This is a genomic window from Sphingomonas sp. Xoc002, assembly GCF_050408055.1.
Lineage (GTDB): Bacteria > Pseudomonadota > Alphaproteobacteria > Sphingomonadales > Sphingomonadaceae > Sphingomonas > Sphingomonas yabuuchiae.
Genome location: NZ_CP191175.1, coordinates 375020 through 430864 on the forward strand (window position 1 = coordinate 375020; position 55845 = coordinate 430864).

General features: G+C 67.0%; 58 protein-coding genes, 1 tRNA gene and 1 pseudogene (1 of these 60 running past the window's edge). 48 read left to right on the plus strand and 12 right to left on the minus strand.

Annotated features, from left to right (window positions below; translation table 11 throughout):
• Positions 1 to 403, plus strand: partial view of a 5-aminolevulinate synthase gene (hemA, locus tag ACQR50_RS01805; RefSeq protein ID WP_056432029.1) — the final stretch only. It extends 839 nt beyond the left edge of the window; 403 of the gene's 1242 nt are visible here — the last part of the coding sequence; its start codon lies off the left edge, out of view; the stop codon is at positions 401 to 403.
• Positions 404 to 483: 80 nt separating this feature from the next.
• Here hemA and ACQR50_RS01810 read toward each other — a convergent pair whose 3' ends face one another.
• Complete coding sequence (locus ACQR50_RS01810) at positions 484 to 1032, minus strand: Uma2 family endonuclease (RefSeq protein WP_428969581.1); 549 nt, start codon at positions 1030 to 1032, stop codon at positions 484 to 486.
• 44 nt (positions 1033 to 1076) lie between these two features.
• Positions 1077 to 1526 (minus strand): hypothetical protein, encoded by a 450-nt coding sequence (locus ACQR50_RS01815; protein WP_428969582.1) that lies wholly within the window; start codon positions 1524 to 1526, stop codon positions 1077 to 1079.
• 118 nt (positions 1527 to 1644) lie between these two features.
• Here ACQR50_RS01815 and rpiB point away from each other — a divergent pair, with 118 nt between their 5' ends.
• The 7 genes from rpiB (at position 1645) to ACQR50_RS01850 (ending at position 5595) form a co-directional block, all read left to right on the plus strand.
• On the plus strand, positions 1645 to 2088 hold the full coding sequence (rpiB, locus tag ACQR50_RS01820) for a ribose 5-phosphate isomerase B (RefSeq protein ID WP_428969583.1): 444 nt from the start codon (positions 1645 to 1647) through the stop codon (positions 2086 to 2088).
• Positions 2089 to 2105: 17 nt separating this feature from the next.
• Positions 2106 to 3404 carry a serine hydroxymethyltransferase gene (gene glyA / locus ACQR50_RS01825; protein WP_428969584.1) on the plus strand — a complete coding sequence of 433 codons (1299 nt, stop codon included), beginning with the start codon at positions 2106 to 2108 and terminating at the stop codon, positions 3402 to 3404.
• 12 nt (positions 3405 to 3416) lie between these two features.
• Entirely contained in the window at positions 3417 to 3608 is a 192-nt protein-coding gene (locus tag ACQR50_RS01830; protein WP_056432013.1) for a hypothetical protein, read from the plus strand.
• Positions 3609 to 4076, plus strand: coding sequence for a transcriptional regulator NrdR (gene nrdR / locus ACQR50_RS01835; RefSeq protein WP_056432010.1), 468 nt, complete (start codon positions 3609 to 3611; stop codon positions 4074 to 4076).
• Between the two features lie 148 nt (positions 4077 to 4224).
• On the plus strand, positions 4225 to 4545 hold the full coding sequence (locus ACQR50_RS01840) for a GIY-YIG nuclease family protein (RefSeq protein ID WP_428969585.1): 321 nt from the start codon (positions 4225 to 4227) through the stop codon (positions 4543 to 4545).
• A gap of 3 nt (positions 4546 to 4548) precedes the next feature.
• Positions 4549 to 5280 (plus strand): RNA methyltransferase, encoded by a 732-nt coding sequence (locus ACQR50_RS01845; RefSeq protein WP_428969586.1) that lies wholly within the window; start codon positions 4549 to 4551, stop codon positions 5278 to 5280.
• Positions 5281 to 5355: 75 nt separating this feature from the next.
• Entirely contained in the window at positions 5356 to 5595 is a 240-nt protein-coding gene (locus ACQR50_RS01850; RefSeq protein ID WP_428969587.1) for a hypothetical protein, read from the plus strand.
• A 12-nt stretch (positions 5596 to 5607) separates the two neighbouring features.
• Here the strand turns inward: ACQR50_RS01850 and ACQR50_RS01855 are convergent, their stop codons facing one another.
• Complete coding sequence (locus tag ACQR50_RS01855) at positions 5608 to 5913, minus strand: chorismate mutase (RefSeq protein WP_428969588.1); 306 nt, start codon at positions 5911 to 5913, stop codon at positions 5608 to 5610.
• Positions 5914 to 6017: 104 nt separating this feature from the next.
• On the opposite strand from ACQR50_RS01855, the gene ACQR50_RS01860 reads away from it, so the two are divergent.
• The 9 genes from ACQR50_RS01860 (at position 6018) to aguB (ending at position 13892) form a co-directional block, all read left to right on the plus strand.
• The gene (locus ACQR50_RS01860; protein WP_184103330.1) at positions 6018 to 6242 is read left to right on the plus strand and encodes a hypothetical protein; all 225 of its coding nucleotides are present in this window, start codon (positions 6018 to 6020) and stop codon (positions 6240 to 6242) included.
• Between the two features lie 161 nt (positions 6243 to 6403).
• Complete coding sequence (rpsD, locus tag ACQR50_RS01865) at positions 6404 to 7018, plus strand: 30S ribosomal protein S4 (protein WP_058744769.1); 615 nt, start codon at positions 6404 to 6406, stop codon at positions 7016 to 7018.
• Positions 7019 to 7174: 156 nt separating this feature from the next.
• Positions 7175 to 7870, plus strand: coding sequence for a bacteriorhodopsin (locus ACQR50_RS01870; RefSeq protein ID WP_428969589.1), 696 nt, complete (start codon positions 7175 to 7177; stop codon positions 7868 to 7870).
• Entirely contained in the window at positions 7870 to 8730 is an 861-nt protein-coding gene (locus tag ACQR50_RS01875) for a Brp/Blh family beta-carotene 15,15'-dioxygenase (RefSeq protein ID WP_428969590.1), read from the plus strand. Before ACQR50_RS01870 ends, ACQR50_RS01875 begins: the two co-directional genes overlap by 1 nt.
• A 12-nt stretch (positions 8731 to 8742) precedes the next feature.
• Positions 8743 to 10374, plus strand: coding sequence for a M28 family peptidase (locus ACQR50_RS01880; protein WP_428969591.1), 1632 nt, complete (start codon positions 8743 to 8745; stop codon positions 10372 to 10374).
• A gap of 11 nt (positions 10375 to 10385) precedes the next feature.
• A complete protein-coding gene (locus ACQR50_RS01885; protein WP_428970618.1) occupies positions 10386 to 11360 on the plus strand; it encodes an agmatine deiminase family protein in 975 nt (324 codons plus the stop codon).
• A gap of 133 nt (positions 11361 to 11493) precedes the next feature.
• A complete protein-coding gene (locus tag ACQR50_RS01890; protein ID WP_428969592.1) occupies positions 11494 to 11946 on the plus strand; it encodes a hypothetical protein in 453 nt (150 codons plus the stop codon).
• 53 nt (positions 11947 to 11999) lie between these two features.
• A complete protein-coding gene (locus ACQR50_RS01895) occupies positions 12000 to 13010 on the plus strand; it encodes a hypothetical protein (RefSeq protein WP_428969593.1) in 1011 nt (336 codons plus the stop codon).
• A 33-nt stretch (positions 13011 to 13043) separates the two neighbouring features.
• Complete coding sequence (gene aguB, locus ACQR50_RS01900) at positions 13044 to 13892, plus strand: N-carbamoylputrescine amidase (protein WP_428969594.1); 849 nt, start codon at positions 13044 to 13046, stop codon at positions 13890 to 13892.
• Positions 13893 to 14023: 131 nt separating this feature from the next.
• Here the strand turns inward: aguB and ACQR50_RS01905 are convergent, their stop codons facing one another.
• Positions 14024 to 14698 carry a uracil-DNA glycosylase gene (locus ACQR50_RS01905; RefSeq protein WP_428969595.1) on the minus strand — a complete coding sequence of 225 codons (675 nt, stop codon included), beginning with the start codon at positions 14696 to 14698 and terminating at the stop codon, positions 14024 to 14026.
• 22 nt (positions 14699 to 14720) lie between these two features.
• Here ACQR50_RS01905 and folK point away from each other — a divergent pair, with 22 nt between their 5' ends.
• The 3 genes from folK (at position 14721) to ACQR50_RS01920 (ending at position 15789) form a co-directional block, all read left to right on the plus strand.
• Positions 14721 to 15197 (plus strand): 2-amino-4-hydroxy-6-hydroxymethyldihydropteridine diphosphokinase, encoded by a 477-nt coding sequence (gene folK, locus ACQR50_RS01910; protein WP_428969596.1) that lies wholly within the window; start codon positions 14721 to 14723, stop codon positions 15195 to 15197.
• A gap of 20 nt (positions 15198 to 15217) precedes the next feature.
• Positions 15218 to 15293 (plus strand) — tRNA-Lys (locus ACQR50_RS01915).
• Positions 15294 to 15501: 208 nt separating this feature from the next.
• Complete coding sequence (locus ACQR50_RS01920) at positions 15502 to 15789, plus strand: CHC2 zinc finger domain-containing protein (protein ID WP_428969597.1); 288 nt, start codon at positions 15502 to 15504, stop codon at positions 15787 to 15789.
• Here ACQR50_RS01920 and ACQR50_RS01925 read toward each other — a convergent pair.
• Positions 15676 to 16032 carry a hypothetical protein gene (locus ACQR50_RS01925; RefSeq protein WP_428970748.1) on the minus strand — a complete coding sequence of 119 codons (357 nt, stop codon included), beginning with the start codon at positions 16030 to 16032 and terminating at the stop codon, positions 15676 to 15678. The genes ACQR50_RS01920 and ACQR50_RS01925 overlap by 114 nt on opposite strands.
• On the opposite strand from ACQR50_RS01925, the gene ACQR50_RS01930 reads away from it, so the two are divergent.
• From ACQR50_RS01930 to ACQR50_RS01945, 4 genes and pseudogenes are all read left to right on the plus strand, one after another.
• Positions 15964 to 16116 (plus strand): hypothetical protein, encoded by a 153-nt coding sequence (locus tag ACQR50_RS01930; protein ID WP_428969598.1) that lies wholly within the window; start codon positions 15964 to 15966, stop codon positions 16114 to 16116. The two genes, ACQR50_RS01925 and ACQR50_RS01930, sit on opposite strands and share 69 nt — an antisense overlap.
• On the plus strand, positions 16113 to 16991 hold the full coding sequence (locus ACQR50_RS01935; protein ID WP_428969599.1) for a hypothetical protein: 879 nt from the start codon (positions 16113 to 16115) through the stop codon (positions 16989 to 16991). The genes ACQR50_RS01930 and ACQR50_RS01935 overlap by 4 nt, the downstream gene beginning before the upstream one ends.
• A 569-nt stretch (positions 16992 to 17560) precedes the next feature.
• Positions 17561 to 18061, plus strand: coding sequence for a hypothetical protein (locus tag ACQR50_RS01940; protein ID WP_428969600.1), 501 nt, complete (start codon positions 17561 to 17563; stop codon positions 18059 to 18061).
• 58 nt (positions 18062 to 18119) lie between these two features.
• Positions 18120 to 18413: pseudogene (locus ACQR50_RS01945) on the plus strand (glutamine-hydrolyzing GMP synthase); the annotation flags it as partial.
• Between the two features lie 129 nt (positions 18414 to 18542).
• On the opposite strand, the gene ACQR50_RS01950 reads toward ACQR50_RS01945, so the two are convergent.
• On the minus strand, positions 18543 to 19670 hold the full coding sequence (locus ACQR50_RS01950) for a sensor histidine kinase (RefSeq protein WP_076714745.1): 1128 nt from the start codon (positions 19668 to 19670) through the stop codon (positions 18543 to 18545).
• Positions 19660 to 20886, minus strand: a complete 1227-nt coding sequence (locus tag ACQR50_RS01955) for a sigma-54-dependent transcriptional regulator (RefSeq protein ID WP_428969601.1) — start codon at positions 20884 to 20886, stop codon at positions 19660 to 19662. Before ACQR50_RS01955 ends, ACQR50_RS01950 begins: the two co-directional genes overlap by 11 nt.
• 180 nt (positions 20887 to 21066) lie before the next feature.
• On the opposite strand from ACQR50_RS01955, the gene ACQR50_RS01960 reads away from it, so the two are divergent.
• From ACQR50_RS01960 to ACQR50_RS01970, 3 genes are read left to right on the plus strand one after another with little or no spacing between them, the layout of a single operon-like run.
• The gene (locus tag ACQR50_RS01960) at positions 21067 to 21744 is read left to right on the plus strand and encodes an ABC transporter ATP-binding protein (protein ID WP_076717855.1); all 678 of its coding nucleotides are present in this window, start codon (positions 21067 to 21069) and stop codon (positions 21742 to 21744) included.
• 20 nt (positions 21745 to 21764) lie between these two features.
• Positions 21765 to 24188 (plus strand): ABC transporter permease, encoded by a 2424-nt coding sequence (locus ACQR50_RS01965; RefSeq protein ID WP_428969602.1) that lies wholly within the window; start codon positions 21765 to 21767, stop codon positions 24186 to 24188.
• A gap of 25 nt (positions 24189 to 24213) precedes the next feature.
• Entirely contained in the window at positions 24214 to 26625 is a 2412-nt protein-coding gene (locus tag ACQR50_RS01970) for an ABC transporter permease (RefSeq protein WP_428969603.1), read from the plus strand.
• Positions 26626 to 27691: 1066 nt separating this feature from the next.
• Here ACQR50_RS01970 and ACQR50_RS01975 read toward each other — a convergent pair.
• Together ACQR50_RS01975 and ACQR50_RS01980 are read right to left on the minus strand one after the other, a co-directional pair.
• A complete protein-coding gene (locus tag ACQR50_RS01975; RefSeq protein WP_428969604.1) occupies positions 27692 to 28033 on the minus strand; it encodes a hypothetical protein in 342 nt (113 codons plus the stop codon).
• 803 nt (positions 28034 to 28836) lie between these two features.
• Positions 28837 to 29256, minus strand: coding sequence for a DUF2721 domain-containing protein (locus tag ACQR50_RS01980; protein ID WP_237243510.1), 420 nt, complete (start codon positions 29254 to 29256; stop codon positions 28837 to 28839).
• Positions 29257 to 29475: 219 nt separating this feature from the next.
• Here ACQR50_RS01980 and ACQR50_RS01985 point away from each other — a divergent pair, with 219 nt between their 5' ends.
• The 3 genes from ACQR50_RS01985 (at position 29476) to ACQR50_RS01995 (ending at position 34228) form a co-directional block, all read left to right on the plus strand.
• A complete protein-coding gene (locus tag ACQR50_RS01985; protein ID WP_428969605.1) occupies positions 29476 to 31971 on the plus strand; it encodes a DegT/DnrJ/EryC1/StrS family aminotransferase in 2496 nt (831 codons plus the stop codon).
• Positions 31968 to 33047, plus strand: a complete 1080-nt coding sequence (locus tag ACQR50_RS01990; RefSeq protein ID WP_428969606.1) for a glycosyltransferase family 2 protein — start codon at positions 31968 to 31970, stop codon at positions 33045 to 33047. The genes ACQR50_RS01985 and ACQR50_RS01990 overlap by 4 nt, the downstream gene beginning before the upstream one ends.
• A gap of 449 nt (positions 33048 to 33496) precedes the next feature.
• On the plus strand, positions 33497 to 34228 hold the full coding sequence (locus ACQR50_RS01995) for a phosphatase PAP2 family protein (RefSeq protein ID WP_428969607.1): 732 nt from the start codon (positions 33497 to 33499) through the stop codon (positions 34226 to 34228).
• Here ACQR50_RS01995 and ACQR50_RS02000 read toward each other — a convergent pair.
• Both ACQR50_RS02000 and galE read right to left on the minus strand, forming a co-directional pair.
• Positions 34205 to 35044, minus strand: a complete 840-nt coding sequence (locus ACQR50_RS02000) for an HpcH/HpaI aldolase/citrate lyase family protein (protein WP_428969608.1) — start codon at positions 35042 to 35044, stop codon at positions 34205 to 34207. The two genes, ACQR50_RS01995 and ACQR50_RS02000, sit on opposite strands and share 24 nt — an antisense overlap.
• Positions 35045 to 35048: 4 nt before the next feature.
• Positions 35049 to 36053: a UDP-glucose 4-epimerase GalE gene (gene galE / locus ACQR50_RS02005; protein ID WP_056431964.1), complete on the minus strand. Its 1005-nt coding sequence runs from the start codon at positions 36051 to 36053 to the stop codon at positions 35049 to 35051.
• A gap of 79 nt (positions 36054 to 36132) precedes the next feature.
• On the opposite strand from galE, the gene msrA reads away from it, so the two are divergent.
• Positions 36133 to 36672 carry a peptide-methionine (S)-S-oxide reductase MsrA gene (gene msrA / locus ACQR50_RS02010; protein WP_428969609.1) on the plus strand — a complete coding sequence of 180 codons (540 nt, stop codon included), beginning with the start codon at positions 36133 to 36135 and terminating at the stop codon, positions 36670 to 36672.
• A 113-nt stretch (positions 36673 to 36785) separates the two neighbouring features.
• On the opposite strand, the gene ACQR50_RS02015 is transcribed toward msrA, so the two are convergent.
• Positions 36786 to 37721: an L-threonylcarbamoyladenylate synthase gene (locus tag ACQR50_RS02015; RefSeq protein ID WP_428969610.1), complete on the minus strand. Its 936-nt coding sequence runs from the start codon at positions 37719 to 37721 to the stop codon at positions 36786 to 36788.
• A 68-nt stretch (positions 37722 to 37789) separates the two neighbouring features.
• Here ACQR50_RS02015 and ACQR50_RS02020 point away from each other — a divergent pair, with 68 nt between their 5' ends.
• The 17 genes from ACQR50_RS02020 to ACQR50_RS02100 all read left to right on the plus strand — a co-directional run bounded on the left by ACQR50_RS02020 (position 37790) and on the right by ACQR50_RS02100 (position 55640).
• A complete protein-coding gene (locus ACQR50_RS02020; RefSeq protein ID WP_428969611.1) occupies positions 37790 to 38608 on the plus strand; it encodes an arylamine N-acetyltransferase family protein in 819 nt (272 codons plus the stop codon).
• A 446-nt stretch (positions 38609 to 39054) separates the two neighbouring features.
• Entirely contained in the window at positions 39055 to 39366 is a 312-nt protein-coding gene (locus ACQR50_RS02025; RefSeq protein ID WP_428969612.1) for an STAS domain-containing protein, read from the plus strand.
• Complete coding sequence (locus tag ACQR50_RS02030) at positions 39363 to 39731, plus strand: response regulator (RefSeq protein ID WP_056431950.1); 369 nt, start codon at positions 39363 to 39365, stop codon at positions 39729 to 39731. The genes ACQR50_RS02025 and ACQR50_RS02030 overlap by 4 nt, the downstream gene beginning before the upstream one ends.
• Positions 39728 to 41710: a chemotaxis protein CheA gene (locus tag ACQR50_RS02035; RefSeq protein WP_428969613.1), complete on the plus strand. Its 1983-nt coding sequence runs from the start codon at positions 39728 to 39730 to the stop codon at positions 41708 to 41710. Before ACQR50_RS02030 ends, ACQR50_RS02035 begins: the two co-directional genes overlap by 4 nt.
• Positions 41711 to 41714: 4 nt before the next feature.
• A complete protein-coding gene (locus ACQR50_RS02040) occupies positions 41715 to 42212 on the plus strand; it encodes a chemotaxis protein CheW (RefSeq protein WP_428969614.1) in 498 nt (165 codons plus the stop codon).
• A 42-nt stretch (positions 42213 to 42254) separates the two neighbouring features.
• Positions 42255 to 42566 carry a hypothetical protein gene (locus tag ACQR50_RS02045; RefSeq protein ID WP_428969615.1) on the plus strand — a complete coding sequence of 104 codons (312 nt, stop codon included), beginning with the start codon at positions 42255 to 42257 and terminating at the stop codon, positions 42564 to 42566.
• 2 nt (positions 42567 to 42568) lie between these two features.
• On the plus strand, positions 42569 to 44371 hold the full coding sequence (locus tag ACQR50_RS02050) for a methyl-accepting chemotaxis protein (protein ID WP_428969616.1): 1803 nt from the start codon (positions 42569 to 42571) through the stop codon (positions 44369 to 44371).
• A 128-nt stretch (positions 44372 to 44499) separates the two neighbouring features.
• Entirely contained in the window at positions 44500 to 44748 is a 249-nt protein-coding gene (locus tag ACQR50_RS02055; RefSeq protein ID WP_428969617.1) for a hypothetical protein, read from the plus strand.
• Positions 44745 to 45230 carry a chemotaxis protein CheW gene (locus tag ACQR50_RS02060; RefSeq protein WP_428969618.1) on the plus strand — a complete coding sequence of 162 codons (486 nt, stop codon included), beginning with the start codon at positions 44745 to 44747 and terminating at the stop codon, positions 45228 to 45230. Before ACQR50_RS02055 ends, ACQR50_RS02060 begins: the two co-directional genes overlap by 4 nt.
• A gap of 34 nt (positions 45231 to 45264) precedes the next feature.
• Positions 45265 to 47172: a methyl-accepting chemotaxis protein gene (locus tag ACQR50_RS02065; protein WP_428970619.1), complete on the plus strand. Its 1908-nt coding sequence runs from the start codon at positions 45265 to 45267 to the stop codon at positions 47170 to 47172.
• Between the two features lie 172 nt (positions 47173 to 47344).
• Complete coding sequence (locus ACQR50_RS02070) at positions 47345 to 49018, plus strand: methyl-accepting chemotaxis protein (protein ID WP_428969619.1); 1674 nt, start codon at positions 47345 to 47347, stop codon at positions 49016 to 49018.
• Entirely contained in the window at positions 49015 to 49503 is a 489-nt protein-coding gene (locus ACQR50_RS02075; RefSeq protein ID WP_428969620.1) for a chemotaxis protein CheW, read from the plus strand. The genes ACQR50_RS02070 and ACQR50_RS02075 overlap by 4 nt, the downstream gene beginning before the upstream one ends.
• Positions 49504 to 49573: 70 nt before the next feature.
• Complete coding sequence (locus ACQR50_RS02080) at positions 49574 to 50428, plus strand: CheR family methyltransferase (RefSeq protein ID WP_428969621.1); 855 nt, start codon at positions 49574 to 49576, stop codon at positions 50426 to 50428.
• Positions 50429 to 50433: 5 nt separating this feature from the next.
• A complete protein-coding gene (locus ACQR50_RS02085; protein ID WP_428969622.1) occupies positions 50434 to 51507 on the plus strand; it encodes a protein-glutamate methylesterase/protein-glutamine glutaminase in 1074 nt (357 codons plus the stop codon).
• A 13-nt stretch (positions 51508 to 51520) separates the two neighbouring features.
• On the plus strand, positions 51521 to 53266 hold the full coding sequence (locus ACQR50_RS02090) for a hypothetical protein (protein WP_428969623.1): 1746 nt from the start codon (positions 51521 to 51523) through the stop codon (positions 53264 to 53266).
• A gap of 134 nt (positions 53267 to 53400) precedes the next feature.
• A complete protein-coding gene (gene poxB, locus ACQR50_RS02095) occupies positions 53401 to 55125 on the plus strand; it encodes a ubiquinone-dependent pyruvate dehydrogenase (protein WP_428969624.1) in 1725 nt (574 codons plus the stop codon).
• The gene (locus ACQR50_RS02100; RefSeq protein WP_428969625.1) at positions 55122 to 55640 is read left to right on the plus strand and encodes an FUSC family protein; all 519 of its coding nucleotides are present in this window, start codon (positions 55122 to 55124) and stop codon (positions 55638 to 55640) included. Before poxB ends, ACQR50_RS02100 begins: the two co-directional genes overlap by 4 nt.
• The last annotated feature ends 205 nt before the right edge of the window (positions 55641 to 55845 follow it).

Below are 55845 nucleotides of genomic sequence, written 5' to 3' on the forward strand. Positions count from 1 at the left end.
GCCGGGGTTCATCTTCACGACTTCGTTGTCGCCGGTGCTGGTCGCGGGCGTGCTGGCGAGCGTGCGCCACCTAAAGCAGAGCTCGGTCGAGCGCGAGGGGCAGCAGGCCGCCGCCGCGAAGCTGAAGGCGATGATGTCCGAGGCAAACCTGCCCGTCATGCTGGGCGAGACGCATATCGTGCCGGTGATGGTCGGCGATCCGGTCAAGGCCAAGAAGATCAGCGACATCCTGCTCGCCGAATATGGCGTGTACGTCCAGCCGATCAATTACCCGACCGTGCCGCGCGGGACCGAGCGGCTGCGCTTCACCCCAGGCCCCGCGCATGACGAGGCGATGATGGCGGAACTCGTGTCGGCGCTGGTCGAAATCTGGGAGCGACTCGAATTGAAGATGGCGGCATAAGGGGCCGCCCTTCGCCATCTATCGTATGGGAACTGGACCCCGGCCTTCGCCGGGGTGGTCACCATTTCCAAGGTCGAGTCTTAATCGAGCGTGATTGCGACGTCGCTGCCCGGCACCGCCAATGCCTCGCCGAACCGCACCGAGTGGACGCTGCAATAGTCGCCCTCGACCGGATCGGCATAGACATGGACGACGCGCCGCACTCCGTCGATTACCCAATAGGTCGGGATGCCCGCCTGGGCGTAAAGCATCCGCTTGAGCCCCATATCGCGGCTTTGCGTGGTCTGTGCGATCTCGACGACCAGCTGCACATCATACGGCGTCAGGAAGCGGTTCTCGACCAACGGCTGGCGCAGCAGCGCGGCATCGCAGGCGACGACGGTCGAGTCGTTCAGGACCAGACCGGTCTCTGCCCGCACGACGGCAAGTCCCAGTTTTTGGGCCAGATAGAATACGACATTGGCCTGAGCCGCGGAGTGACCATTCATTGGCGGGTTCATCCGCTCCAGCTCCCCGTCGATCAGCTCGACCTTCATGCCCTCGAAGGCACCGCTTTCGACCATGTGCAGGAATTCGGGCGCCGTGAAGCGCGCGCGGGTGTCCGAGGAGAGGCGGGCCAGCTGGTTCACGGATGCAATCCTATCATGGCGGGTGGCGGGAGCCTAGCGGCGCTTCACCTCTTGCAATAGCCCTCGCCGGTCTTGACGGTCAGGCACTCGGTCTTGCCCGCCAGATACTTCAACCCCGTCGCATTGCCATTGGTCGGGCGCAGCGTCTCGCGGACGCCGCCGCGCTCGAACACGATCGTGTCGCCGACCTGTTCGCCCCGGAACTCGCCCTTGTTGTCGAGGTCCCACTGCATCTCCATGCGATAACGGCCCGGTGTCGCGGCGTGCTTGATGTTGAGGTACATGCCCTCCACCCCGACATAGCGGCCGACATAATCGGGCCCCTTTTTCTTCGGCAGGCCGGTGAAGGTCGACCCGTCTCCGGCCGGGCCCGCCGTCGCGGCGGCACTGGTGGCGTTGGCGGCGGGAGCCGCGGCGTTCCTGACCTCCTCCGGCGTCTCGCGCGAGCAGGCGGTCAGGGCAGAGAGGGCGGTGAGGATCAGGGTGCGCTTCATGGCGCGCAGAACCCCCCAACGGCGGCGCACGTTCCGTTGCGCGAAGGGGTAGCCATGGGGCCCGTGCGCGCGTAAAGGCGCGGGCATTCCATTCGACCCTGTCAGGAGCGCCCGTCCCATGCGCATCGCGATCGCATCCGATCATGCCGCCGTCTCGTTGAAGGCCGTGCTGGCGGACTGGTTGCGCGAACAGGGGCATGAGGTGCTGGACCTGGGCACCGACGGCAATGCCAGCGTCGATTACCCCGATTTCGGCCGCGCGGTCGGCGAAGCGCTGGCCGATGGTCGCGCCGAGCGTGGCGTCGCGCTGTGCGGATCGGGCATCGGTATCTCGATCGCGGCCAACCGCAACCCCGCCTGCCGCTGCGCTTTGGTGTCCGAGCCGCTGTCGGCCGCGCTCGCGCGTCAGCATAACGACGCCAACGCCATCGCCATGGGCGCGCGCGTCATCGGCGAGGAAATGGCCAAGGCCTGCCTCGAAGCCTTTCTGTCCACCCCGTTCGAGGGCGGACGTCATCAGCGCCGTGTCGACATGCTGTCCACCGCGCCCGCCCAGAATTGAACGCCAAGGATACCCTCATGAGCACGCTTAACGACGTCCAGCCCGCCGGTTTCTTCACCCGCACCCTGGCCGATGCCGACCCCGCCGTCTTCGCCGGTGTGTCGCACGAGCTGGAACGCGAGCAGACCCAGATCGAGCTGATCGCCTCCGAGAACATCGTCTCCAAGGCGGTGATGGAAGCGCAAGGGTCCGTCTTCACCAACAAGTATGCCGAGGGCTATCCGGGCAAGCGCTATTATCAGGGCTGCGCGCCGTCGGATGAGGTCGAGCAGCTGGCGATCGACCGCGCCAAGCAGATTTTCGGCTGCAACTTCGTCAACGTCCAGCCGCACTCGGGCGCACAGGCGAACGGCGCGGTGATGCTGGCGCTGGCCAAGCCGGGCGACACGATCATGGGCCTGTCGCTCGACGCCGGTGGCCATCTGACGCACGGTGCCAAGGCCGCGCTGTCGGGCAAGTGGTTCAACGCCGTCCAGTACGGCGTCGACCCCGAGACGCACCTGATCGACTATGACGAGGTCGCCCGGATCGCGCGCGAGTGCCAGCCCAAGATCATCATCGCGGGCGGCTCGGCCTATCCGCGCGTCATCGACTTCGCCAAGTTCCGCGCCATCGCGGACGAGGTTGGCGCCTATTTCATGGTCGACATGGCGCACTTCGCGGGCATCGTCGCGGGCGGCCTGCACCCGACCCCGTTCGGCCATGCGCATGTCGTGACCACCACCACGCACAAGACGTTGCGCGGTCCGCGCGGCGGCATGATCATGACCAACGACGAGGCGATCGCGAAGAAGATCAATTCGGCGGTCTTCCCCGGCCTTCAGGGTGGCCCGCTGATGCACGTCATCGCCGCCAAGGCGGTCGCATTCGGCGAGGCGCTGAACCCTGAGTTCAAGACCTATATCGCGGCGGTCGTGGAAAACGCCCGCACGCTGGCGGCGACGCTGAAGGCGCGCGGGGCGAACCTGGTCGCGGGCGGCACCGACACGCATCTGGCGCTGGTCGACCTGACCCCGCTGGGCATCACCGGCCGCGACGCCGACGAGGCGCTGGAGCGGGCGGGCATCACCTGCAACAAGAACGGCATTCCCAACGATCCGCTGCCGCCGATGAAGACCAGCGGCATCCGCGTCGGCTCGCCCGCCGGAACCACGCGCGGTTTCGGCCCGGCCGAGTTCGAACAGATCGGCCATATGGTCGCCGATGTGCTCGACGGTCTGAAGGCCAAGGGCGAACATGGGGACCCGGAGGTCGAGGCAAACGTTCGTGCCCGTGTGCGTGAGCTTTGCGCACGCTTTCCGATCTACCAGGGATAAGGACGTAATCGCATGGCCAAGTTCGACCAGAAGTTTTCCGAGGTGCAGAACGACATCAAGTCGACCCCCGGCCTCGGCAAGAGCATGGCGAAATGGGGCGCGCTCGGCGCGGTCGTCGCGATCCCGGTGCCGTTCGTCGGCCCGATCTTCGGCGCGGCGGCGGGTGCGGGCTATGCCTATCTCAAGGCCAAGAAGAAGATCTGAATGCGCTGCCCCTTTTGTGGCCATGAAGACAGTCAGGTAAAGGACAGCCGCCCCACCGAAGACGGGGCGGCCATCCGCCGTCGCCGCCAATGCGAAGGCTGCGGCGCGCGCTTCACGACGTTCGAACGCATCCAGCTGCGCGAGCTGTTCGTGCTGAAGAGCGAGGACCGGCGCGAACCCTTCGACCGCGAGAAGCTGGTGCGATCCATCGCCATCGCGACGCGCAAGCGACCCATCGATCCGGTACGGGTGGAGAAGCTGGTGTCCGGCATCCAGCGCCAGCTCGAGACGAGCGGCGAGGGCGAGGTGTCGTCCAAGCGGATCGGCGAGATGGTGATGGAGGGGCTCAAGGGCCTGGATTCAGTGGCGTATATCCGCTTCGCCAGCGTCTATCGCGAGTTCGGCGAGGCAAAGGACTTCGAGGCGTTTGCCGGAACCGTGGAAGAGGTTGCTCCGCGGGGGGAATGAGGTGGCATTCAGGGCGTGGGCTTCGACTTCGCTCAGCCTGAACGGAGGTGGGGGTACTCGGCACTATACTAACTGCCGTTCAGGCTGTGCGAAGTCGAAGCCCAAGGGACTCCCTTGCCCCAAAACCCAAAAGCGATAGCCTGAGGGAATGGCATTCTACTGCTACATCCTCCGCTGCTCCGACGGCAGCTTCTACACCGGCCACACCGACAATCTTGAACATCGCATCGCCCAGCACCACTCTGGCGAACTCGCCTGCTACACCCAAGCCCGCCGCCCCGTGGAACTGGCTTGGTCGCAGGACTTCCCCACCCGCCATGAAGCCCTGACCGCCGAACGCCAGATCAAGGGCTGGTCTCGCACCAAGAAGGTCGTGCTGATCGCATCGGACTGGACGGCGCTCACAGAAGCCGCGATACCGCGCGCGGAACGTGCCCTTCGACTTCGCTCAGGGCGAACGGAAGATTGAATTTTGTCCAAGCCCCAATCCCAGCCCCCCGTCATCGTCCTGGTCCGCCCGCAGCTCGGCGAGAATATCGGCAAGGCCGCGCGTGCCATGCTGAATTTCGGGCTGGTCGAGATGCGCCTCGTCACCCCGCGCGACGGCTGGCCCAATCCGCAGGCGGGCCCGGCGGCGTCGGGCGCGGACATCGTGCTGGAACAGGCCAAGGTCTATGAAAGCGTGGCGGACGCGGTCGCCGATTGTGCGCAGGTCTATGCGACGACGGTGCGCAAGCGCGGCGTGACCAAGCCGGTCGTCACCCCGGAAGAGGCGGCGCGCGAAATCCATGCCGATACCATGGGCCGCGCGGCCTTCCTGTTCGGCCCCGAGCGATCGGGGTTGGAGACCGATGACGTCGCCATCGCGCGCAAGATCGTGACGGTGCCGATCAACCCGGAATTCGGCAGCCTGAACCTGGCACAGGCGGTGATCCTGATCGCCTATGAATGGTCCAAGGGTATCGAACTGGCCCAGCCGCCCGAGGTGGAACTGCCCGAGGTCGCGCCGCAGGGCGAGCTGGACGGGATGATCGGCCAGTTGGAGGATATGCTGGAGAATGCGGGGTTCTTCTTCCCGCCAGACCGCACCCCGGCGAGCAAGCGCACGCTGCGCACCCTGCTGACCAAGCCCGGCTGGTCGAGCCAGGAGGTGCGGACGCTGCGCGGCGTGTTGTCGACACTGGCACGGCCGCGTCAGCGCTAATCTTGCCCGGCGGCGCGATCGTGATAGGCTGCACACCCGACTTGTTCGAAGATTCGCTAGTTACGGGGGGCGCCGATGCTGCTTTTACTTGCTGCTTTACAGATTTCGTCCGTCCCCCCGGAGACGGCGCCGAAGGAAAAAATCGTCTGTAAGACCATTCACGAAACCGGCTCGTTCTTGAAGAAGCGAAAGACGTGTCTGACCCGGCAGCAATGGCAGCGGACCGCCGAGGTGAACCAGGGCGCGGCGCGCTCCATCGTGAGTGCGAATATGGGTGTGCCTGAAGGTAACGGGACGTCGCTGACCGGTCAGTAACCGCCGATCTCGTCAGGGCCGCCGGTCGAATGCCGCCAGTTCATAGGCGATCGAGCCTTCGACCAGCACTTCCCAGATCTCGGCCACGACGGCTTCGGGTACGCCCAGGCGGCGGGCTTCATCGCGGGCCTGGTCGATGACCTGGGTCTTGCGGTCCTCGTCGCGCACGCGGTCGCGGGTCGGTTTGATCCGGGCGGCGGCGTCCATATAGGCGAAGCGGCGTGCGAGCAGGGCGACCAGTTCGCGGTCGAGCTGGTCCACGCCCGCGCGAACCTCCGCCATGGTGGTGCAATCGGGTCCGGCGAGAATCTGGGTCATGGGCCATGGCTCTGCCGGGTGGCGTTCCCGCTGTCCAGTCCGGCTTGCCGATCGGACCGCGCGCGGGATAGCATGGCGGCGCGTTCCAATTGGGAGATAGGACGATGCTGACCACGTTGCTGCTGCTGGCCCTGACCGGGCAACAGGCCGAACCCGCGCCCGCGCCGGTGAAGGAAAAGAAGATCTGCCGGGTTCAGGAAACCACCGGCTCGCGCCTGTCGGCCAAGCGGATCTGCAAGACCCAGGCGGAATGGGACGAGATCGCGGCCAATGCGCGCAACGACGTGGAAAACGCCACCGGGCGGCTGAACACCGCCAGCGGGCGCTGATCGCCCGCCTCGCTTGACTCACGGCTGCCCGTCGTCTAGGCGCGCCGCTTCGCAATTGCCCCCGCATCCCGGTGAAGCGGTGGGCCTGCGCTTGTCCCCATAAAGGCTTGCATGGTGCGATACCGGGACCAACGTCGTTCGTAATTGCCAAAGGATTACACATGTCGAAGCGTCAAAGCGCAAAGTACAAGCTCGATCGCCGTATGGGCGAGAACATCTGGGGTCGCCCCAAGAGCCCCGTCAACAAGCGTGAATACGGCCCCGGCCAGCACGGTCAGCGTCGCAAGGGCAAGATGTCGGACTTCGGTCTGCAGCTGCGCGCCAAGCAGAAGCTGAAGGGCTATTATGGCGACGTGACCGAGAAGCAGTTCAAGGCCTGCTACCAGGAAGCCGCCCGCATGAAGGGCGATACCTCGCAGAACCTGATCGGCCTGCTCGAGCAGCGTCTGGACATGATCGTGTACCGCGCCAAGTTCGCGCCGACGATCTTCGCTGCGCGCCAGCTGGTCAGCCACGGCCACATCCGCGTCAACGGCGTGAAGTGCAACATCGCGTCGCGTCGCTGCTTCGTCGGCGACGAGATCTCGCTGGGTTCGAAGGCGACCGAAATGGCGCTGGTCATGGAAGCACAGCAGCTCGCCGAGCGTGAAGTGCCGGACTACGTCACCGCCGACGGCAACGCCAAGGTGGCGCTGACCCGCATCCCGACCCTGGACGAGGTGCCTTATCCAGTGAAGATGGAACCAAACCTGGTCGTCGAATTCTATTCGCGCTAAGTTTCGGGTCTTACCGAAGTTTCGGAAAGGGCGGTCCTTCGGGGCCGCCCTTTTTGTTTTCCATTCTAACATTTGCGTCATGCCGGATCGACAAACCCCATGCGCTGTTCAGGTGATGGGTCGGCCCACTGTCGTCCCTTGACCGGAGGGTTGCAGATGGATTGGATGGCGTTCCTGATCGGTTTCACGATCATGTCCCTGGCCTCGCTGGCCATTTACGCAAAAGGCAGCAAGACGTCGCCGTCGCTGCATCACACATTGCTCCATGCCGCCGTGCCATTTATCGCGGCGACGGCCTATCTTGCCATGGCCTTCGGCATCGGCACGCTGATCAACATCGACGGATCGGTGACCTATCTGGCCCGTTACGCCGACTGGTCCGTCACGACGCCGATCCTGCTCGCCAGCCTGGTGCTGCTGGCCTTTCACGAGCGGGGCAAGACGGGGGAGGTCGGCGGCTATCTGACCGCGATCATCGTCCTCGACGTTCTCATGATCGTCACCGGCCTGGTCTCGTCGCTGGCGCTCGTGCCCGTGCTGAAATGGGTATGGTATCTCTGGTCGTGTGCAGCCTTTGTCGGCGTGCTGTATCTGCTGTGGGTTCCGCTGCGCGCCATGGCGGCCGAACGAGGCGAAGCCCTGGGCACGGTCTATCGGAAAAACGTCGTGTTCCTGACCGTGATCTGGTTCCTGTACCCGATCGTCTTCCTGGTCGGGCCGGAAGGACTGAAGATCATCAGCGATCCGACGTCGGTCTGGGCGATCCTGATCATGGATGTGCTGGCGAAGGTCGTCTACGCCTTCTATGCGGCCGCCAATCTGAAGACGGCGCTGCACGACCATCGCGCCTGATGACCCGCGCCCCGGCGATCGGCTGGACCATGTTGGCGGGGGCGGCGCTGGCCGCCTCCGCCGGTTCCTTGCCCATCCAGCTGGGCTTTGCGATCCTGGCCATCGGTATCCTCGGCATGGCGCATGGGGCCAGCGATCTGGCGATCGTCGCACCGGGCCGCGGCCCCCTGTTCCTGCTCCTATATGTCTCTGTGTCCCTGATCTGCCTGGCGTGGTGGACGGGGTATCCGCAGATCGCGTTGCCCCTGTTTCTGGCAGCCTCGGCCATTCATTTCGGGGTGGAGGACGCGCCCCATGGCGGTCTGCCGGAGCGGGCGGCGCGGGGCATCTCGCTGGTGACGACGCCGGCGATCCTGCATCGCGAGAGCTATGGCGACATTCTCGCCTTCGCGGCAGGCCATGGCATTTCGACGACCGTGCTTTTCCTGCTGATCGCTGCCGGAGCCGGTGCGACGGCGCTGGTTCTGATCATGGCTGTACGGCGCCGCAACGGGCGCCTGCTGGTCGGCACCGGCGCCCTGTTGGTCCTGCCGCCGCTGGTCGGTTTTTCGATCGGCTTTCTGGTTCTGCACGCCCTTCCGCAGACCGATCAGCGGCGGCAAGAGATCGGTTGCGTCAGCCATCGCGCCTATTTCCGGGCGGTCGCTCCCATCCTCCTGGCGGCCCTTCTCATCGCGGCGGCAGTGGGGGCATTTTTCGTCTATCGTGAGGGGACCGGCGTCCGAGCCCTGTTTGCCGGTATCGCGGCCTTGGCGATGCCCCACCTGCTTGTGACACCCTGGTTCGAGGGGCGGGCAGGCCGTCCCGTCGCATACTCTTGCCCCGCGATCAGGGGCCGGGCACAACATCCCCAAACATAAGGGGAAATCATCATGCGCCGTCTGCTTCTCTTGTCCCTCCTCCTCTCCGGCACCGCGATGGCGCAGGACAAACCCGCCATCTCGGTCGACACGCTGAAGACGGTTACCCAGACCCTGTCCTCCGACGCCTATGAAGGCCGCGCGCCGACCACCCCGGCCGAGGACAAGACGGTCGCGTACATCATCGACCGCTTTCAGAAGGCGGGTCTGAAGCCCGGCAACAAGGGCAGCTGGACCCAGGACGTGCCGATGGTCGAGATTACCGCCACCGACGTCCAGCCCTTCACCGTCACGGGCAAGGGTGCGACCATTCCGCTCGCCTATCGCACCGACATGGTCGTCGGCACCTATCGCGTGACCCCGCGCATCGACGTGAAGGACAGCGAGCTGGTCTTCGTCGGATACGGCATCACCGCGCCCGAAAAGGGCTGGGACGATTATGCCGGGGTCGATGTGCGCGGCAAGACGGTGGTCATCCTGATCAACGATGCCGACTGGCAGACGATGGGCCGCGAGGGGCCGTTCGAGGGCCGCGCCATGACCTGGTATGGTCGCTGGCCCTACAAGTTCGAGAATGCCGCCAAGCACGGCGCCGCCGCCGCGCTGATCGTCCACCAGACCGAACCCGCCGCCTATCCCTGGGCGGTGGTGCAATCCTCCTGGACCGGGCCGCAGCTGGAGCTGGACGAGGCGGGCGACCATCAGGACCAGAGCCAGGTCATCGGCTGGCTGCAGCAACCGGTGGCGCAGCGCATCCTGAAGGCGGCGGGCAAGGACCTCGCCACGCTGACCAAAGCGGCGCAGCAAAAGGGGTTCAAGGCGGTGCCGCTCGGCCTGACCCTGTCGGGCGGCTTCGCCAACACGATCCGGCGCCAGGCGTCGAAGAACGTGATCGGCGTCCTGCCGGGCACCACCGAGCCGGGCGATTACGTCCTCTATTCGGCGCATTGGGACCATCTGGGTCGCTGCGACGCGGTGGACGGTGACGATATCTGCAACGGCGCGCTCGACAATGCGACCGGCGTGGCGGGGCTGGTCGCTCTGGCCGAGGCGCAAGCCAAGGCGGGACCGGCCAAGCGCTCCATCGCATTCCTGGCGGTGACGGCGGAGGAAAGCGGGCTGCTCGGCTCGGGCTATTATGCGCAGCATCCCGTCTTCCCGCTCGCCCGTACCGTGGGCGGGGTGAACATGGACGGGCTGAACGTCACCGGCCGGTCGAAGGACTTCGTGCTGGTCGGCAAGGGCAAGTCCGAGATCGAGGACCTCGCCAAGTCGCTGGTCGGCACCCAAGGCCGCTATATCGGCGAGGAGGCCAATCCCGAGCGTGGCAGCTATTACCGCTCCGACCATTTCTCGTTCGCCAAGCTGGGCGTGCCGATGCTCGACGGCGGCTCCGGGCAGGACAAGGTGATGGGCGGCGTCGCCGCGGGCAAGGCGGCGTCGGAGGACTATGTCGCCAACCGCTATCACAAGCCCGCCGACGAATATGATCCCCGCTGGGATTGGTCGGGCGCGGTCGAGGATTTGACGGTCTATTATCAATTGGGCAGGACGCTCGCCGACCGGCCGGGCCTGTGGCCCAACTGGTATCCCACCGCCGAATTTCGCGGCATTCGCGATCAAAGCAGGAAGAACGTCCAGTGACCACGCCAACCGTGACCACGCCCCCGCCGCCCGAATGGGCCCCGCATGACGCCGTATGGATCGGCTTTCCCAGCCATCCGGAGCTGTGGGAAGAGGATCTCGACCCGGCGCGCGAGGAGGTGCTGGCCTTTGCCCGCGCCGTCCATGCCGATGGCCGGGGCGAGCGGGTGATCCTGGTCGCCGCCGATGGCGAGGCGGCCGATGCCGCGCGTGCGATGGCGGGCGATATGGCGGACGTGGTCGTCCAGCCCTTTGGCGACATCTGGCTGCGCGATACCGGCCCGATCATCACCGGCGACGGCTCGGCCCGGCTGTTCCAGTTCAACGGCTGGGGCGGCAAGTACGACCTGCCGGGCGACGACACGGTCGGCGCGCGGCTGGCCGAGGATCGCGGGCTTTCCGCCACCCGCTGCGAATGGGTGCTGGAGGGCGGCGCGATCGACGGGGACGGCACCGGGCTGGTCGTGACGACCCGCCAGTGCCTGCTCAACCCTAACCGCAATCCCGACCTGCGGGAGGGCGAGATCGCCGACCGGCTCGCCAACGACCTGGGGCTGACCCGGATCGTCTGGCTGGGCAACGGCCTGCTCAACGACCATACCGATGGCCATGTCGACAATCTGGCGCGCTTCGTCGGCCCCAACCGCGTCGCCATCCCCGAAGCCGCCGAGAACGACCCCAATTGGCAGGTCTATGCCGCCGCCAAGCGCGATGCGCAGGCCGCCGGTCTGGAGGTCGTCGGCATCCCGTCGCCGGGCCGCGTGCTGCGCGACGACGAGGTCGTGCCCGCCAGCTATATGAACTTCTATATCGGCAACGCCTCGGTCGTGGTGCCGCTCTACGGCAGCGAGAATGACGATGCCGGGGTCGCCGCGATCCAGGCGATCTTCCCCGACCGCCAGGTCGTGGGCCTGCGCGCCGATGCGATCCTGACCGGCGGCGGCAGCTTCCACTGCATCTCGCAGCAGATTCCGACGATCGGCTGATCCAAATTTCGGGCCCGCGCCTCGACAAGGGGCGCGGGCCCTTGCCGCCGCAGCCGGGCGGCCCCTTTACCGGCCATAAACCGCGCGCGCATATGATGCTGCGATCACCCGTCCGGGATCGGAGCCCCACCTCTTGCAAGTCACCATCAATCTGCTCCGGGCGCAACACGAGGACATTGCGCACGCCGTCGGCGATCTCATGCGCCTGTTCGACATGCGCTATGCCGCGGCCGCGCCGATGCTGGGCCCGGCCCGCACGCGGATCGCGCAGGTCATCACCAAGCATCTGAAGACCGAGGACGAACTGCTGCTGACCCCGCTGCGCGAACGGCGGCTGATGGCCAGCATCCCCGGATGCGAGGCGATCGTGGTCGAGACGCGCGAGCTGCGCCTGACCTATTCCAAACATATCGGCACCTGGACCGCGCGCGCCATCGAGGAACGGTGGAACGAATATGTCGGCGTGACGCGGGCGCTCAACCAGCGGTTGATGGCGTTGTGCGATCTGAAGATGACAAGCTTCTATCCGGTCGTCCTGCGCTACATCCTGTTCGATCCCCTGACCACGCCCGCCCTGTCGGCGTGACGCGCGGCACGGCACTAGCTAGTATCGGTCCGCCACCGATCAGGGGAGTCGCCATGACCGCCGTCCGATCCGCCAACGGGTTCGATCGTCCGATCCTGCCCATGATTGCGCCTGTCCTGGTCATCGTCGGCGCGGCCGCCTTGCTCCGCCTGCCGGTTGCGCAGGTCCATCCCCGCGCCGCGGCGCTGCTGTTCCTGTGGATCGCCTCGGACGCGATGATGCTGGGGTTGTTGAGCCGGACGCGGCGGCCGGGTTGGCGCGCGGGAATCGCTGCGATGGCGTCCGCGGGCATGGCGGTGCTCAGCCTGTCGCCGCCGCCGATCCGGGCGGCGCTGTTCGCCATGCCCTGGGCGACGATGGTTCCGGTCGTCGCGATCGCGCTGCATGGCGGATGGGGGCTATGGCGGGTGGCGGCGCGGCTACGCGCATGGAACCCGACCGATCCGGATCGCTGGCCGTCGCTGCTGGAGGAGATGCTGCCCCGGCCGCTGGCGCGACTGGCGCTGGCGGAGGCCCGGCTGCTCCACCTCGCGCTGTTCCGTTGGCGCGCGGCGCCCGACATCCCGGCGGGGGCGCAGGCTTTTGCCTATCACCGCCATCTGCAACCGATGATGATCGCGCTGCTGGTCATTTCCTGCATCGAGATCACCGTCACCCACCTGCTGGTCGCGCATTGGAGCCGGGCCGTGGCGATGGTGATGTTCGTTATCAGCGACGTGTCGCTGCTGTACCTGATCGGCCTGATCAAGTCGCTGCGCCTGTTGCCGGTTTTGCTCACCCCGGCGGGGGTGCGGTTACGGGCCGGACTATTGGTCGACCGAACCATTCCCTATGCGGCGATCGCGGCGGTGACGGCAAATCCGGATGGCGAGACGGTGCGCGCACCCGATAGCTGGAACATCGCGCTGCTCGCCTGGCCCAATATGCTGATCTGCCTGTCCGAGCCCTTGCCGCCGCGCTCGCGGTGGCGGCGCGATCCGGTGCGGGCAGTGGCGTTGCGGCTGGACGAGCCGGGGCCGTTTCTCGATGCCTTGCGGACCAGGCTGGATGCGGAAGCGGGGTGACGCCCGCGTGCGGAGCCATTAAAGGGCAGGGCCATGACCCAGATCACCGTCGCCGCGCTGCAACTGGCCTTCACCGCCGATATCGACCGCAACATCGCAGAGGTCTCGCGCCTCGTCCGTGAGGCGGCGTCCCGGGGGGCGCAGGTGATCCTGCCGCCCGAACTGTTCGAGGGCGAATATTTCTGCCGCGTCGAGGACGAGGGGCTGTTCACCAACGCCAAGCCGACCGCCGAGCATCAGGCGGTGCGCGCGATGCAGGAACTGGCCGCCGAGCTGAAGGTCCATATCCCGACCAGCTTCTTCGAGGCGGACGGGCCGCATCATTATAACTCGCTGGCGATGGTCAACCCGGACGGCAAGGTCGCGGGCGTCTATCGCAAGAGCCATATCCCGGACGGTCCGGGCTATGAGGAGAAATTCTATTTCCGCCCCGGCAATACCGGGTTCAAGGTGTGGGACGGCCCCGCGACCAAGCTGGGCGTCGGCATCTGTTGGGACCAATGGTATCCCGAGACGGCGCGCGCGATGATGCTGATGGGCGCGGAAATCCTGTTCTATCCGACCGCGATCGGCAGCGAGCCGCATGACGACAGCCTCGACACCGCGCGACTGTGGCGCCGTGCGATGGTCGGCCATGCCGTGTCCAACGTCGTGCCGATCGTCGCCGCCAACCGCGTCGGTTGCGAACATGGCCAGACCTTCTACGGCACCAGCTTCATCTGCGACGAGCGCGGCGACATCCTGGCCGAGCTGGACCGCGAAGAAGAGGGCGTGATCGTCGCCACGCTCGACATCGACCGGGTGAAGCGCCACCGCGCCGCCTTCGGTTTCTTCCGCGACCGGCGGCCGGAGCTGTACGGGCGACTGGTCCAGGATATCTGATGTTTCATTCCTCCCCTGTAAGGGGAGGGGGACCATGCGCAGCATGGTGGAGGGGTGTCCCGCTATCGATAGGGTGATACCCCTCCGTCAGGGCTTCGCCCTGCCACCTCCCCTGCAAGGGGAGGAATGGTTCAGCCCCGCAATTCCATTGCCCGCGCGAACACGGCCTCGAACATCTCGGGCGTCAGTCTCCCGGTATTCTGGTTGTAGCGCGAGCAGTGATAGCTATCGAGAATCACCGGTCCGCCGCCGGGCAGGCGATGTTCGGCCATATGCGCGAATCGCGCCTTGGGCAGCCTACCGCCCAGTGCCTTGACGACCGAACGGTGCGCGATCTCGCCGAGTGCAATGACCACCGACAGCCGGGGCAGCGCGGCCAGTTCCTGTTCGAGGAAGGTCCGGCATGTACGGATCTCGTCCGGCGTCGGCTTGTTCTCGGGCGGCAGGCATTTGACCGCGTTCAGGATCACCGCGCCCTTCAGCGTCACGCCGTCATCGACCTTCGCGGCGAACTCGCCCTCGGCCAGACCGAATTTGGCCAGCGTGCCATAGAGCAGCGGCCCCGCGCCATCGCCGGTAAAGGGGCGGCCGGTGCGGTGCGCGCCATGCTTGCCGGGGGCAAGGCCGACGACCGCCAGCCAGGCCTCACCATCGCCGAACGGCGGCACGGGGGCGTTCCACCAATTGGGATATTCGGCGGCGACGGTCTCGCGGACCTCGACCAGGCGGGGACAGAGCGGGCAGTCGCGCGGCGGCTGGATCGGGGCCAGGGGCGCCGGGATGACAGGAAAGGATGCGTCAGGCATCGCGCTCGGGTAGTCGCAGGGCATGACGACGACAAGCTATGCCATTGCACTGGGTTCCAACCGTCCGGGGCGGCATGGCGGCCCGCGCGATGAAATCCGTGCGGCGCTGGCGGCCTTGCCCGGCGTCTATGCGGTGTCGCCGATCCTGACCACCGCGCCCATCGGTCCGTCGATCCGCGCCTTCGCCAACGCCGCCGCGCTGGTCGAAAGCCCGCTGGACCCGCCCGCGATGCTTCGTGTGCTGAAAGCCGTCGAGCGCGATTTCGGGCGGCGGCGGGGGCAGCGCTGGGGTGCGCGGGTGATCGACCTGGACATCATTTTGTGGTCGGGGGGGCAGTGGCGCTCGCCGGGGCTGGTCGTGCCACACCTCGCCTATGCCGCGCGCGACTTCGTGCTGCATCCGCTGGCGGCGATCGCGGCGGACTGGCGCGACCCGCGTGATGGGCGGTTTGTGCGCCATATGCGACATGGTGTTGACCGCAGGCGTCCGCGCCCCTAGGTCGCTTCCACCCCGATGGAGGGTCCGTAGCTCAGTTGGTAGAGCAAGCGACTTTTAATCGAGAGGTCCCGGGTTCGAGTCCCGGCGGACCCACCACGGGGTTGTTTCAGGCGCTGCGGCGCGCTTACTTTGTCACAGCCCGGCGCTCTAATGACATAGAAGGCCAGGGATTAGTCCCCAGTGAGGGGACGCCCGCACTGCTTCGGTCTTCGGTGGCAGATCGGTGAGTGTCGCACAGCTGTTCGATCACGCGACTCAGATTCTCTCCGGTTGACCGAGACCGGCGATCGACGATGATGCCGCCATGTCCAACCTTGCTGAGCTCCGAGCATTGGCCCAAGCGCAAAGCACCTTGATCCCATTGGTGGCGGAAACGGTCGAGCTGCAGGCGACACAGTCGGGGCTGCGAGGGGCATGCCCTTTCCACCCGGATGCGACCCGTGGCCTCTACGTTCACAACGGCCGCTTTCACTGTTTTTCATGCGGTGCCAACGGCGACGTGATCGACTGGTGGATGCGGCTCCACGGAGTCGACGAGGCGACCGCGACAGCACATGTAGAAGGTCAAGAAGATGAGGTTGCCGCGGAATAGATCGAACCGCCGCTCGCTCTCACCACGATCCGCCATATCGAAGGACAGAAGGACCCGGAGCAGGAATTCGAGCTGCTCCCGTACGGCATGCGTGTCGGGGAAGCCCAGCTCGCCCCGCCAGAAGGCGTCGCGCACTGACTGCCACTTGCGGCCAGCGGCGGGCACGTCGGTCGCGTGTGCCGCGTCGTATGCGAGGCGGCGCAGCACGCGCTGCGGCGCGGTGCCCCCGCGATCGAGCGGCACGACATGAGCGTCGGTGTCCGCGGCTTCGCCATGAAGTTGAAATGGGTGCTCCACGACCCGTTCTCGAAGCGTGGCGGCTCGTGAAGGCTGACGCGCCGTTCAAGCGCTTGCGGTTCGCATACGACCCGTATCGTCGCGAGAGCGTCATCGGGGCGCTCGCCGCCGCCTGCAGGGAGCACCGGCTCCCAAGGATAGCGACCGCGCTCGAAGGGGGCGGCGTCTACGTCGGCAGAGTCGGTTCGATCCAATGCGCCCCGCCGGATACGCTGGGTCGCATTGCGCGTATCATGCGGACCGATCCGGCCAACCTGGACGCGATCGCGTTCGCACGGTCGGATCGCCGCGACCGGATTGTTCTCGGCGACTTCGTCGCGCCGCGTTCCGCCTTCGACCTCGAGAGGCGCCGAATCGGTCCGGTATCTCTGCTAAAGGCCACGTATAACCGAAGCGACTGGCTCAGCCTGCTTCTGCCATACTGTCCGGAATCCCTCGAGCTGCTCGTCGACGCCTGTCCAGGCTGTGGACCCCTCGGTTGGCGCTGGACCCGAGGACTCGATGCGTGCGAGGGCTGTGGCAAGCACATCGCGCCGTCCGAGGCGGCGCCGCTGCCGCCCTATGCAGCCGACGATTATCGGCTTCTGGCCGACCTCATGTCGCGGGATCCGGCCGCTGGCGCGAAGGCCGTCGAGCAGTTGCCCATGAACATTCAGGCCTTCTCGCGGACGGCGCTCGTGGGTGTAGCGCTGCGGGCGGGGATCGTCGCCACATCCGGGCGCGGGCGATGGGCCGTCGAGAAACTGATCGAGGCGGGGCCCGAAACGGTGGCGAAGGTGGTTGCGACGGGCGCGGCGCTGCTACACGGGTGGCCCACCTCGATGCAGGCGTTCGCCGACGCCCGACTCGAGGCGATCGCCGGCGATGTCATCGCCTACGAGACCATGCGCCGCGACATCCGGTAGATCGCTCAGCGCTCGGCCAGTGAGGAACGGCGGCTCGTCAGTCTGGCGTTCCGTGACATCGACGGACGCAAGGTCCAGACCGTCGCGAAGGACACGCGATACTACACGGCGACTGAGACGAACATCCATATCTGGACGTCGTCGCAGCAACTGAAACAGCTTCGCAGCGCGAGGGCACTCGGCTTCGAGGAGCTGCCCGGCGGACAGCGCAAGCGCGTGCGATATGACGCGGACGACGTCGACAGGCTTCGGGCCCTCCTTCGTTCGTCCATCACCCCGGAGTCGGCCGCCGCGCGCTTCGAACTGCCGGTCTACGCCATCGGCCAGATCGCATTTCCGAAGCCTGCGCCGACCGCGGGCAAGGGGACGTCGAACCGAACACTGCTCTGCTTACAGCCTTGAAGCACCCCGGGGTTGTGGTGCTACAGGGTCAGAAGCTCGACGCGGCGTCCGTCGAGGATCTCGCCCGCGACTTAGACGCGACCGCCATCCGACGGCGGCCACCTGAAGGCTTCGTTCCTCTGCGGAGCGCGATGATCAGGTATCCGGGTGAAAAACCCTGGGGTCGCGTGCTGACCTGGATGCTCGGGAGGCGCATTCCGTATTATGTCGACGGCGCGCAGGCGGCGACCGCACGAAGCATGCATGTGGACCCGGCCAGACTGCCGGCGCTCCCTCTTTCGCGGCGGGAGCGAGGCGAGAGCTTTCTGAGCTTCACGCACGTGTCCATGCGGGACGCTGGCGAGATCCTCGGCGCTGGGTTCGAAGAGACCGCCGCGGCGATAGCCTCGCGCGCGATCGAGATTACCCGCCACGGCAAGGGGAACGGAGTCTCGCGCGAAGCGGTCAACGCGCTGGCCAGCACCATTGCGTTCACCGGGGAGGCCGCCGTCTTTGCCAACCGCAATGCGGTCAGCCTCTATTACGAGTTGAAGCGGGGCGGCGTCGCTCGACTGCATGGTGGCTGGTCCCGTCGCGCGTTGGCTGATCTGGGGCTTGTCAGCCCTGTGGGTCACCCGACCGCGGATCAACTGCGCGAACGAAGCGGCGAGCTTGCCTCGTCAGACTAGGACCTGCATAATCTCGGTATAATGTACCAGTGTTCACCAGCCTGCGGCTGGTTCAACTGCTACATTATACCGGGAAATTCGCAAGGCGGGGCTGTACGACGCCATCTGGCAGGCGTTCGCGGTGCTGCTGCCGGTGCGCTCGGTCGGCGTGATGGGCGACGGCCGGACCTACGACTCAGTGCTGGCGCTGCGCGCCGTGACCTCGGTCGACGGCATGACCGCGCAGGCGTTCGCCTTCCCCGGCGACTTCCTGCCGCGCGGGACGACCCGGATCATCAACGAGGTGAGGGGCATCAACCGCGTCGTGTACGATTACACCAGCAAGCCGCCGGGCACGATCGAGTGGGAATAATCGAGGCGCGTCGCCCTGCGGGTGCGGGGCCACGGCCTAGCTATTCGGTGTCGTAAGCCACAGCCGACGCGACCGCAGGCTCGGTCTCCCCGGTAAGAGGGGAGATCGCGGTCGCGCCACCCGGTCCGGTCATCCCGTTCCGCCCGGGATCCGCAACCGGAAGCTCGTCGGCGAAAGGGTCGAAAGGTTTAACGTCCCACCATGCCCGCGTGCGATCTGGCGCGCCAGACTGAGCCCGATGCCGCTGCCCGCCGTCTTGGTGGTGGCGAAGGGGCGAAAGATCGCATGGGCCTGTTCGGGCGCGATGCCCGGGCCATCGTCGCTGACGTCGATCAGGATCGCGCCGTCCTGCACGCGGAGCGACAGGCCGAGATGCCCGTGCGGGCCCGCCGCCTCGACCCCGTTCTGCAACAGCGCCCAGATCGCCTGATTGAGCTGATCCCGGTCGAGCGCGGCATGCAGGGGGTGCGGCATGTCGACGGTAAGCCGTGCGGTCGGCCAGCGGCTGGAGAACAGCCGTTCCAGATCGTCGACCAGTTTGGCCAGCGCAACCGGCTGGCGCAGCGGCGGCGGCAGGCGCGCGAGCGAGCGGTAAGCCTCGGTAAAGCGCTGCAATCCCTCGGCCTGCCGGGCGAGGGTGGTCAGGATTTCGGGAAGCAGGGCAGGGTCGCCCGTTTGCGGGTCGGCGGCGGCGATACCGCATTCGGCCAGCGAGACGATGGGCACGAGGCCGTTGAGCATCTCATGCCCCAGCACCTGGATCATCTCGGCGCTGGCGCGGGCTTCGGCCGTTTGTTCCTCGCTGTCCACGTCGATCAGCGCCACGACCGCCTGCCGGCCGATATCGACCCGGTCCGCGCGCCAGCGTCGCCCGGCATGGCGCAGGTGCGAGGTATCGCGGTCGAGCAGGGCAGGGGGGGCGGGCAGAACCCGGTCGTCGGTTTCGAACAGGCGCCGCGCGGCGCGGTTGAGCGCGCGGGCGACCGTTCCGTCGACGAGCAGCAACGGGGTGGGCGAAACGTCGAACACCATGCGCTGGAGCGCCGTCTCGCGATCTTCGGTCGCGGTGGGCGCCGGGCGCGTGGCGGCGGGGCGTCGGGTGGCCACCACGCTGAGCAGGATCAGCCACAGGATCGCCAGCAGCGCCCCCGCCAGCGCCAGCCACAGACCGTAAAACCATGCGCCGGCCGCCGTGGCGCCTGCCAGCGCGAGCGACAGGCTGATGGCGATCGCATGCCGCTCGGACCTAGAGACCATGCTGGGCCATGCGACGGTACAGCGTGCCCCGGCTGATCCCCAGGGCATCGGCCGCGCGCGAGATATTGTGGCGATGCTCCTTCAGCGCAGCCTCGATCATCAGCCGCTCGGCATCCTCCAGGCGGAAGGCGGGAGCGGGATCCGGTGCGGCTGGTGACGGTGTCGCGGGCGTGACGGGGCGGACCGCCGCCGCGTCGATCACGCCGTCGTCGGACAACAGCACCGCCCGCTCGATAGCCGCCGCCAGCCCGCGCACTTCGTCGGGCCAGTCGATTGCGGCGATGATCGCTTCGGCGGCAGGCGTCAGGGTTACGGTCGCACGGCCATAGGTTTCGCCTGCGATCTGGGCGAAGTGGCGCGCAAGGACCACCGCGTCGTCCCGCCGCGCCGCCAGCGGCGGCACCGCAATCTCCAGCGTGCACAGCCGCCGCCGGAGCGCCGGGGCCAGGCCGTCTAACGAGTCAGCCACGCTGATGCAGCGCAGCCCTGGCAGCAGGCGGTCGAGCAGGCGGGCTTGCGCCACGCCGTCCAGCCGGTCGGGATGGCGCAGCAGGGCCGTGCCCTGGGCCCGATCCAGTGCGCCCCATTGTTCGGCATCGCGCAGGTCGATCCGGATCGGCGGCGCGGCGGCATCGCCCGAGGCGCCGTGCACCGCCATCGCCACCAACGTCCGGCCGACGCCCGACCGGCCGGTGACGGCGATACTGGCGACGGTCGGCCCGACCCGGCGGACGATCGCGCGCACCTCCGCCATCACGGCCGAATCGCCGAGCAGGGGGGGACCCGTGGTGCCCATGACGGGGCGGGGGGCGGGGGACGCACCGGGCATTTCGCGCCGGCCGATGACGGCGGCGCATTTCGCCAGCAGGTCGTCCTTGCGCCACGGCTTCATCAGGAAATCGCGCGCGCCCGCCTGCATGGCGGCGACGGCGATGCGGATGCCGCTATGCGCGGTGATGACGATCACCCGCGCGCCCGGATGGTCGGCCACGATCCGCGCGATGCACGCCAGCCCCTCCTCGCCGCTCGATCGACCAGCGGTGAAGTTCATGTCGAGCAGGATCGCGTCATAGCGCCGCCGGGCGAGCAGCGAATAGGCCGCGCCCGGATCGGCGGCGAGATCGAGGTGATGACCGGCCAGACGAAACAGGATGTCCGTCGTGCGCGCGACGACCGGATCGTCCTCTATCAACAGGATGTTCCAGGCGCTTGACACGTCCGGCAAGTGTCCGTGCGTGGACATTGTGTTCCGCGCCGCCTGGCCGTTCGATGGCGCCGGAGGAGATAAGTCTTCGTTCATAACGGGTTGGCAGTTCCGGGCTTGGACAATGACACTGTGTCCATGATGACCGAACAACCAATTGGCGCAAGTGCCGCCCAGGCCCAAGCCACCGCGATGATCCGGCTGGAGAATATCCAGCGCCGCTATGTCTCCGACGAGGTCGAGACGACGGCGCTGCACGACATCGACCTGCACGTCGCGCGGGGCGAGTTCCTGGCGATCATGGGACCGTCCGGCTGCGGCAAGTCGACCTTGCTCAACACGCTGGGCACGGTCGACCGGCCGACCGGCGGGCATTACTGGTTCGACGGTCGCGACCTGGCCGCATTGGACGAGCGGGCGCTGGCGCGGTTCCGGGGCGAGACGCTGGGTTTCGTGTTCCAGAGCTTCAACCTGATCGACGAGCTGACCATCGAGGAGAATGTCGCGCTGGGTCTCGCCTATCGGCATGACGGCGGAGACCGGCGGGGGCGGGTGGCCGCCGCGATGGACAAGGTCGGCATCGCGCACCGCGCCCGCCATTATCCCCATCAGCTTTCGGGCGGTCAGCAGCAGCGTGCCGCCATCGCCCGCGCCATCGTCGGCGACCCGAAGCTGATTTTGGCGGACGAGCCGACCGGCAATCTCGACACCGCCAATGGCGAACAGGTGATGGATATCCTGACCGGTCTCAATACCGAAGGCGCGACGATCGTGATGGTCACCCACTCGCCCAGCCATGCCGATCTGGCGAAGCGCCGCATCGACATGCTCGACGGGCGTATCGTCGCCAGCGCGATGCGCGCAATCTGATCCTCGAAGGGCATATGACGATGAACGGCTTCGCCCTGACCGCGCTCTACCGCTCGCTGACCCGACACAAGCTCCATGCCGCGCTCAATATCGGCGGACTGGCGGTCGGGATCGCGGTGTTCCTGGTGCTGGGCCTCTATGTCCGGTTCGAGACCAGTTTCGAGCGCTGGCTGCCGCATCATGACGAAATCCATGTCGTGCAGACCGAGCTTCGAATTCCCGGCAGCCCCTTCAACGGTGCCTATCCGGTGACGATGCCGGGCCTGCTGGAAGAATTGCGACGGGATTTCCCTGGACTGGTCGGCACGCGCATGCGTGGCGGCAAGCAGGGGGGCAGCGTCATCCGCGAAAACGACGCGATCGGCGCGGACGTGGCGCAGGTCGATCCGTCCTTTTTCGACGTGTTCGACATTCCCATGGTGCGCGGCGACGGACGAAGGGCGCTGGCCGATCCGTCCGGCGCGCTGCTCAGCCGAACCGAAGCCGAGCGACTGTTCGGCAATGCCGATCCCATCGGCCGGACCATCGCCATCGCGGTCGACATGCCGCAGGTCTACCGAGTCGCCGGTATCTTCGAGGATCTGCCCAAGACCACCGATTTTCAGGCGAACATCCTGATCCCGATGCCACGCACGCCGCCGCCTGCGGTGCGATGGTCCTGGTACAAATGGGGCATGGTCGACGGTGCGACCTATCTGCGGTTTCGCGATGCGGCGGCGGCGCATGCGTTCGCGGCCAGGATGCCCGCCTTCGTCCGGCGTCATGCCGGGCAGGATCTGGGCCCCGATCCCGCCAAGATCATCGCGCTCTCGCTGCTGCCGCTCACGCGCCTGCATCTGCAACCGCCCGGTGGGGCGGAGAGCAGTGGCCGCACGCTGACCATCGTGACGCTGGGGCTGGTGGGCTTGCTGACCCTGCTGATCGCGATCATCAATTATGTGAATCTGGCGACTGCCCAGTCCGGCCTGCGCGCCCGCGAAGTGGCGATGCGCAAGGTGCTGGGCGCGAACCGGGGGATGCTGATCCGCCAGTTTCTGGGCGAGGCGGCGGCGATGGCGGCGATCGCCAGCCTGCTCGGCATGATCTTGGCGGAGGTCAGCCTGCCCATCGTCAATGCGGCGGGGGGCCTGTCGCTACGCTTTCCTTATACCCTGGCGCTGCCTTTGCTGGTGGCGCTGGTCCTGGTCATCGCACTGGCGGCGGGTTTCTATCCGGCGGTTCTCCTGTCCCGCTTTCCGGCCGCCGCCGTGCTGGCGTCGGCACGGGCGCCGGGGGGCGGGCGCAGCGGCGCGCGGTCGCGCGAGATGCTGGTCATCATCCAGTTCGGTCTGGCCATCGCCTTCATGATCGGTACGGTCGTGCTGGTCGCGCAGACCGCGCATGTCCGGCGATCCGATCTGGGGTTTCGGCGCGACGGGCTGTTGCTCATAGCCTCGCTGGCCGACAAGCGCATCTTCCCGACCCAGGCCCGGCCGATCCTGGACGCGCTCCGTCGTCTGCCCGGCGTGGTGTCGGTCGGCTCGAGCAACTCGGCACCCGGCATGGTCAATGCCAGTCTCGACGTGATCGAGCGCCCCAGCGGACTGAGTCTCACCGTCAACAACATCACCGTCGGACCCGACTTCTTCCACGCCTACGCACCCCGGCTGCTCGCCGGGCGGGTGTTCGACGATGCGCATGGCGGCGACGATTCCAGTGACTGGACCAAGTGGAAATACGGTCGCAACGTCGTCGTCAATCGCAAGGCGGTCGAGCAGCTCGGCTTCCGCACGCCCGAGGCGGCGATCGGCAAGACCGTGGGGCGGGGCGCCCCGCGCACGATCATCGGCGTGGTAGACCAGCTCCGCTTCGCCTCGCCGCGCACCGCCGAAACCGCGACCCTGTATCAATATGCCCGCGACGTCCCGCCATCCGCCGTCGCCGCGATCCGCTACACCGGCGACACCGCCGCCATGCTCGCCCGCATCCGTTCGACCTGGCAACGCCTGTCGCCGCAGGTGCCGTTGGTCGTTGGTACGGCGGACCAGCGGCTGGCGGACTTCTATAAGGCGGATGAGCAGGCCGCGCGCCTGTTCGGGATCGGTGCGGGGCTGGCGGTGCTGATCGGCTGCGTCGGCCTGTGGGGCCTCGCCTCGTTCAACACGGCGCGGCGGGTGAAGGAGATCGGTATCCGCAAGACGCTGGGTGCGTCCTCGGCCGATATCGTCAAGCTGCTGGTCGGGCAGTTCCTGCGGCCCGTGCTGATCGCCAACGTCATCGCCTGGCCCTTGGCCTATGTCGCGATGCGCACCTGGCTGGCGGGGTTCGAGGACCGGATCTCGCTATCGCCGCTCTACTTCGCCGGGGCCAGCCTGCTGGCCATCGTCATCTCGATGCTGACCGTCCTGGGCCAGGCCCTGCGCGCTAGCCGCGCCGCCCCCGCCTGGGCGCTGCGCCAGGATTGATCGTATTTTTCGAAAGCCGGACACGATGAACAGCTTTGCCCTGACCTCGCTCTATCGCTCGATCGCCCGTCACAAGCTCTATGCCGCCCTCAATATCAGCGGTCTGGCGGTGGGGATCGCGGTATTCTTCGTGCTGTCGCTCTATGTGCGGTTCGAGACCAGCTTCGAGCGCTGGCTACCGCATCACGACCAGATCTATCTGGTCCAGAACGACTGGAAGCGTGCCGACGGCCCCTATTTCGGCCGGTTCCCCGATACGATGGGCGGTCTGCTGGACGAGATGCGGCAGGATTTCCCCGGCCTGTGCGGCACCCGGTACATGGGCGGCAAGGAGGGGGGCAGCGTCATGCGCGGCGGCATCGCCCAGCTGGAGGATATCGCGCAGGTCGATGCGTCCTTCTTCCAGGTGTTCGACTTGCCGATGGTGGCAGGCGACAAGGCGACCGCACTTGCCGATCCGATGAGCGTGGTGATCAGCCGGTCGACGGCGCGGCGATTGTTCGGCGATGCAGATCCGATCGGCCAGACCCTGACCCTGATGCTGGACGACAAGTCCACGCGCCGGGTGACGGGCGTGTTCGAGGATCTGCCCAAGACGACCGACTTTCAGTTCGCCATCCTGACCCGCCTGTCGACCTATCACCCCGAAGAATGGTGGACCCGTTGGGGCAGCGGATCGGTGCAGACCTTCCTGCGCTTTCCCGACGCGGCGGCGGCCAAGGCGTTGGCGAACCGGATGCCGAGCTTTATCGACCGACGCGGGGCCCGCGATCTGGGGCGGGACGCGTCGGCGAAACTGGGCCTGCCGCTCTTGCCCATTACGCGCCTGCACTTGGAGCCGTCGAACGGCGAGAGCGGCGGGCGCAAACAGACCCTGGTAACGCTGGGCGTGGTCGGTGTCCTCACCCTGCTGATCGCGGTGGTGAACTATATCAACCTGGCGAGCGCCCGGGCGGGCCTGCGGGCGCGCGAAGTGGCGATACGCAAGGTGCTGGGCGCCGACCGGGCGACGCTGATCCGTCAGTTTCTGGGCGAGGCGATCCTAGCGGTCGGCGTGGCCGGACTGCTCGGCCTGATCCTGGCCGAGATCGGCCTGCCGCTGGTCAATGCGGCAGGCGGGCTGTCGCTGGCCATGCCCTATGCCCTCGTCCTTCCGGTGCTGTTGGTGGTTTCGCTAGTGGTCGGCACGGCGGCGGGTTTCTATCCGGCGGTGCTGCTGTCGCGCTTTCCCGCCGCCTCGGTGCTCGCCTCTGCGCGCGCGCCGGGTGGCGGACGCGCGGGGGCGCGGGGGCGCGAGGCATTGGTCGTGTTCCAGTTCACCCTGGTCATCGCCTTTCTGATCGGCACCGGGGTGCTGGTCGCGCAGACCCGTCACCTTCGCACCGCCGATCTGGGCTTTCGCCGCGACGGGATGCTGATTCTGCCCTGGGTCAGCTATGTCGATGCCGCCAAGCGCCCGGCGCTGATCGCCGCATTCAAGGCGGTGCCCGGTGTCGATATGGTCGCGACCGCCGACACCGCCGTGGGGCGGCTGGGGAACAACAATGCCGAAAATGTCCCCATTCCGGGACGGCCGGGACCGGGGCCGTCGCTGCGCCAGATCAATGTCGGCAGCGATTTCTTCGGGCTCTATCGGCCCCGCCTGCTCGCAGGACGCTTCTTCGACGACGACCACCGCACCGATGACGGGACCGACCAGAAGCGCGGCGACCCGCGTAATATCGTCATCAACCGCCAGGCGGTGACCGCGCTGGGCTTCGCCTCGCCCGAGCAGGCGATCGGCAAGACCGTCGGGCAGGAGCATTTGTGGACCATCGTCGGTGTTATCGACGCGCTCCGCTTCTTCTCGCCCCGTGCGCCCGATCAGCCGACCATGTATTTCTACACGCGCGGGATCGTGCACTGGCCCTCGGTCACGGTTCGCTTCACCGGCGATCCGCGCACGGTCCTGACAGCGGTGCGCGCTGCATGGCAGCGGGTCGCGCCCGAGGCACCGTTCAAAGGCGACACCAGTATGCAACTGCTCCAGACCTATTACGATGCCGATGAACGCGCGACGCGGCTGTTCGGGATCGGCGCGGGGCTGGCGGTGCTGATCGGCTGCGTCGGCCTGTGGGGCCTCGCCTCGTTCAACACGGCACGGCGGGTGAAGGAGGTCGGCATCCGCAAGACGCTGGGCGCATCCTCCGCCGATATCGTGCGTCTGCTGGTAGGGCAGTTCCTGCGGCCGGTCCTGATCGCCAATGTCATCGCCTGGCCGCTGGCCTATGTCACTATGCGGACCTGGCTGGCGGGGTTCGAGGACCAGATCGCGCTATCGCCGCTCTACTTCGCGGGAGCCAGCCTGCTGGCCATCGTCATCGCGGTGCTGACCGTGCTGGGCCAGGCCCTGCGCGCCAGCCGCGCCGCCCCCGCCTGGGCACTGCGCCACGATTAGGGATCGGCGCCCGCCTATCTCGGTGCCGTCGACCGGGCCGCAACGCACAGCGACGGCGGCGCCACGGGCATCGACCTGATCCTTCACCGCGCTTGGCACGAAACCGGCGCCAGTCAGGTGCTCGGTGTGAGCGGCGTACCATCATTCGACCGCATGGTCCGGTACAAACCTACCCGGGTCATGCCGAGCGGCCCACCCATGCTCCGCTTGGTCTAGGGGCAGGATACCGGACATCCCGATATCCGCATCGAATAGGCCAGGCGTGCGACATGTTGGTCATGCCTCAAAATCGCCTCGGGAAGGGTGGTCGACATACCCTTTCCGACAGGTCGCGGCCGCGCATCCTGGCAATTTTGGAACCTTCGCTGCATTAGGGAACGACACGTGGCGGCCCATCGGACCGGCAGTATGCGTGCCTTGCGCGTTGCATTAAGGGGCAGTGTCTCGTCGCGGCTTGCACTGGCACGGGGAGCGTTGCGGTATAATGTAGCAGGTACTTGGCGGTTCAGACGAAGTCCCCTGTGACAAAGTTAAAGCGCCGCAGCGTCAGGGCGTCGCAGCGTGTCTCACCCCGTGCCCCCTTATGTTACCCCCCGTGGGGCACAGCTGGAGGCACTGAAATTCAAAGAGGGGGCATCGTGCGGCTGACCGATGCGCAGTGCGGATAAGCGCAACCGGCCGACAAAGATTGCAAGCTCGTCGATTCGGGTAGGTTCTGCCGGCTCGTGACGACCAGGAACGCACAATGCTGGCGGATGAATACCGCGTCGGGAGCAAGGAGCGGCGCTTCGTCTTCTGCCGATACTCCAAAATCGGGTTGGCCAAGGCGCGCGATCTGCGAGACGGCGCGAGGGTTGCGCACTCGGCGGCGGGCGTGACATTCGAAGTCCCTGCCCACGGGAACGAAGTGCAAGATCAAGAGTATCGGCGCATTAGAACGCCAGTTATTGGTCCGTGAAGGGGGCAGCCGATGCCCCCTCCCAATATTTATGCTGCCTGGCGGTCCGGTTCGCTGACTGCTTGGCGAGTTGAATAATTTGACGCCAAGATCATGGCTTCCCATTGTTCAGCATGCTCCGCCTGCTTCAGTAAACGATACGCCTTCAAACGATCGCGCAGGCGGCGGGCTTTGACCTGAAAAACGAGAAGAACAGTAGCCGCGATTACCGCGCATCCGCAAAGTACGTAAATCAACATTCGCCCACCCAGTATGTGCCTTGGCCCATGCGATCCGGCTCCCCTCCGTCACGCTTGGCCATTCAAAAGGTTGATGGTTGACCGCACCGAAGCGGCTGCGGTCGGCATGGACCATAATGGTGAAAGCAATCGTTAACAGGCTCAAACGTGAGACAAAAAAGGGTCGCTTTGGGCAGATCGCGGCTCGCTGGTGGCGAATGCTCTTGAACATGGGGTAGCCGCAAAAGGCTCGGCGGGCCTCCCTGCCTCGGGACGCGATAATTATCCTATGTAACAAACTGTGACCCGTGGACCTCCGCCGCAGTACCGCCGTTTCACGCTTTCGAGCTTGGGACGTCATGTTGCCAGCATCGGAGAAACGTCATGAAACCCGTTACCGGATTTCTAGGAGTTGGCGCCATCGGCGGTGTAGTGTTGAGCTGCTCAATCGCTGCTGGATATTTGGAGAAAAGGTTCAAGCCGCAGGTCGCAGCGGGGTCATCTTTTGGGCAAGGCGCATCGCCAGCGCAGATGATGGAACGGCGGCGAGGACGGGCAGCGGCGGCAGCTGTGGCTGAGGCGGCCGTTAGGTAGATTTTGGTATGCCGTCTTGTGGAAAGCCAGTGACCGACATCGGCTTCAAGGGTGATTGATCCACCAACTTGCACCCTTCCAAGTTGGGCTGGTGATTGCTGCGATCGTCAGCGCGCCGACGGCCAGGACCGCCACTCCTATGGCGGCACGCATCCACTTTGGGTCCTTAGACGGGACCGGCCGAGGCGTCGGTGCAGGATCGGATGGGCGGTCGCGGTGCATTCTGGCACTTCGAAGGTGAGGCACGCATCATTGCTATCAGTCGTCGGGTAAGTCGACCAGCGGCATCATTACAGTTCGGCAAACGCGTGAATTCTTTGAAACCGAGGAGAATATTTCGGGGGCACTGACAGCTGCGGAAGCCCGTAAAGCAACGGAAAACTGACGATCTTATGGCTCGTCATGGTAGGCGACGGACCCATCATGGGGATGAACCATCGATCAGCCTTCGCCATGATCGTCGCGAAGCGCCCGCCCCGCGATCGTGATTTCCCCGACGAAACACGCCAGCCCTGCCACCGCGCAGATCAGGCCGCCGCCGAAGAAGAAGAACAGCACCCCCGCATGACGCGAGTCGCGCAGCGTCCCCAGGAACAGGGTGATCGCCGCGCAGCAAGTCATCGCGCCCGCCGCCGCGGTCAGGGTGACGGCGATGTCGAGGATTTTCGAGCGCAGGCGCAGGCGGCGCATCTCATAACCGTTCGTCCGGCCATCCCGCTTCAACCCCTGGATACGGTCGCTGATCCGCCCCAGCCGAGTCGCAAAGACGTTCAGCAGCGATCCCACGGCGGTCAGCAGGAAGATGGGCGTCAGGGCCAATTGGATGACGCGGGCAGCGGCGTTCAGGGGTTCGGTCATCATGGCTCGCTTCTCGGAAGATCAACGATCGAACAAATGGCGCCAATGTTCCCGGGATAAGCATCGCCGAAGGACCGCCGCTGGCCGGGACCAGTATAAAGCGGCGGGACGTCTCTCCCGAAATGGGATGGCGGGGACGATCGTGTGATCCCAATCATCTTGTGCTAAGAGCTTTTTAGGACGGATATGGAAAAGACGGGGCGTTTTCAGGGGGAAAGGCAGATGGAATTTCCGCTCATCGCGCCGCGACCGCCCCGGCTGTCCGAACAGATGGAGGGCCTGAAGCGGATCGAGGCGTCCGGCCAGTTCAGCAATAACGGCCCCGAGGTCCGCGCGCTGGAGGCCGAGATGGTCGCACGGCTGTTCGACGGGCGCGGTGCGGCGCTGGCGGTCGGCAATGCGACGCTGGGCCTGATGATCGCCATTCGGCAGGCGGCGGGGCTGCATCCCCGGCCCGGCACGCTCGCCATGATGCCCGCCATGACCTTTGCCGCGACGGCGCAGGCGGCGATCTGGGCCGGACTGACCCCCCTGATCGTCGATATCGACCCGCAGGACTGGACCGCCGATGCGGCCGAGGAAGAGCGGATGCTGGCGCAGCATGGCGGCCGGATCGGTGTCGTCGTGCCCTATGCCACCTTCGGCACGGTCATCGACCTGGACCGCTATGCCTGGCTGGCGCGGCGGTACGAGGTCGGGGTCGTCATCGATGCGGCGGCCTCGCTGGGGACGCTGGACGAAGCGGGGCGGGGCTTCGGCACGGGCGCGCCCTTCGCGCTGGTCTATTCGATGCACGCGACCAAGACCTTTTCGGTCGGCGAGGGCGGGCTGGTCTATAGCGGCGATGCCGACCGGATCGACCAGCTGCGCGCGATGGTGAATTTCGGTTTCGAGAGCGGGCGCAACGCGACCCTGCCGGGCATCAACGCCAAGATGCCCGAGATACTGGGCCTGATGGCGCGGAGCAAGCTGGCCGAACTCGATACGATCTGCGACGCCCGCGCCGCGCTGGACCGCGAATATCGCGCGGCGCTGACCGAGCTGACCTGCCAGCATGGGACGGCCGGGCGGCATGCGACTCAATTCATGCCGGTGTTGCTTCCCCCCGAACTGGCCTCGCGCCGGGCCGCCATCGCCGAAGCCCTGGCGGCGGACGGGGTCGGGACGGGGCAGTATTTCAGCCCGCATCTGGGTGAGCAGACGCTGTTCCGCGACACCGCGCTGGTCGAGGCGACGCCGGTGGCGGACGACGTTTCGGCGCGGATGCTGAGCCTGCCGATCACCGATGCGATGCGGCCCGGCGATGCGACGATCGTGGCCGGGCGACTGATGAGCGCGATCGCGCGCGTCGCGGCCGATGCCGGGTCAACAGGCGCCGGGCAGGCACGCGGCGACGCCGTGCTGGGCTGCGTGATGATCGGCGGCGGACCGGCGGGCACCGCCGTGCTGACCGCCGCGAGCAAGAAGGGATTGCTGGAGCGGCTGGCCGGGGACGGCCTCGTGCTGGTCGAGCGGTCGCCCCATGTCGGGCCTGGCGCGCTGGGCGGCTATGCGATCCGTTCGGACACCACGGCGGAAACCTTCCTGTCGGCGGTGCGCGGCAATCCCTATCCCGAACTCGCCGCGCTGGAGATGCATCCGGCCGGGCAGATGATGGCGCGGCATTGCGGTGCGCTGGGCGCGCCGCTCGCCGAGACCGCGCCCTTGCTGGCGGCGACGGCGCAGCGGCTGCGCGGCATCGTGACGGCGCATGGTGGTGAAATCCGCACCGATACCGAGGCGCTGAGCGCCCAGGCCACGGCGGAGGGGCTATGGCGGACCACCATTATCGGTCGCGAAGGGCAGCGCGTCCTGACGTCGCGCCATCTGGTCGTGGCGACCGGCGGCTATCAGACCGACGCGCATGTCGCGGACAAGAGGGTGGCGGGCGCCAGCCTGGGTCAATTGGCGGGTGACCGGCTGATGCGCTCCGACCTGCTGTTGCGGCGGGGCGGGGTGGAGGCGGTGGCGGCACGGCTGGCCGACCGGCGCGCGCCGCGCGTGGTGATCGTCGGGGCTTCGACCAGCGCGCTGGCCTCCGCGGTGCAGCTGCTCAAATGCCATGACCTGCCCTGGGGGGCGGGCGCGATCACTTTGATGGTGCGCACCCCGCCCAAGCCCTTCTTCCCATCGGTCGAGGCGGCGGCGGCGGAAGGCTTCACCGACTTCACCGCCGACGATATCTGCCCGGTCAGCGGGTTCGTGCTGCGCCTTGCCGGGCTTCGACTGGAGTCGCGCGAGCTGGTGATGCGGATGCTGGGCTTGGGCGGACGGACGCCCGACCCGCGCCTGCGCCTCCACCGGATCGCGGGCCAGGACGATGCCGAAGCGCGTCGGATCATCGGCGAGGCCGATCTGGTGGTCGGGGCGCTCGGCTATCGTCCGCGCGCGCTGCCGCTGTTCGACGTCAACGGACAGCCGATCGCGCTGGCGCACCGCGCGGGGCGACCGATGGTCGACCGGCATTGCCGCGTCCTCGACGATCAGGATCGACCGGTGCCGGGCGTTTTTGGCATCGGCCTTTCCGCCGGTTTCGTGCCTTGGGGTGCGCTGGGCGGAGAGAAGAGTTTCCGGGGGCAGGCCAATGGCTTGTGGCTCTGGCAGAATGATGTCGGCCAGATGATCATCGACCAGCTGCTCAGGCAGGATGCGGCGGCACGGAGCAGCGCGGCGGCATGAGCGATCCGGTCGCCGATCCTGTCGTCAGCGTCGTCATCCCCGCCTATAACGGCGCGGCGCTGATCGGCGAAACGCTGGCGAGCCTGGGCGAGCAGACGCTGACCGCCTGGGAGGCGTTGGTCGTCGACGACTGTTCGTCGGACGACACCCGCGAACTGGTGCGGAACTGGCCCGATCCCCGCGTTCGCCTCATCGAGAATGCGGTCAATGGCGGTCCAGTGACAACGCGCAACCGGGGATTTGCCGAGGCGCGGGGGCGCTATCTGGCGGGGTTGGACCAGGACGATCTGTGCCGCCCGGAACGGCTGGCGCGGCAGGTCGCCTTTTTGGAGGCGCATTCCGATATCGTGCTGGTCGGCACCCAGACCGAGCAGCTGGTCGGGCGGCGCGTGCTGCCCATGGACTATGCGCCGCACACCACGCCCGAACTGATCGCCTGGCTGAGCTGGATCGAAAATCCGCTGGCATGGTCGACGGTGATGGTCCGCGCCGATGTCGCGCGGCGGCTCCATCCCTTCACCCGGCCCGAAATCCTCTATGCCGAAGATTTCGACCTGTATCACCGTATCGGCGCATTCGGGCGCATCGCGCGACTCGACGAGCCGCTGCTGATCTATCGCCAGCACGAAGGCGGTGCGTCGAAACGGTTCACGACGATGATGCGCGCCAGCGCGACGCGGGTGCTGGCCGAGGCGCATGCGCCGCTGCTTGGCGACGATGCGGACGATGTCGCGCGGCTGCTGGTCCAGCATAATATGGGGGGGGTGCCGGTCCCCGATGGTGCGACCCTGCGCCGCCTGGGGCAGGCCATTGCGCAACTCCAGAGCGCGTTCGTCGAGCGGTTCGCGCCCGATGCGCAGAGTCTGACGCTGATCCGCTGGGAAACCGCGCGACGCTGGCGGCAAGTGGCGCGGGCGGCGCTGCGGGGCGGCCAGGTCACGCTGGGGGATGTGCTGGCGTCGCGGCCGCCGCATCTGGGGCTGGGCTATGCCGGTGTCGACGATCTGCTGCGTTGGCGCGCGATCGGTATGGCGCGGCACCTATATCGGAAAGGGCGCACTCATGACCGGGACTGATCCGATCAAGCCCGAGCCCTGCGCCGTTTCCTATGGCAATCCCCAGCCGCCGGAAGCGCCGGGGATTGCGCCGACCCGTCTTAGAAAAGGTGCTCGATCAGCTTCGACGCGCCGAGGGCGACGCCGCCGACGGCCAGCCAGCTCGATACCGCACCGACGGTCAGGATCATCAGGCGATCGATCGGCGAAATCATGTGCTCTTCCATGGTGGTGCAGTCCTCTCCCGCCAATCGTGGTCGTCGGCGTGCCTCATTTATGAAACAGAACTGGTTAACAGACAAACCCGTTTTTCGAATGACGCTGATCGATCAGGCCGCTTCTGAAAGAGCTGCCTGTCATTCAATGGCTTGGCCGTGACAAAAAGCTCGTCCGGCCCTGGTCTGAAAGCCTGATTCGCTTGCCCTTCGAGAGCGTTCGCCACAAAGGCCGGGCATGACGAGGCCATTCCCATGATCGATCAGACCCGTTTTTCGGGCGGCGATTCGTCGCGCGACGAATCGCCTGATTCGCCTCTTGCCGCCCCGCCGCGCCTGTCGGCCATGCCGATGGCGTTGCGCGGGGTGGCGGCGGGGGCGGTGGCGCTCGCGCTGTTGCTGCTCTTCGGACTGGCGGTCGATCACTGGCCCTTCGACTGGGATCGGGCAATCCTGACCGGATTGCGGACCCATGCGGCGTCGCCGGGGCTGCGCGCGGCGGCGGTGGATTTCACCGCGCTGGGCAGCGTGCCGGTGCTGGTCCTGATGGTGGCGGGGGCGGCGGTCCTGCTGCTGGCGCGCGGCTGGTGGCTGCTGGCGCTGATGACGGCGCTTTCGGGGATCAGCGGCGGCGCGGTCGTGACCTGGGTGAAGCTGATGGTCGCGCGCCCACGGCCCGACCTGGTGCCGCACTGGGTGGATGTCCACAATGCCAGTTTCCCCAGCGGCCATGCGGCGGGCAGCGCGATGGTCTATCTGACGCTGGCGGCCCTCGCGACGCAGCTGACCGATCATCGCCGGGTGCGCCATGCCATTGTGGGAATCGCGGTGCTGCTGGTCGGGGCGATCGGGGTCAGTCGTGTCTATCTGGGCGTGCACTGGCCGTCCGACGTGGCGGCGGGCTGGAGCTTCGGCACGATCTGGGCGCTGGGCTGGTGGTGGGCGACGGCGGCCGCCCGCCGGTCATGGGTGGCCGAGCGCCAGTAACGCCTGCGCCGACTTCAGGTGCGGTGCGTCGAGCATCTTGCCGTTCAGCTGGAGCACACCGGCCCCCGGATTCGCCGCAAACAGATCGACGATCGCCTGCGCACGCGCCAGCTCTTCGGGAGAGGGGGTGAAGGCGGCGTTGATGACCGGCACCTGCCTGGGATGGATGGCCATCATGCCGGTAAAGCCGTCGCGCCGCCCCCGCGCGGCGTAGGCGGCCAGCCCGTCCAGATCGGCAAAATCGAGATAGACCGTCTCGATCGCCGCCACGCCCGCCGCATGCGCCCCGAACAGGGTCAGCGACCGGGCGAGCTGATAAGGGGCGGTATAGCCGCCATCCGCCTCGCGCGAAGTGACGGCACCGATCGCGGCGGGCAGGTCCTCCGCGCCCCAGGTCAGCCCGGCGAGCGGCAGCGGCGATCCGGCATATTCGTGGAGCCGGAACAGCGCCATCGGCGTCTCGGTCGCGATCGGCAGGATCGGGATATGCGCCACCCCGCGTGCCGCCAGCGCGTGCAGGCTGACCAGCCCCTCGGCCTTGGGCAGGACGATGCCATCGGGCCGGACGGGCAGGATCGCCGCCAGATCGTCCGTCGCCAGCGGGCCGTCGACCGGGTTGATGCGGACGAACAGCTGCACGCCGGGCTGACGTGGCTGGTCCAGGAACCGCGCCACCGCGTCGCGCGCGCGGCGCTTGGCATCGGGGGCGACCGCATCCTCCAGGTCCAGGATCAGCGCATCCGCGCCCATCCCCAGCGCCTTGTCCATCCGTTCGGGCCGGTCGCCCGGCACGAAGAGGAGCGAGCGCAACCGCACCGGATCAGCGGCCCATTTCGGCCAGCTTGCGCTCCCAGGCAAGCGCGTCGCGGACGATGCCTTCCAGATCGTCCCGCTCGGGCCGCCAGGACAGGGTGGCCAGGATCGCGCCATTGTCGGCGACCAGCTCGGCCGGGTCGCCCGCGCGGCGGCCTTCCATGCGGCGCTCGATCGTCAGGTTGGTCACGCGGTCGACCGCGTCGAGCACCTCCAGCACCGAGAAGCCACGGCCATAGCCGCAGTTCAGCGTATGGCTCTCGCCCGGCTGCTCGACCAGGAGTTCCAGCGCGGCGACATGTGCGGCGGCGAGGTCGGAGACGTGGATATAGTCGCGCACGCCGGTGCCGTCGCGGGTGGCGAAGTCGGTGCCATAGACACCGACGGCGTCGCGCTTGCCGATCGCCGCCTCGACCGCGATCTTGATCAGGTGCGTCGCGCCGACCGTCGACTGGCCCGAACGGCCCTGGGGATCGGCGCCCGCGACGTTGAAGTACCGCAACGCGCAGTAATTGATTGGATGCGCGGCGGCGACGTCCTTCAGCATGATCTCGGTCATCAGCTTGGACATGCCGTACGGGTTGATCGGCGCCTTGGGATCGCTTTCCTTGATCGGCACCCGCTCGGGCGTGCCATAGGTAGCGGCGGTCGACGAGAAGATGAAGTGGGCGACGCCCTCGGCCACCGCGCTTTCCATCAGCGAGCGGCTGGCGGCGGTGTTGTTGCGATAATATTTGAGCGGGTCGGTGACCGACTCGGGCACGATGATCGAGCCCGCAAAGTGCATGATCGCGCGGACCCGGTGCTCGCGGATCGCGGCACGCACCGCGTCGTCGTCGGCGACGTTCGCCACGACCAGCGATGCGCGCGGATCGACCGCCCAGTCGAAGCCGGTGACGAGATTGTCGAGCACGACGACCTCATAGCCCGCATCCAGCAGCGCCAGCACCGCATGGCTGCCGATATAACCGGCGCCGCCCGTCACCATCACCTTGCCGTCGATCGTTGCCATCACTTTTGCCCCAAGTCGCTGGATTGCCGTGGCCTAGCCGCTTCCTATCTAAGCATACAAGACGACAAGGAGATTCCGAGTGACCGAATATGTAACGCTGGCCGGGGGCTGTTTCTGGTGCACCGAGGCGGTGTTCAAGGACGTGATCGGGGTCGAATCGGTCGAAAGCGGCTATATCGGCGGCACCGTGCCCAACCCGACCTACAAGCAGGTGTGCGGCGGCGACACCGGCCATGCCGAGGCGATCCGCATCGGTTTCGATCCGGAACAGCTGGCACTCGGCGATCTGCTCGACATTTATTTCGCGACTCACGACCCGACGCAGCTCAATCGCCAGGGTAATGACGTCGGCACGCAATATCGCTCGGCGATGTTCCCGGCGGACGAAGCGCAGGACGCCGCGATGAAGGCTGCCGTCGAGCGGGCCCAGGCCGGGCTGGACAAGCCGGTCGTGACCACGATCGAGCCGATGGCGCAGTGGTATCCGGCGGAGGATTACCATCAGGATTATTGGGAAACGTCGGGCCGGTCGAACCCCTATTGCATGGCGGTGATCCCGCCCAAGCTGCAGAAGCTGCGCAAGAGCTTCGCCGCGCGGTCGAAGGCGGTGACGGCGTAAGGGATCCCGATGGGGCCGGGGTGCGCGCTTCGACTTCGCTCAGGCTGAACGGAAGGGGGATGATGTCTCCGACCCGTTCGCGCTGAGCAAAGTCGGAGCGCAGGCCCCAGACCCTACCGCGTCGCCGCCCGCCGCAGTCGGTCGTTGATCGCCTCGCCGATACCCTCCGCCGAGATCGGTGCCACCGCCAGCCTCGCACGATCGCTGGCATCGGCGCGGTGGAGCGCATCGAACAGGCGCGCCGCCGCCTCGACCGGATCGCCGCGTTCCGACAGGCTGTCCTGCCCGCGCACCGCCCCGAAACCGATCAGCCACTCGTCCGCCGCCGCTTCGGTCACGTTCAGGCGCAGGGGCTTGCGCGGCGCATAATGGCTGGCGAGCTGGCCCGGCGCGGTGACGATGGCGGGGGCCTCCGGGCCTTGCTCCACATCGCCCAGCACGGCCGCCAGCATTGCCGCCGTCACCGGGCCGGGGCGCAGGATGGTGCGGCCTGCGACGATGGTCGATTCCAGCCCCGCCTCGGTCGCGCCGTCGTCGAGGATCGGCACCCCCGGCCCCAGGCTGGAACGGACATGGGTGGCGCGGGTCGGGCTGATCCCGCCGCTGGCATTGGCGGAGGGGGCGGCCAGCGGGCGGCCGGTCTCGGCCAGCAGGGCCTGCATCGCGCGGTGGCGCGGCACGCGGATCGCGACCGTATCCAGTCCCGCCGTCACCAGCGAGGCGATGCCCGCCCCGGCCTTCACGGGCCGCACCAGGGTCAGCGGTCCCGGCCAGAAGGCGCGGGCCAGTGCCAGCGCGTCGTCGTCGAAGTCCGCCAGCGCCAGCGCCGCCGCCAGATCGGCGACATGGACGATCAATGGGTTGAACGAAGGCCGCCCCTTTGCCGCATAGATCCGCGCCACCGCCTCGGCCGCCGTCGCATCGGCGGCGAGGCCATATACCGTCTCGGTCGGCACGGCGACGATGCCGCCATCCAGGATCACCGCCGAGGCGGCGCGGATCGCATCGGGGCCGAAGGGCAGGGTCGGGTCTTCGAGGGGAAAGGTCATGATCGCCCCCGCCTATATCCCCTGGCGCGCGGTGACAGAAGGGGCCGGGGCCCTTAAAGGACACACGCATGTTCGATCTCGATTCCTATCTCGCCCGTATCGCTCTGCCCTCGCGCGTGACCGTCGATGCCGAAGGGCTGGGGCGCCTGCAATGGGCGCATCGCCAGGCGATCCCGTTCGAGAATATCGATGTCCGGTTGGGCCGCGCCATCGCCGTCGACAGCGCCGGGGTCTTCGCCAAGCTGGTGACGGCCAAGCGCGGCGGCTATTGCTTCGAGCAGAACCGCCTGTTCCTCGACGCGCTGGCGGCGCATGGCTTCCATGCGCGGCCGCTGCTCGCGCGGGTCTGGCTGGCGGCGACCGACGTGCCGCCGACCACCCACACGCTCAGCCTGGTGCATATCGACGGGCAGGACTGGATCGCCGATGCGGGCTTCGGGGGCAGCTATCTGCCGCCCATGCCGTTGGTCGAAGGGGCCGCGGCGACCGCGCCCGATGGCGCGCTGTTCCGGCTGGACCGCGATCCGCAGCATGGCTGGATGCTGCTGCGCAACGGCCATCCCGGCCTGACCGACGGGCGCGCGACGGGCGAGGGGTGGCAGCCCCAGTACAGCTTCACCACCGACCATGTCTGGGACGCCGACCTGGCGCTGGCCAATCACTGGACGTCAACGGCACCGGAGAGCCGTTTCCGTCAGGCGACGATCGTCAGCATCGTCCTGCCGCGTGGCTTCGCCGCACTCACCGACCGGCATTATCGCCGCCGCGTCGGCGAGGACGAAACCGCAGGGACGATTACCGACCCCCGCGTCTACCGCATGCGGTTGAGCCTGATGTTCGGTATCGACCTGAGCAGCGAAGACGCGGGCACGCTGTTCGGCGAATAGCCGATTCGGTTTTTTCCATTGTCGTGATCCGGCGCCCGGATCGGATGGTCAAGTCGATTCTTGATCCATGTTGGTCGGCGTCAGGCGGGTGGTGTCGATGCACCACTCGCCCCGCGACGACTCCGCTCATGATTCCAGCCATATGCAGGCGTCGCCCGAGGCAAACAGGCCAAGGCGCGGCCGCTGACCATTTTCGTCATATGGCTTGTATATTTAAGTCTGATTTTACCATTGCGCGATACACCCCTGAATGAATTCGGGGGACATAAGAGATGATCGGGTGCGGGACGTTCTGCGGGGGGCAAGGGGTTTTGGCCGGGCCGCTCCCCTTCACCCGGAGACCGGGACGTTGACGGCTTGGTCAGTTATGATGGGTATTTCGTAAAATATTGATGGGGCCGCAGGGTGATCCTGCGTGTCCGAACCTTTGACCTGAAGGAAAGATCATGTCGATCACCATGGTGATGGCAAGCGAGGACGTGTGCCTGCCGACCATCGGCGCTTTGGCCGAGGATTTGAAGAACGCGATCGCCCCTGACGCGACCGTCCGGCTGGACCTGTCCAGTGTCGCGTCACCGGACCTCAGCGTCATCCAGCTCGTCCAGGCGGCGCGTGTCCGTGCGGCGGCGGCGGGGTGCGATTTCGCGCTGTCGGCGCCCGCCGACGCGTCGCTGCACGCCCTGCTGACCCGCGCGGCCTTCCTGCCCGCCTCGGTCGATGACACCCAATTCTGGCTTCACGGAGATACCGCCCAATGACCGCTTCCATCCTGACCGTCGACGACAGCGCGAGCCTGCGTATGGCGATCCGCATCGCCCTGACCGGCGCGGGCTATACGGTGACGGAAGCCGCCGATGGTGCCGAGGGCCTGGCCAAGGCGACCGGGACCCGGTTCGACCTGATCGTCACCGACCTGAACATGCCCAATATGGACGGTCTGGAGATGATCCGTGCGTTGCGTCAGCAACCCGCCCAGGCGGGCGTGCCGATCATCTTCCTGACCACCGAGTCCGATGACTCGATGAAGGCGCAGGCCAAGGCGGCGGGCGCGACCGGCTGGCTGGTGAAGCCCTTCCAGCCCGAACAGCTGATCCGCGTCGCGCAGAAGGTCCTGGCGCGATGAGCGGCCCGGGAAGCGGCGAAGATCCGACAGCCGCCTTTCGGATCGAGGCGGGCGAGCTTCTGGAGCAGGTCGAACAGGGCCTGCTCGACCTGGGGCACCGGCTGGACGACATGAACCTCGTCAACGCCGTGTTCCGTGGCCTTCACACGCTGAAGGGCTCGGGCGCGATGTTCGGCTTCGATGCGCTGGCGGGCTTTACCCATCATTGCGAAAGCGCGTTCGATCGCGTGCGCAAGGGCGATGTCCGTGCGACGCCCGACCTGGTGTCGGTGATCCTGTCGGCGGCGGACCATATGCGCGCGCTGGTCGATGGCGACGCGCCCGCCGCCCATGGCCAGGCGATCCTGGACCGGCTGGCGGCGGCGGTCGACGCGGCCGCCGGTATCTCGGCCCCCGTGGCCGCGCCTGCCCCGCGCAAGCAGGGCTGGACCCTGTCCTTCCGCCTGCCGCCCGACGCGATGGCCAATGGCACCAGCCCGCTGGCGCTGCTCGACGAACTGCGCGAGCTGGGCGAGGCGACCATCGTCGCGACCTTCGACAAGGTGCCGGCGCTGGACGATCTCAACCCCGGTCATTGCTTTGTCGGCTGGGACTGCACGCTGATCGGCGACATTTCGCGCGAGGCGATCGAGGACGTGTTCCTGTTCGTCATGGACGATATGGACATCACCATCACCCCGCTGGCGGTCGAAGAGACCGGGGACGCGGACGTGGCGGCGGCCCCCGAACAGGCGCCGGTCGTCGTCGATGCGCCGGTGGCCGCCAACGACATCACGCCGCGCGCCGCCTCGGCCAACCGGGCGCAGGGCGAGCATGTCCGCGTGCCCGCCGAGCGTCTCGACGAGCTGATGGACCGGGTCGGCGAACTCGTGATCGCACAGAGCCGCCTGTCGCAGCTGGCCGGGCATGGCCACGACCTCAGCCTGCGGTCGGTCTCCGAAGAGATCGAGCGTCTGGCGGGCGAGATGCGCGACACGATGATGATCCTGCGCATGGTGCCGGTGTCGACGCTGTTCGGTCGTTTCCGCCGCCTGATCCACGATCTGGCCAACGAAACCGGCAAGGCGATCGAGCTGGTGACCGAAGGCGAGACGACCGAGGTCGACAAGACCGTCATCGAGCGTCTGTTCGACCCGCTGGTCCATATCATCCGCAACAGCTGCGATCATGGCCTGGAAAAGGCCGAGGACCGTATCGCGGCGGGCAAGTCGGCCAACGGCGTCATCCGGCTGAGCGCGCATCAGGCGGGCGGCGAAGTCCTGATCACCATCACCGATGACGGTCGCGGCATCAATGTCGAGCGGGTCCGCGCCAAGGCGGAGGCCAACGGCCTGATCCAGCCGGGCCAGGTGGTCAGCGAGGACGAACTGCTGGGCCTGATCTTCCACCCCGGCTTCTCGACCGCGGCGCAGGTTACCAACCTGTCGGGCCGGGGCGTCGGCATGGACGTGGTCAAGCGCACGATCGAAAGCCTGCGCGGCTCGATCGACGTGAAGAGCGTGTCGGGCAAGGGATCGACCATCACGCTGCGCATCCCGCTGACGCTGGCGATCATCGAGGGGCTGCTCGTCCGCGTGGGCGAGGGACGCTATGTCATCCCGCTCGCGGCGGTCGAGGAATGCCTGGAGCTGTCGCTGGAGGAGGATCTGCGCTCGCGCGGGCGCAGCATCATCACGCTGCGCGAACGCCTGGTGCCCTTCCTGCGGTTGCGCGACCTGTTCGAGACCGGGACCAAGCCCGACACCTATCAGAAGATCGTGGTGGTCGGCACGGGGGCGGAACGCGTCGGGCTGGTCGTCGACCAGATCGTCGGCAACCACCAGACGGTCATCAAGGCCATGTCGCCCCTGCACCGCAACGTCGCGGCCTTTGCGGGCGCGACCATCCTGGGCGACGGTTCGGTCGCCCTGATCCTCGACATCGCCCAGCTCATCGCGATGAGCCAGCCCAGGGAGGAGCGGCGTCTGGCCGCTGGATAAGCCCATGCCCTATCACAAAGTACCCAATTGGACGCCCGAGAACGGCCTGGAGGTCCTGACCTTCGGCCTGGGCGGCGAGACCTTCGCGCTGGAGGCGGGCATCGTCCGCGAAATCCTGGACATGATGCCGGTGACGAAGGTGCCGGGCGCCGATCCGCTCGCCGCCTCGGTCATCAACTTTCGGGGCCGCATCGTGCCGCTGGCCGATCTGCGCGGCTCGTTCGGGATGGAGGCGCATGCCAACACCGCCGACAGCCGGATCATCGTGATCGAGCTGGACGTGAACGGCGACCCCTTCCTGATCGGCCTGACCGCCGACCGGGTGAACGAGGTCACGGTGCTGCACGCGGGGGATGCCGAGGAGGTGCCGGTCATCGGCATGCGCTGGCCCCGCGACCATGTCCGCTGCCTGGTGCGGCGCGAGGGCGACCTCGTGGTGTTGCCGGACCTGACGGCGCTGTTCGCCCGCCTGACCACCGACGCCGAGACCACCATCCACTGACCACTGACACAGAGTGCGTCGGGCGCCTTTGAGGCCATGAGCATGCGATACCATTTCGTATCGACGCCTCTGCAAGCGGATCGGACCGCACTGCACCGGGTCGGGTTATCCATCAAGACCGTCCCGGTGCCGCTCCCGGCGGGGAAAATCCCGCCCCGGGAGCGACCGTATCGCATTTCGCGGGACCGCCCCGGCACGATGCCGGATGGCGAGATCGCCGCCGACGCCCGCGTGATGGGCGAAATTCTCGATACCACCGCCGGGCCCCTGTCCGGCTGGCACGACCATTCACCGGGCGTCGGACTTCGTGTCGGCGTTTCACACCATCATCCACACATTCCGGGGGGATCCTGATTATGCGAGCCACGATAAAAATGAAGCTGGGCGCGACATTCGCGCTGATCATCTGTCTTTTGCTGGCGGTCGTCGGCGTCGGCGTGATGAAGATGAGCGCGCTGAACACCGCGATCACCGACGTCATCTCCGGTCCGTCCAAGCGACTCGAAATCGCGCTCAGCGTCAACGAGCGGATGAATCGGGTGCTGCGGTTCGAAAAGAACATGGCGCTGACCGAGGATGATGCGCTGACCCGGAAGTTCGATGCCGAGGTTCTGAAGTCGCGCAACGAGACGCGCGAACTGATCGCTGCCGGTCTGGCCATCTCCACGACGGAGGGCAAGCCGCGTTGGATGCAGGTCCAGTCGCTGTTCGACCAGTATGTGCCGGTCAACGATCAGATCCGCACCCTGGCCCTGGCCAACGACAATGCCGAAGCCGGAAAGATTTCGGTCACCAAGTCGCGGGAAGTCGCGGGCCAGATCAGCGGCCAGATCGACCAGATCGTCGGCCTTGCCAAGGATGCGATGAAGCAGGCCGATGCCGATACCAGCGCCCAATATGCCAATGCCCGCAATGTCCTGTTCGCCACGGCGGCACTGGCGCTGCTGGTCGCGGTCGGCGGTGCGCTGTGGATTTCGCGTCTCGTGTCGCAGGGGCTGAACAAGGTTTCGGCGGCGATCGACGCGGTGGCGATCGGCGATCTGTCGCAGGACGTGGCCGTGACCTCGAATGACGAGATCAAGGACCTGGTCGACACGGTCAACCGCATGACCGCCAATCTGCGCGAAAGTGCGCAGCTGGCCGACACGATCGCGGGCGGCGACCTGACCGTCCAGCATCAGCCGCTGTCGGACAAGGACGTGCTGGGCCATGCCCTGGTGTCGATGGTCGAGCGTCTGCGCGGTGTCGTGGGCGATGCGACCCAGGCGGCGCAGAATGTCGCGGCGGGCAGCCAGCAGCTGTCGTCCTCATCGGAACAGGTGAGCCAGGGCGCGACCGAGCAGGCCGCCGCCGCCGAGGAAGCCTCGGCGTCGATGGAGCAGATGGCCGCCAACATCAAACAGAACGCCGACAACGCCACCCAGACCGAGAAGATCGCACGCCAGTCGTCGCAGGACGCCGAGGTGAGTGGTCAGGCCGTGCAGAAGGCGGTCATCGCGATGCGGACCATCGCGGAAAAGATCGGCATCGTGCAGGAAATCGCGCGCCAGACCGACCTGCTGGCGCTGAATGCGGCGGTCGAAGCCGCCCGTGCAGGCGAACATGGTCGCGGCTTCGCGGTCGTGGCGGCCGAAGTGCGCAAGCTCGCCGAGCGTAGCCAGTCGGCGGCGGCGGAGATCAGCGGCATGTCGTCGGATACCGTCGGTGCCGCGACCCAGGCGGGCGAGATGCTCATCAAGCTGGTGCCCGACATCCGCCGCACCGCCGAGCTGGTTGCCGAGATCAGCGCCGCTTGCCGTGAACAGGATATCGGCGCCGTGCAGATCAACGAGGCGATCCAGCAACTCGACAAGGTGACGCAGCAGAACGCCTCGGCGTCCGAGCAGATCTCGTCCACCTCCGAAGAACTCGCCAGCCAGGCCGAGGAGCTTCAGGAAAGCATCGCCTATTTCCGGGTCGATGGCGGTGGTCATCACGGTCGTGCCAAGGCGCCGGTCCGCAAGCCAGTCGCCCGTCCGGCGGCCAAGTCCGGCAAGTCGGGCAATGCGCCTCGCGCCGGCTCGGTCGCCGATCAGCAGGCCCGGGTGCGCGGCTTCGCGCTCGACCTGACCAATGGCGGTCCGGACGGCGAGGACGCCGAATTCGGGCGGGCCGCCTGAGCCAAGACGATCGGGGGCGGGCGGTGCTCGCCCCCTGACAGCCGGGAGATACGAGAACATCCCGCCGCGTCGCGCGCGCCAGATACGCGAAACGCATGACGTGCTGGTCAACCCCCAAGGACAAGAACATGCTGGGTTCCTTCAATCACCTGTCGATGTCGAAAAAGCTCACCCTCTGCCTCGGTGCGATCATCGCGATCATGGTGGGCGTCGACGGTACCATCCTGTCCAATGCCGGGCAGGTGAAGGCGACGACCGAAATCAACGAACATACCTATCTAGTCGCCGACCAGCAGACCCGCGCGCATGGCTTCGCGCTCGACCTGAGCAATGGCGGCCCGGACGGCGAAGACGCCGCGTTCGGACGTGCGGCATGAGCGGCGCATCCGACATCCAGGTCGTGGTCTTCGGGCTGGGCGACGAAGAGTTCGCGCTGCCCGTCACCACGGTCCGCGAAATCCTGGACCACCGTAACGCCTATCGGGTGCCCCACGCACCCGACTGGTTCCTGGGCCTGACCGATGTGCGCGGCGACTCCGTGCCGATGGTCGATCTGCGCGTCCGGCTGGGGATGCCGCCCGTCGCGCCGACGCTGACCACCCGCGTTCTGGTGGTCGACGTGGCGGGCGCGGAGGGCAAGCCGCTGGCGCTGGGCATGGTCGTCGACCGGGTGCTCGACGTCGCGACCTTCGCGGCCGAATCGGTCGAGGGCGCGCCCGATCTGGGCGGTCGCTGGCGGTCCGAGCAGATCGAGGCGATCCTGCGGCGGGGTGCGGGCTTCGTCGCGCTGCTCGACCCGGTGCGGCTGTTCGGCGCAGCGGACCTCGACGTCACCCGTGCGGCTGCGGTTGCCGCCTAATTGAGGCCTTCAACATAGAATAGGAGAAGGGACCATCATGCGTTTCCATGCTTCGTTGAAAGACACCTCGCATGTGGACGTCGCCACGACGGAGATCGGCCGTCTCCAGCGGGCCTTCGCCCAGGGGCGGGTCGGCGAGCGGGCCGACCTGTCGGGCGCGACCGGCAAGGCGCGCGAGATGCTCGTCGCGGTCAACGAACTGCTCGAAACCGCCGCCATGCCGGCCACCGCGTTCAATCGGCGGCTGGCACAGGTCGCGGCCGAGCATGAGCGCGGCGACATCGACGCGGTGCTGCCAGTCGAGGAATTTTTCGGCGACCTGGCCGTTGCGGCGCGCACCGTCAACGATCTGGTCGCCAGCCATATCGCGGTCAAGAAACAGGCGATGGCCTGTGTGGCCGCGCTGGCGCAGGGCGATTTCGAGGCGCCGCTGGCACGACTGCCGGGCAAGAAGGCCTTCATCAACGACACGATCGAGCAGCTTCGCGGCAATCTGAAGGGCCTGATCGCCGAGATGAACACCATGTCGGCCGAACATGATCGCGGCGACATCGACGTCTTCGTGCCGGTCGAGAAGTTCCAGGGCGATTTCGGCGTCATGGCCCGCCGCCTGAACGAGATGGTCGCCAATCACATCGCCGCCAAGAAGATGGCGATGGCCTGCATCAAGCAGTTCGGCGAAGGCAATTTCGACGCGCCGATGCAGCAGTTGCCCGGCAAGAAGGCGTTCATCAACGACACCATCGAATTGCTGCGCGCCAATTTCCAGGCGATCATCGGCGAGATCCAGCGCCTGATCGCGGCCTCGACGGCGGGCAAGTTGAGCGAGCGTGGTGACGCGACCCGCTTCCCCGGCGACTTTGCCGGGCTGGTGAGCGGGATCAACGGGATGCTCGACGCGATCCTGCTGCCGATCGGCGAGGGCAATCGCGTGCTGAACCTGGTCAGCACCGGCTCGCTGCTCGAACGCGTGGAGATCGAGTGCGAGGGCGATCATCGTCGCATGAAGGATGCGATCAACAATCTGGTCGACAACCTCACCCAGTTCGCGAGCAATGTCGCGGGGGCGGCCGATCAGGTCGCCAGCGGCAGCCAGCAGCTGTCATCCTCGTCCGAACAGGTATCGGAAGGCGCGACCGAGCAGGCCGCCGCGGCCGAGGAAGCCTCTGCGTCGATGGAGCAGATGGCCGCCAACATCAAACAGAATGCCGACAATGCGACGCAGACCGAAAAGATCGCGCGCCAGTCGTCGCAGGATGCCGAACAGAGCGGTGCCGCCGTACAGAAGGCCGTGGTCGCGATGCGGACCATCGCGGAAAAGATCGGCATCGTGCAGGAAATCGCGCGTCAGACCGATCTGCTGGCGCTGAACGCCGCGGTCGAGGCGGCGCGCGCGGGCGAACATGGCCGCGGTTTCGCGGTCGTGGCGGCCGAAGTCCGCAAGCTCGCCGAGCGCAGCCAGTCGGCGGCGGCCGAGATCAGCGGCATGTCGTCCGACACCGTGTCGGCCGCGACCCAGGCGGGCGAGATGCTGACCAAGCTGGTCCCCGATATCCGCCGTACCGCCGAGCTGGTCGCCGAGATCAGCGCGGCCTGCCGCGAACAGGATATCGGCGCGGCGCAGATCAACGAGGCGATCCAGCAGCTCGACAAGGTGACGCAGCAGAACGCCTCGGCCTCCGACCAGATTTCCTCGACTTCGGGGCAATTGGCCAGCCAGGCCGAGGAACTTCAACACAGCATCGCCTTCTTCCAGGTCGCCGAAGACGCACGCCCGGCGGTGCGCAAGCCTGTCTCCCGCCAGTCCGTCGGCAAGACGCGCAAGGTTGCGGTGCGGCCCGGTTCGATCGGGCACCAACAGGCGCGGGTGCGCGGCTTCGCCCTCGACCTGAGCGAGGGTGGGCCGGACGGGGAAGATGCCGAGTTCGGCCACGCGGCATGACCGGCGCGTGGCGCTTGCGAAGTGCCGGGGGGCCTTCGCAAGCGCCACGGTCATGGCACCGATATCGTCGTCCTGAACCAATAATTCATCAATTTCTGCCTATGATCTCTCCCAGTTTCGGCGGGTGATTTCATAGCATCCGAAGTGTCGGGTTTCATAACGGGGTGGGCATATGCGAGTTACGATCAAGGCCAAACTGGCAGGTACATTTGCGATTGTCTTGTTACTTCTGGCGGTTGTCGTGGGAGTCGGGGTTTCCAAGGTCAACGCGTTGAACGTGATGATCGCCGAGATCATCGACGGACCGGCCCAGCGTATCAAGCTGTCGTTGATCGCCGACGGCGATATCGGGCGCGCCATCCGTGCCGAAAAGAACATGATGCTGACGGAGGACCTGACGCAGACGCGCAACTTCGACAGCAGCTTCGCCCAATATGACGCCAAGATTCTGGAAAGCCTGAACGGCGGCCTCAAGATCGCGACCGAACAGGGGCGCCCCGTCTGGACCAAGGCGCTGGAGGAATGGCGCGCCTATAAGGCGATCAGCGATCGTGCGCGCGGGCTGGCCATGCAGAACAAGAATGCCGAGGCGTCGGTCATTTCGATGGCCGAGGGCCGCCCCGTGGCAGCGCGCCTGACGGACACGCTGAGCAGGCTGGCCGAGATCACGCAGGGTCAGATGGTCAAGGCCAAGGCCGATGCCGCGATCCTCTATGCCTCGGCGCGCATGACACTGATGGTCACGGCGATCGTGGCGCTGCTCATTGCGGTCGGGGGAGCGCTGTGGGTCGCGTTGCTGGTGTCCAAGGGCCTGCGCAAGATCGACGAAGCCGTATCCGCCGTCGCCGATGGCGATCTGAGCAACGAGGTGCACGTTGCCAGCAATGACGAGATCAAGGACCTGGTCGACACCGTCAACCGGATGACCGTCCGCCTGCGCGAGACGATCGGCCAGACCACCCAGGCGGCCCACAATGTCGCGGCGGGCAGCCAGCAGCTGTCGTCCTCGTCGGAACAGGTGAGCCAGGGCGCGACCGAACAGGCCGCCGCCGCCGAAGAAGCCTCGGCGTCGATGGAGCAGATGGCCGCCAACATCAAACAGAATGCCGACAATGCGACGCAGACCGAGAAGATCGCGCGCCAGTCGTCGCAGGACGCCGAACAGAGCGGTGCCGCCGTGCAGAAGGCGGTCATCGCGATGCGGACCATCGCGGAGAAGATCGGCATTGTGCAGGAAATCGCGCGCCAGACCGATCTGCTGGCGCTGAACGCGGCGGTCGAGGCGGCGCGCGCGGGTGAACATGGTCGCGGCTTCGCGGTCGTGGCGGCCGAAGTCCGCAAGCTCGCCGAGCGCAGCCAGACGGCGGCGGCCGAGATCAGCGGCATGTCGTCGGACACCGTCGGTGCCGCGACCCAGGCGGGCGAGATGCTGACCAAGCTGGTTCCCGATATCCGCCGCACCGCCGAACTGGTCGCCGAGATCAGCGCGGCCTGCCGCGAACAGGATATCGGCGCGGTCCAGATCAACGAGGCGATCCAGCAGCTCGACAAGGTGACGCAGCAGAACGCCTCTGCGTCCGAGCAGATTTCGTCCACCTCCGAAGAACTCGCCAGCCAGGCCGAGGAGCTCCAGGAAAGCATCGCCTATTTCCGGGTCGACGGGCAGGGTGGGCAGATCCGCTCGGTGCGCCGCGCCGCGCCGCGCCCCACCAAGGCCAAGCCCAAGGCGGCTCCGGCACGCAGCGGCTCGGTCGCCGACCAGCAGGCGCGGGTGCGCGGTTTCGCGCTGGACCTGACCAATGGCGGCCCGGACGGCGAAGACGCCGCGTTCGGACGTGCGGCATGAGCGGCGCATCCGACATCCAGGTCGTGGTCTTCGGGCTGGGCGACGAAGAGTTCGCGCTGCCCGTCACCACGGTCCGCGAAATCCTGGACCACCGTAACGCCTATCGGGTGCCCCACGCACCCGACTGGTTCCTGGGCCTGACCGATGTGCGCGGCGACTCCGTGCCGATGGTCGACCTGCGCGTCCGGCTGGGGATGCCCCCGGTCGAGCCGACGCTGACCACCCGCGTTCTGGTGGTCGACGTGGCAGGCGCGGAGGGCAAGCCGCTGGCACTGGGCATGGTCGTCGACCGGGTGCTCGACGTCGCGACCTTCCCGGCCGAGTCGGTCGAGGGCGCGCCCGATCTGGGCGGCCGCTGGCGGTCCGAGCAGATCGAGGCGATCCTGCGCCGGGGGGCGGGCTTCGTCGCGCTGCTCGACCCGGCGCGCCTGTTCGGCGCGGACGACGCCGAGGCCGCGCTGGCCGATTTCGGCATGGCGGCGTGATTCCAACTCTTTCCGGCCGCCCGGTGCGGCGGCCGATCCTTTCCTCTCGCTTCCGACAGGAGCCGTTCCTTTGAGCAGTCTGGCCCGCGCGGCATCGGCATCGCCCGACGCGCTGCAGCGTCGCGATTTCGATCGCATCTCCGCCTATGTCTACAAGGAGTGCGGGATTCGCCTGCCGCCCGCCAAGATGACGATGATCGAGGGGCGCCTGCGCCGCCGCGTGCGCGCGACGGGGCTGAGCAGCCTGGGCGATTATTGCGCCTGGGTGTTCCAGGCCGATCATCTGGAGAGCGAGCGCGAGCATCTGCTGAACGCGGTCACGACCAACAAGACCGACTTCTTCCGCGAACCCAAGCATTTCGACTATCTGATGGGCACGCTCATGCCGCGCCTGCGCGAGGAGGGGCAGCGTCGGGTCCGCGTGTGGAGTTCGGCCTGCTCGACCGGCGCGGAGCCCTATACGCTGGCCATGCTGCTCGACGCCTTTGCCGCCGACAAGGGCGGCCCCGATTACGGCATCCTGGCGACCGATCTGGACAGCGAGGTGCTGCGGACCGCGCGTCGGGGCATCTATCCGGCCGCGATGCTCGATCCGGTGCCGACGGCGTTGCGCAAACGCTATGTCATGAGCGCCAGCGATCCCAAGCGCGACGAGATGCGCATCGTGCCCGCGCTGCGTTCGTCGATCGGCTTTGCCCAGATGAACCTGATGGACGAGCGCTATCCGGTGGGTGATCCGATGGACATCATCTTCTGCCGCAACGTCCTGATCTATTTCGACAAGCCGACCCAGGAAAAGGTCGTGCGCCGTCTGGCCGAATGCCTGCGCCCCGGCGGCTGGATGTTCCTGGGCCATTCCGAATCGATCACGGGTTTCGACCTTCCCCTGAAGACGGTGTCCAACACCGTGTTCCAAAGGATCTGACGGCCATGAGCAAAGTCCGCGTACTGGTGATCGACGACAGCGCCAGCGTCCGTCAGGCGATGACCGCGATCCTGTCCGCCGATCCCGATATCAAGGTGATCGCCGCCGCCGCCGATCCCTTCGCCGCCGCGCGCTACATCCAGGAGGAGGTGCCCGACGTCATCACGCTGGACGTCGAGATGCCGCGCATGGACGGCATCACCTTCCTGCGCAAGCTGATGGCGCAGCGCCCGCTGCCGGTCGTCATGTGCTCCTCGCTGGTCGAGGAAGGGTCGGAAACGCTGCTCCAGGCGCTGGAGGCCGGGGCGGTCGACGTGATCCTGAAGCCGCGCGTCGGCGTCGCCGATCACCTGAACGAAGCGCATATGATGATCCGCGAGACGGTGAAGGGCGCGGCCAAGGCGCGGCTCGGCGCGCGGCGCTCCCAGGTCAAGCTGAACCCGGCGCAGAAGCTGACCGCCGATGCCGTCCTGCCGCCGCCGACCGGCCGCGCGATGAGCCGCACGACCGAGATGGTGGTGTGCATCGGCGCCTCGACCGGCGGCACGGAGGCGCTGCGCGAGGTGTTGGAGGCGCTGCCCGCCAATTCGCCGGGCATCGTCATCGTCCAGCATATGCCAGAGAGCTTCACCCGCGCCTTCGCCAAGCGGCTCGACGGGCTGTGCCAGGTCGACGTCAAGGAGGCCGAGGACGGCGATACGGTGATGCGCGGCCGCGTGCTGATCGCGCCGGGCGGGCTGCGCCACACCATGCTGGAGCGGCAGGGCGCGCGCTATGTCGTGTCAGTGCGCGAAGGGCCGCTGGTTTCGCGCCATCGCCCCTCGGTCGATGTGCTGTTCCGTTCGGCGGCGCGCAACGCGGGCTCCAACGCGGTCGGCATCATCCTGACCGGCATGGGCGACGACGGCGCGCGCGGCCTGCTGGAGATGAAGCAGGCGGGCGCCCGCACCTTTGCGCAGGACGAGGCGACCTCGGTCGTGTTCGGCATGCCCAAGGAAGCGATCGCGCGCGGCGCCCATGACAAGATCATCCCGCTGGGCAGTGTCGCACGCGAACTGCTCCACGCCACGGCACGCTAAGAAGGAACGACACATGTTTGTGGCACGGATCGATACCGATAATGCGGCTCCGCTGGCCGGCGACCTGCCGACCTCGCCCGCCATTTCCTTCGCGACACTGGCGGAGCAGGTCCAGGACCGGATGGGCGGCCTGGAGGATGCCTTTCGCGAAACCGGCGAGACGCTGGCCACCGCGATCGGCACGATCGACGGCATGGCGGACGGGCTGACGACCATTCGCCAGGCCCTGTCGCACGACACCGCCGGGGTGGCGGTCTCCCGGTTGCGCGACGTCGCCTATCGCCTGATCACCCTGCCGATCATCCAGAAGCGGCGCGCGATCGAGGTCGAGACGCTGACCGGCCGCACCCGCGAGCTTCGCGGCCTGCTGAACGAGGTCAGCACCATCCTGAAGCTGCTCGGCATCTATGGGATGAACATCAAGATCGCCTCGTCGGGCGAGGCGGCGTTCTTCAACTTCGTCGTCGGCATGGACGAGAAGCTGACCACCGGCCGCCAGGAACTGCGCCAGATCGAGCGGCAGCTGGACCAGTTCGGCCGGGTGGTGGGCGATGTGCAGCAGGCCGACCGCCTGCTCGCCACCGAATGCGACCGCGCCGGGGCCGCCGTGCCCGCCGAGCTGACCGCCAACGCCAATGCGTTGCAGGATCATATCGAATCGGTGATGCGCATGACCGACGAGGTCGGCGGCATCGTGCGCACCGTGCAGGGCGAGGTCGCGCGCATCCTGGGCGCGATCCAGATCGGCGACAGCGTGCGCCAGCGCGCCGAACATGCCATCGCCATGCTGCGCCGGGTCGCGATGGACGATGCGCAGGGCGGCATGCCGGAAGGGGCCAGGGCGCATATGGCCCGGCTGATCTCCGCTCAGCTGAACGCGATGGCCGACGAGTTCGGGCGGGAGATCGCCTCGATCGTCACCTCGCTGGAACGGCTGGCACCGCTGGCGGACCATCTGCGCGATCTGCTGGGGTCGCAGGGTGGCGCGGACGGACAGCTGCTGTTCCGGCTGGAACATGGCATCTCGACCCTGGGCAATGTCACCGACCAGCTGTGCGATGCCGATGGCCATCTGGCCGAGCTGACCGGCTTTGTCAGCCGCACGCTGGCCGACCTGACCGACGGGCTGAGCCGCATCCGCCACATCGCCGTCAATGTGCAGGACATCTCGACCAACACCCAACTGCTGTGCCGTCGCCATGGCACGCTGGGTCGCGCGGTGGCGGTGATCGCCAAGGAAGTCGCCCCCTGCGCCAGCCGCCTCGACCAGCTGAGCGTCGCGGTCGGTTCGCTGATCGGCGTGCTCAGCGGGATCGATCTGGTCCAGCAGGACAACACGCACAGCGAGAATGGCGACACGCGCGGCGCGCTTCAGGAAGCGCTGTCGGTCGTGCGGCGCGCCTGCGAAAGCTCGGCGGGCGCCATGGTCAAGGGCGGCGGCGATGCCGAACGGATCGTCGCTTCGCTCCAGGCGAGCGCCGGGGATCTGGGCGAGCAGCGCGATTTTGTGGAGGCTCTGTGCGCGGTGGCCCAGGAACTGACCCGCTATGCCGACCGGGTCGCGCCCGAAACCCCCGACGGGGCCGAACTGACGGCGGCGGACGAGGCCGTGCTGGCGGACCTGCTGCCCTGGGCGGCGAGCCTCTATACGATGGCGTCCGAGCGTCTGATCCATGCGGCCTATCTGTTGCCCGGCATGGAGCCGGTCGCGACGGTGGCGGCGGTCACGTTCGACGACGATGACGACGGTTTGTTCTGATCCCGATCGAACGGCGGTCCGGCCATCTTAAAAGAAGTTCATCCCCGGGGTGCGAAGCCATTCGCACCCCGGATCGTTTCGCTCTTGCAGCATGACGGGCACCGGCCCCGTCCACAGCAAGGGAAAGACGAACCATGGCCGAGACGATCGCCGATCTTTTGAACCGCACGCTGGTCGAGGCGGGCGTGGAGCGGATCTGGGGCGTGACGGGCGACAGCCTGAACGCGTTCAACGATTCGCTCCGCAAGTCGGGCAAGATCCAGTGGATGCATGTCCGCAACGAGGAAGCGGGCGCCTTTGCGGCGGGGGCGGAAGCGGCGGCGACCGACAGGCTGGCGGTCTGTGCGGGCAGCTGCGGGCCGGGCAATCTCCATCTGATCAACGGCCTGTTCGACTGCCACCGCAACCATGTGCCGGTGCTGGCGATCGCGGCGCATATCCCGTCGAGCGAGATCGGCCTGAACTATTTCCAGGAAACGCATCCGACCGAGCTGTTCCGCGAGTGCAGCCATTTCTGCGAGATGGTGCAGGACCCGCGCCAGATGCCCGAACTGCTCCACCGCGCGATCCGCACCGCCATCGGCAAACGCGGCGTGGCGGTGCTGGTCATCCCCGGCGATGTCGCGCTGAAGCCTGCGCCCGAGACGCGCAGCGTCGCCTTTCCGCCGCTGGCCACGCCGCGCCTCGTGCCGCCGCAGGTGGAACTGGGCAAGATTGCCGACCTGCTCAACGGGTCGAAGGCGGTGACATTGCTGTGCGGCGCGGGCACGGCGGGTGCCCATGCCGAGGTCGTGGCGCTGGCCGAAGCGCTTAAGGCCCCGATCGTCCATGCATACCGGGGCAAGGAATGGATCGAATACGACAACCCCTATGATGTCGGCATGACCGGGCTGATCGGCTTTTCGTCGGGCTATCACGCGATGATGGAGTGCGACACGCTGCTGATGCTGGGCACCGACTTCCCCTATCGCAACTTCTATCCCGAAAAGGCGAAGGTGGTGCAGGTCGATCGCGACCCGGGCGCATTGGGGCGGCGGGTGCCGCTGGACCTGGGCGTGGTCGGCGACGTGGCCGAGGTGGCGCGCGGCCTGCTCCCGCTGATCGCGGGCGAGCGCGACGGGCGTTTCCTGGACAAGGCACGCGCGCATTACCGCGACGCGCGCAAGGGACTGGACGATCTCGCCACCCCGCGCGACGGCGACAAGCCGTTGCATCCGCAATTCGTCGCGCGCACCATCGACCGGCTCGCCGATGAGGATGCCGTCTTTACCGCCGATGTCGGCACGCCCGCCGTCTGGGCGGCGCGCTATCTGACGATGAACGGTCGGCGTCGGATCATCGGCTCGTTCAACCATGGCTCGATGGCCAACGCCCTGCCGCAGGCGCTGGGCGTGCAGGGGGCCTATCCGGGGCGACAGGTCGTGTCGATGTCGGGGGACGGCGGACTGACCATGTTGATGGGCGACATGCTGACCGCCGTGCAGATGAAGCTGCCGGTCAAGATCGTCGTCTTCAACAACTCGACTTTGGGTTTCGTCGCGCTGGAGCAGAAGGCGGCGGGCTATGTCGACGACAATGTGTCGCTCCAGAACCCGGACTTCGGCGCGATCGCGCGCGAAATGGGTTATTTCGGGGTGCGAGTCACCCGCTCGGATGCGCTGGAGGGCGCGTTGCGCGAGGCGTTCGCGCATGACGGCCCAGCACTGGTCGATGTCGTGACCGAGACGCAGGAACTCATCATGCCGCCCAAGATCCAGGCCGAGCAGATCAAGGGGTTCAGCCTCTATGCGGCGCGCGCGGTCCTGAGCGGGCGCGGCGACGAGGTGCTGGAACTGGCGCGGGCCAACCTGTTCCGGTGACGCCGCCGCCGCTCCTGCGCGACTGGGTGACGGCGCATGTCTCGCGCGAGGAGACGGTGCGCACCATCGCCTTTGTCGCGCGCTGTACCGGCGCGGCGGTGCTGGCGCTCAGCATCGCCGACCGGCTGCACCTCGACCATCCGGTCTGGGCGAGCGTCTCCGCGCTCGTCGTCTCACAGGACCGGCTGGGCGACACGCATCGCTCGCTCACCTGGCGGATCGTCGCGACGCTGATCGGGGTGGCGGTGGCGCTGCTCGTCGCCTTTGCCATGCCCGATGCCGGGGCGGTCGCGATGCTGGCGGTGGCGGTCGGCGTCACCGCCGCCATTGCGCGGATTCGCACCGAATTGCGGGTGTGCATGTGGACCTCGGTCATCGTCCTGCTGACCGTGCCGCCGGGGGGCACGATCCTGACCGCCGCGCTGGCACGGGCGCAGGAGGTCATGCTGGGCGTCGCAATCGGGGCGCTTTTGCACTGGGGCTTCGAGCGATTGCTGTTCCGCCGGACCGGCTGAGCGGAAACTCACCTGTCGGACAAATAAACCGGGTCCGGCCGCCTCCGATATTCCCTTTTGCCAGCCGGTCCGAAAACATTTGCGGATTCGGGCCGTGCAACGCACACTGGCGAAAAATATGATTAGTCGGAGAAGATCGGTGCCTTCATGCTGTCCCGCCCCGTCGCGGCGTCAAGTCCTTGCCACGGCCAGCACTGCTGCGTTG

Coding starts and splice junctions, on each gene's coding strand:
- aguB (WP_428969594.1), top strand. CDS start 13,044: ATGACCCAGATCACCGTCGCCGCGCTGCAACTGGCCTTCACCGCCGAT.
- ACQR50_RS01830 (WP_056432013.1), top strand. CDS start 3,417: ATGGCCAAGTTCGACCAGAAGTTTTCCGAGGTGCAGAACGACATCAAG.
- ACQR50_RS02025 (WP_428969612.1), top strand. CDS start 39,055: ATGTCGATCACCATGGTGATGGCAAGCGAGGACGTGTGCCTGCCGACC.
- ACQR50_RS01965 (WP_428969602.1), top strand. CDS start 21,765: ATGAACGGCTTCGCCCTGACCGCGCTCTACCGCTCGCTGACCCGACAC.
- ACQR50_RS02060 (WP_428969618.1), top strand. CDS start 44,745: ATGAGCGGCGCATCCGACATCCAGGTCGTGGTCTTCGGGCTGGGCGAC.
- ACQR50_RS02090 (WP_428969623.1), top strand. CDS start 51,521: ATGTTTGTGGCACGGATCGATACCGATAATGCGGCTCCGCTGGCCGGC.
- ACQR50_RS01895 (WP_428969593.1), top strand. CDS start 12,000: ATGACCGCCGTCCGATCCGCCAACGGGTTCGATCGTCCGATCCTGCCC.
- ACQR50_RS02085 (WP_428969622.1), top strand. CDS start 50,434: ATGAGCAAAGTCCGCGTACTGGTGATCGACGACAGCGCCAGCGTCCGT.
- ACQR50_RS01960 (WP_076717855.1), top strand. CDS start 21,067: ATGATCCGGCTGGAGAATATCCAGCGCCGCTATGTCTCCGACGAGGTC.
- ACQR50_RS01950 (WP_076714745.1), bottom strand. CDS start 19,670: ATGGTCTCTAGGTCCGAGCGGCATGCGATCGCCATCAGCCTGTCGCTC.
- ACQR50_RS01870 (WP_428969589.1), top strand. CDS start 7,175: ATGGATTGGATGGCGTTCCTGATCGGTTTCACGATCATGTCCCTGGCC.
- ACQR50_RS02030 (WP_056431950.1), top strand. CDS start 39,363: ATGACCGCTTCCATCCTGACCGTCGACGACAGCGCGAGCCTGCGTATG.
- ACQR50_RS01840 (WP_428969585.1), top strand. CDS start 4,225: ATGGCATTCTACTGCTACATCCTCCGCTGCTCCGACGGCAGCTTCTAC.
- ACQR50_RS01970 (WP_428969603.1), top strand. CDS start 24,214: ATGAACAGCTTTGCCCTGACCTCGCTCTATCGCTCGATCGCCCGTCAC.
- ACQR50_RS01815 (WP_428969582.1), bottom strand. CDS start 1,526: ATGAAGCGCACCCTGATCCTCACCGCCCTCTCTGCCCTGACCGCCTGC.
- ACQR50_RS02075 (WP_428969620.1), top strand. CDS start 49,015: ATGAGCGGCGCATCCGACATCCAGGTCGTGGTCTTCGGGCTGGGCGAC.
- glyA (WP_428969584.1), top strand. CDS start 2,106: ATGAGCACGCTTAACGACGTCCAGCCCGCCGGTTTCTTCACCCGCACC.
- ACQR50_RS01920 (WP_428969597.1), top strand. CDS start 15,502: ATGTCCAACCTTGCTGAGCTCCGAGCATTGGCCCAAGCGCAAAGCACC.
- ACQR50_RS01985 (WP_428969605.1), top strand. CDS start 29,476: ATGGAATTTCCGCTCATCGCGCCGCGACCGCCCCGGCTGTCCGAACAG.
- folK (WP_428969596.1), top strand. CDS start 14,721: ATGACGACGACAAGCTATGCCATTGCACTGGGTTCCAACCGTCCGGGG.
- ACQR50_RS01995 (WP_428969607.1), top strand. CDS start 33,497: ATGATCGATCAGACCCGTTTTTCGGGCGGCGATTCGTCGCGCGACGAA.
- galE (WP_056431964.1), bottom strand. CDS start 36,053: ATGGCAACGATCGACGGCAAGGTGATGGTGACGGGCGGCGCCGGTTAT.
- ACQR50_RS02055 (WP_428969617.1), top strand. CDS start 44,500: ATGCTGGGTTCCTTCAATCACCTGTCGATGTCGAAAAAGCTCACCCTC.
- ACQR50_RS02020 (WP_428969611.1), top strand. CDS start 37,790: ATGTTCGATCTCGATTCCTATCTCGCCCGTATCGCTCTGCCCTCGCGC.
- ACQR50_RS01855 (WP_428969588.1), bottom strand. CDS start 5,913: ATGACCCAGATTCTCGCCGGACCCGATTGCACCACCATGGCGGAGGTT.
- ACQR50_RS01980 (WP_237243510.1), bottom strand. CDS start 29,256: ATGATGACCGAACCCCTGAACGCCGCTGCCCGCGTCATCCAATTGGCC.
- nrdR (WP_056432010.1), top strand. CDS start 3,609: ATGCGCTGCCCCTTTTGTGGCCATGAAGACAGTCAGGTAAAGGACAGC.
- ACQR50_RS02045 (WP_428969615.1), top strand. CDS start 42,255: ATGCGATACCATTTCGTATCGACGCCTCTGCAAGCGGATCGGACCGCA.
- ACQR50_RS02035 (WP_428969613.1), top strand. CDS start 39,728: ATGAGCGGCCCGGGAAGCGGCGAAGATCCGACAGCCGCCTTTCGGATC.
- ACQR50_RS01990 (WP_428969606.1), top strand. CDS start 31,968: ATGAGCGATCCGGTCGCCGATCCTGTCGTCAGCGTCGTCATCCCCGCC.
- ACQR50_RS01850 (WP_428969587.1), top strand. CDS start 5,356: ATGCTGCTTTTACTTGCTGCTTTACAGATTTCGTCCGTCCCCCCGGAG.
- ACQR50_RS02070 (WP_428969619.1), top strand. CDS start 47,345: ATGCGAGTTACGATCAAGGCCAAACTGGCAGGTACATTTGCGATTGTC.
- ACQR50_RS01905 (WP_428969595.1), bottom strand. CDS start 14,698: ATGCCTGACGCATCCTTTCCTGTCATCCCGGCGCCCCTGGCCCCGATC.
- ACQR50_RS02050 (WP_428969616.1), top strand. CDS start 42,569: ATGCGAGCCACGATAAAAATGAAGCTGGGCGCGACATTCGCGCTGATC.
- ACQR50_RS01860 (WP_184103330.1), top strand. CDS start 6,018: ATGCTGACCACGTTGCTGCTGCTGGCCCTGACCGGGCAACAGGCCGAA.
- ACQR50_RS01975 (WP_428969604.1), bottom strand. CDS start 28,033: ATGTTCAAGAGCATTCGCCACCAGCGAGCCGCGATCTGCCCAAAGCGA.
- ACQR50_RS02040 (WP_428969614.1), top strand. CDS start 41,715: ATGCCCTATCACAAAGTACCCAATTGGACGCCCGAGAACGGCCTGGAG.
- ACQR50_RS02015 (WP_428969610.1), bottom strand. CDS start 37,721: ATGACCTTTCCCCTCGAAGACCCGACCCTGCCCTTCGGCCCCGATGCG.
- rpiB (WP_428969583.1), top strand. CDS start 1,645: ATGCGCATCGCGATCGCATCCGATCATGCCGCCGTCTCGTTGAAGGCC.
- ACQR50_RS01875 (WP_428969590.1), top strand. CDS start 7,870: ATGACCCGCGCCCCGGCGATCGGCTGGACCATGTTGGCGGGGGCGGCG.
- ACQR50_RS01880 (WP_428969591.1), top strand. CDS start 8,743: ATGCGCCGTCTGCTTCTCTTGTCCCTCCTCCTCTCCGGCACCGCGATG.
- poxB (WP_428969624.1), top strand. CDS start 53,401: ATGGCCGAGACGATCGCCGATCTTTTGAACCGCACGCTGGTCGAGGCG.
- rpsD (WP_058744769.1), top strand. CDS start 6,404: ATGTCGAAGCGTCAAAGCGCAAAGTACAAGCTCGATCGCCGTATGGGC.